The following is a 45,460-nucleotide window of genomic DNA, read 5'->3' as shown; positions in this document are numbered from 1 at the left end:
ATCTCCTCATATCCGTATCATACATCAACCAATGAAGAAAATGCCATGATAACTTTGGTGATTTATTGGATCGAACCGACAGAGTTGACCGGTTTCTTGGGGCAGAGCGAAGCGACGCCCCAAGAAATCCGGTCGAACGACTTGTTGGGCATTTCTCATTGTTGTGAGTTATTTTATGTAAAAATTTGCCACTTGCTCCGCAAATTCAGGGATTACACTGTAAACCGTTGAGAGTGCGTGAATTTTCTGAATAGCTTCCTCCTTATTTTCTGGTGCAATTTTTAACATTGCAAGTAATGAGGAAAGATAATCTCCTTGTCCTTTCGATAAATCCTCCGTTAGATTATGGTAACTACCGACGATGAACTCTTTGAGTTTTGCTTTTTCAGATCCATATTCTTTGATGGGACTGTTTGAATCTATTGCCAATGTAACATAAAATTGATTGGGAACATATTCATGCATCGATCCACTGGCCGCATCCGTAGTAGAACCGAGAAATCCACCGATTACAATATTGCCCCAAAACCATGTATTGAGGCTCGTAGAAAGCGGAATAGTCTGTTTTTTATAACCATCTTTTTCAAAAGTAACACTTTGTCCTTTCTGACGATCAACCATGACCGTTGCTGGAGTTTTACCCATTGTCACTCCATTTATGCTCACCGTTGCTCCATCTGGTTCCGAATTAAAAGTAAGTTGTTGTTTTGTGCCTGATACGATTGAAGAACAACCTCCACTTAAGATACCAACTATAACAACTACTTGAATCAATACGATCTTGATACATTGTTTCATTCGATTTCTCAGTTTCACTTATGCCCCAGTTGCATTGATGAAAACTGCTGAACGACATCGGAGCTTTCACGTGCCCAACAGAGTAATCAGAGGACTTTTTCCATGATATCAGAACTTATAGATGGCTAATTTGTCTACTTATTACCACTATTAGTCCGCTAAACATGGAAAACCTGCCCACTTGTTACAGTTTTGTTTAGATTTTTCCGCTTATGGTATTAATCAGCGAAAGATGGAAAGTCTCTTCCAAAAGAAAACTCCCCATGACCACAGCATTAACAGAGGGGGCTGATGAAGTCCACAAAAAAAACAGGCATATTTCGTCCAAATCCAGAATTAAAGTTGATGGAGCAAGTTCGGGAAGTATTACGTTAGGGTCCCGCCAAGAAATAAATGGTACACTTTTCTTTTTCGGCACTGTGTCATACCGGACCTGATCCGGTATCCAGATTCCACCAAACACCAGTAGGTGCAAAAGATTTTTCGCCTCTACCGGATTCTGGGTCTTCGCCCGGAATGACAAACAGCGAGCATCACATCCTCCTTATCTACTGGTTATTTCTTTATGCCCCCTTAGATTCCGCATTGAGTCAAAAAACATTATTTATGACATTGATCATGCTCAAAAACCTCATTCCGGGCCAAAACCTATCTCACAAAGGATAGATTATTAATATTTTCCGGAATCCAGGACTATGGAACGTTCAAAAAATAAAAGGGAAAACTTTCTGGGAACGTCCCGTTCGTAACCGTTCCAAGACCCACCTCCGGTGGGTGCGAAGCAGAGCTTCGCCTGGTGGATAACGTGCCCCACGGGACGTAGGGCACGAGTAAACTTTTATAACTTATTCTTTTGTTGATCCTAAGTGCATAAATTGAGGATGATTTAATATCCGTTTTTCAATTTCCGCGTTTTCAATGTCAGAGTTTTCAGTGGCAAATTTTGAACTACTTCGGTGAAATCGTTGAAGCCATTCCGTCCCTAAAAGTTTTATAGCAGAGTTCTTTATTGCCATTGAAGTGAATGCCGCGGTTGTTTCGGATTTGGGGCCTGTGCCAGCGCCGCTTCCTGTGTAGAATCCTGCCGCAAGGAGGGCACCTCTCACTCTTGTGGAAGTGGAATAAGTGAACAGTTTTGCGGGTGTATTTCCGCAGGTGTTGAAGATCCTTTTGAAGACAGAATAACTCCAGAGCGGACCGTCAGTATAGAGTGAAAAGGGGTCGTAAAAAATAATATGCGGTTGCGGCACATTCTCTATATGCTCGAGGAAATCACCTTCAACCAGCGTCCATTCGATCTTTTTATTCGCGGAAACCCACAAGCCGGCTTTAAGGATTGAACTCGGTGCCGCGTGTCTCACATGAGGGAACAGCGGCGCGTTTTTAACGGCAAGACGGAGGGAATTCAGATCCTTTTCAAAACTGATAATTTTTACACGTTTCTGAATGTCATTCTGTTCAAAGATCTCTTCCAGTTTAAAAATTGCGGCCATGGCATTTGTTCCCGCTCCCAGTCCAACATCCCAGATTACCAGTTCATCCTCAGTAATAAATTCGAGCATTCCACGTAATTCTGACTGGTTGACGTAGAGTGTATTCGCCTCAATCAGAGGATCTGTCACAGAGTGCATTGTTTCCCCTGAGGTAATGTGACGTATGCTGTGAAAGCCCGCATCCTGTTTAACTATTTCGTAATCTCCAAGGACAGCGAGCTTTGTTTTCTTTTTTCTTTTGGGGTAAGTTGCCGGATGATTGTCATCAGCTCTCACCAATAGTTCTTTCTGTTCTTTGTAGTATGAGAAAAATGTGTTTTTGAGGATATGCGCGCGCATTGAGTCCATCAGGTTGCGATAAAAAGTAAGGTTATGGTTACCGATAAGATTTCCCCCATAATATTCATTGGTTTTTGTCAGATGGTGGAGGTATGCGCAACTGTACCTGCGGCATGCCGGGCACGAGCAGTTTTCATCCAGTGGCTGGTCCTGAAACTTATAGACACCTCTGCGCATATCCATCTTCCCCTGAGAGGTGTACGCGACGCCCTGTTGCGCCATGGAAGTGGGAAGGATGCAGTCGAACATATCCACTCCGCGGTGTACGGCTTCAAGCAAATCAATGGGAGTTCCGACGCCCATAAGATAGCGGGGATAGTTTCGCGGCAGAAGAGACGCTGTCATCGCGGTCATATCCTTTCTTTCATCTTCTGACTCACCCACGGCAAGTCCTCCAATCGCGAATCCGTCAAAGGGAAGAGAGGTAATCTGCCGGGCACTGGTTTTTCGAAGCTCAGGAAAACACGCTCCCTGCACTATTCCAAAAATGGCTTGGGTGGAATCCCCCCGTGCGGCGATACTTCTCTCCGCCCATCTTGCCGTGATATCCGCCGCGTCTCTACAGAGAGATTCCACGGAAGTCGAGGGTATGCATTGATCCATTGCCATCATGATATCGCTGTTGATAATCTTCTGGGTTTCAATGCTCGTTTCAGGACTTAAAAGAATTCTTCTGCCGTCATGATAACTCCTGAAAATCGCGCCATCCTCTGTAATTTTCACATCTTTTGAAAGTGAAAAAACCTGGAATCCTCCCGAATCTGTCAGAACGGATCTCTTCCAGTTCATGAACTTGTGTATGCCGCCGAAGCGGCTGAATACCTCGGTGCCGGGACGTAGAAGAAGGTGATAGGTGTTTGCCAGCAGTACAGGAAATCCAAGCGCTTCAACATTGGTCGTATCTTGTGTTCTTAACACGGCAAGGGTTGCCACCGGCATAAATACAGGGGTCTGGACGGTATTGTGCAGTGTGGTGAACGTGCATGCTCGTGCTGAAGAGTTCTCTGTTTCTGCTTCCACATTGAATTTAAGAAGCGGACTATTTTCTATTGTCATAGCACATCATTTTAATGAGGGTAAAAAGAGTCTGTTTTTTGACGGGCACGTAGTCCCATCCTACCAGAGACGTGAACAACGCTGAGGTCTTCCCCGGGATTAAATCACCAAATTATTTACAGTAGGAAAATTTTTTTGTGCAGTAACCATACCGCCCTCGTCAGGAAACTAATATTTTCAACATATCCTTCCCCGGGACGTACCATTTCACATCGTGTCTGTTTGATTTTACTAACATGAAAAAATCATAAGCAACTAGCTGATATTATAATATTAGCTTACATCTTGCTGGCAGATTACGACACCTGAATTGACGCAAATGATGAAGCGTACTAGCTTTTGTTTTACAGATAGCAGTACATCTGTACCTACAAGGGTTTAATTAACGTTAAACATTATTTTGCTAATCTTCTCAATATAAGAGGTGTTATGAACAGGAACAAAAAAACAAACCAGATCGCCAGGGGCTGGCTTCCTCTGTTTTTAATCATCACCTTCGTCATGAGTCTGACGAATTGCGCACAGGAAAAATCCTTTGAAGCGCCAAGAACAACCACCTACACGGTCAGGAAAAATCAGGACCAGAAAGACCCTCGAAGTCAATTTGATCAACTCGCCGCAGGCCTTGGCGTTGAAACAACCCAGTATCTGTATGACCATATCGGCTCTTCCCAGATGAATTCGCTGTCTTATGGCGCGGGTTCTTCCAACATCATTCAACTGGTCAATATCGTCGGCGACCCCAACAAACTGGTCGTTCTGGTTGGTAATGATTATGCCGAACCGGCAACTGGTCTGGGTGTGGTTCGTATTCTGGCGTTGCTCAACACCATTGATGCCCAGATGCTCGTAAAACGTTACGATGGCCAATATCCTGCCGATTCAGACACGATTCAACGACTGGGGGATGTGGTCAACGGATTACCCGCACAAGAACTGGACACCAAAATTGTCGGTCTGGTGAGTGCCATGAGTGTCACACGTTCGATGAACGCCAATGGTGATACTGACAAAATTGAAAAACTATCCAGACTCATCGCGCATGTTTCTGATCTGAATAAAGTGATCGGCATTCTTTCATTGATGCCGGCAACAGACGTCACCACCAGACTTTCAAACATCCTGTTGAATGTGAGCAACACCGGCAAACTGATTGCTACTGTGGACGCAACCTCTTCCATGAACAAACTGGTCACTGTGATTCAATCTGTTGCGACCACTTCAAGCCTGGCATCCATCATTGATGGCATCACCATACCGGGAGCCGGAAAACTGGGTTATGTGGTTGACTCTGTGAGTTCCACTTCGGCTCTGGTAAAATTGATCGACGGAGTTGTTGTTCCTGTTCGCCTCAGTGAATTGATCAGTCAAATGGATGATGGCACCACCTGGACCGGACAGGTTCATGGCCCACAAACATGGGATGGGACGCCTTCAGGTAACGCTTCAGGTGTGATCCGTCTGGTGGGCATGGTCAACAATCTTTCTGTCGATCCGAATCCCGCAAAATTAACCGTGGTGCTTAACAGTATCAGCAATATGACCAAACTGATGCACCTCATTCAGGATCTTCAGGACAGCAATGATATTGTGGCCTTGATCAATCTGTTGCCCGATCCTGCTGTTGAGACGGCACCTGCTCAAAATCTGGGCTATGTGGTAGAAAATGTGGAAATCAATGCAATGCCAAGATTGAGTTCTCTGGTGGATGGTCAACGTGGTTTTGGCAATACAGGCGATCAGTCGATTTATCTGGAAAAAGTCACCAGTCTGATCAGCAGTCTGGACCCCGCACAGGAAGGACCTGCTAAAGTCGCTGATCTGATCAGGGGTGTGACCAACATGGATAAAGTCATTGACCTGGTTTATGACGTGACCGAAGTCGCAAACATCGCTCATATTGTCAATGGCGTCAACAAGTCCTCCAGCGCATGGCCGAACAACAATTCTGTGGTCGCACTGGTTCATCTGCTGGAAAATACCGCTGATGCCGCCAAACTGGTCACGGTGATCAACGATGTGGTTCCAGCCAACGTGACATCCCTGATCAATAATGTGGCCGCTGGTTCACAATGGTCTGACGCCCAGACTGCGCATACTCAGGCAACCGTGGATGATGTTCTGGCCGGTGGCAAGAAACTGGTGAATGTTGTCGATGGAACGACGGATTCAGGCAAGCTGGTTGTGTTACTCAACGGAGTGGGAAATTTTGACAATCTGGCAGAGTTGATCAACTCCCTGAAAATCGCCTCAACGCCACGAGTCGCCACACTGGTGAACGAAGTGATCAATGTGACAAAACTCATTGCTGTGATTGATGATGTGGTTTCACTGAGTGATGTTGCCCGACTGGTGGACGAAATCACCGTTGGTTCCAAACTGTCACAATTCATCAATGATACCTCCAATGTGAACCATGTTGTCAGTCTGATCAATGCTGTGATTTTGAATCCTAAATCGACCAGCACCGATCTGGTTGGCTTGATGAATGGACTTGAAGTGACAGACATCAGCAAGGTTTCACGGTTGGTCAACGATTTGGGCGGAACCAAAGACACACTGGTCGCGGATCTGCTGGCGCCTTTTAGCGCAGACGCTTCACAGGGAATCGGCTATGCGGAACTGGTAACGCTGTTGCACAACACCCAGGGCGAAACCCAGGCCGCGTCACTGGCCAGTTTGCTCTCTGGTGTCAATGCTTCTCTGTATTATCGGGGAACGACCATCACCAACAGAGAAGGACTGGTTCGAGTTCTCAAAGGTGGTGTGGTTTATACCTACGCGGCTCAGAATGTAAACTTTCCCGGATTGGGCGGAAGTCATGTTGCCACGCTGGTTAACAGCAGTACTGGTATCCAGAACCTGACCTTCCTGATCAATGCTCTTGGACTGGAACAGGTCACCCCGCTGGTTGGTTGTGCTGACCGGGTTTCTACACCTGATTTCAATCCTGCCTGTACCGCGATTGGACAAGGCTGGTAAGATTCATTCATTAACCTTCCGGTTCCCTGCCACTGGTGGGGAACCTTACTTTATGACCTCTGACTTTTTAAATATTTCAAGGTGCCCCATGAAAACAAGAAACGCTGATCAGCACTTACCCATCTTTTGGAGAATTCTGTTCGTATTGACTGTATTTCTTGCGGGTTGTGATTATGTGGACAGTATGTTGCCATGGAAAAATGAAGTCACATCGCTCAAGCTCCGGCCAGACCAGGTGACTTCCCTCAACGAGGTCAATCAGGATCTGGAATCCCACCTTGGAGAGTCACCGTTCGCTGATCCGTCTGAGTGCCCTCCGGGAGCCAGTGTGGAACAATGCCCTGTTTCCGGAACACCCGGACCTGTGAGCTATCGCTTCTGGGTTAAAAACAGTCAGTCCACGATTGAAGACACCCTGGCATCCTTCACTCAGGTGGATGCGGACTTCATGGCTCAAACGCCTCATTTTGTGTTGTATCTGGATAATTCCCAGAAAAATTTGATGACCACTCTGGAAGCCCAAACGTTGCTGAACGAACTGGAAACTGGCTATGATAATCTTCAGAAAATTTATGGACTGGGAAATTGCCCGGATGTTCAGAAAACAGGCCGAATTGTTGTGCTCGCTGTCGATATCAAGGATGATTACAGTGAACAAAATCCGGAATTTCTGGGCGGATTTTTTGCTCCACGAGATCTTTACAAAAACTCATTGACTTCAGCCTTGTATGAACACCCTGAAAATCTGGCCACTTATGGAACACTCAACACCATTGAAACCGCGGAAAATCTGCGTGGTTATTCCAATGAAAACCAGATTCTTTATATGGACTTGAACCCTTTTTATAATGGCAAAGCTTTTGGTGGCACTCCCGATGCCCAAACCAAAGGACACCAACTGGCCATTGAAACAGAACTCCATGAAGCATCACACATGTGTGCCTATTATCATCGGATCGCCATTGAAGGTGTTCCCAATCATATTCCCGGCGTTGCTGAGGCTCTTGCAGAACAGGCTCCCCAACTCACAGCCGGTTTGATGATGAACCAGATTGAACGGATGACACAATACAGTCTGTCGGGTGTACAAAATGTTCTGGGGGGAAAGACTCCATCGCTGTTTGATCTGGGCCTGAATAATGAGCATTCATTGACAAGTTATCTGCAATCCAATCTGTTTTTTAATTATCTGCGCCACCGTGCGGGGTCCCATGACAATGCGGTGTCTCTCATGAATTTGCTGGTTTCAGCCAATGAGGGAGGAATTCAAGGGGTGGTGGACAGTCTGAAATCCTACCAGAAAGACTGGAATTTCAGCGGCATGTTCGGCGACTGGGTTGTCACCAACTGGCTAATGGCCAGCGGACGTAGCCTTATCCGTTTTCAGGAAGAGTCCGGAAAGCTATCTCAAACAGGCTCCAGCCGTTTTGACGAACTTTCTTATCAAAATGCGGGAATCGCGGCTTATGGAAAAAGTGGAGTGGCTTTTCAGAAAAACGCTTTGCCTCTGGGTAATCATTCCATTCAATGTCTGCCACCGGCATCCTATGTTTATCTGAGTTTTATGAGCAGTGGTGTGACAACGGTTTATATTCCTGAACAAAGCGGAATGGATGCCGGTATCAAAGTGGCCAAAGCCAGTTTTAATGAGAACAATGAAGCGGAAATCGCACTTTATGCGCATGACGCCATGATCTCGCTGAATCAGGAGCCTGTTCTTTCCGAATACCACCTGCTTCTCTGGAACGCCGCATCACAGGGCGAATGTTTGAGTGTCGGACGACTTCCTTATGGCATGGACCAGCTTGTTTCCTGGATTGGTGGCGGAAAATCAGGATGGCAGATCGGTCCCGGTGCTGAATGGGGAAATATGGATTCATATTTTTACCGGACCCGTGGTGTCGCGGTCGCCTTAAAACAAACCGGCACAGACAAAAATTATGTGTATGTTTCTGATTCCATCAACCATGGAATTTCACGCTGGGATCTTGATTCCGGAGTGTTTGAAGGCCGTCTTGGAAATGCCGTGACCGATTGCGCGTCTGATAATGAAACCGGAAACGGATGGAAAACCAAAAATGGAAAACTGGTGAACAACCATTGCCGACGCAGTTTTAATTCGCCTCAGGGCCTTGCGGTAGATTCTGCCGGAAATATTTATATCGCGGACCGGAACAACTATCGGATTGTTAAATGGGACAAGAATGGAAACTTTGTGGCATGGCTCGGTGATGCTGAAAAAGATACCTGGCAGGATGTGAACGGACAGCAACCTGCCGCGCCAACCGCGATGGGCAATGTGGATCTCAATGTGAAAATGTTCAACAGTCCCTGGGGAATCGCCATTGATGAAACATCCAATCCTCCATATCTGTATGTCACCAGCTATGGTTCCAGCAGAGTGAGTCGGCGCAATCTGACCACAGGCGCCTATGCCGGATTTATTGGCAACGGACAGACCCAGTGGAATCAGACCATGACTCAACAAACAGGAAGCCGTAAAAATGATGTGAATTATTTCAGCTATCCCAAGGGCATAACTGTTGACGCAAATTATATTTATGTTGCGGATGAAGGAAATCATCGAATTTCCCGATGGACAAAAGCCGGCACAAATGCCACATACAGTGGAGATGGTGGTCATGTGTGGCTGGGCGGTGGTCAGGAAGGCTGGCATGCGGCCGCGGTTGTCGCGGGATCCGGGAAATATCACTTCGATTCTCCCGGAGATGTTTCAGTCGATGATCACTACCTGTATGTCGCGGACAGAAAAAATCAGCGTGTTTCCCGCTGGGAAAAGGACTCCGGACGTTTTGCCGGCTGGCTGGGCAGTGGAACTCTGCAATGGGAAGAACAGCAAGAGGGGCCATCCATTGAAGCTGTCAGCACCGGCAGTTCCTATCCCGTGACCATGATGCTGGAACCTGAAAGTCTGGCAATTGCAACAACGGTGAGTGATGGAACCAGCCACACCTATCTGTACACAACCGCCATCTACAACGGACGTGTTACCCGATGGAACCTGGACTGTATGGCAACCGGCAATATTCATGCCTGTAATCCATAAATGCCAACGCAGGAGTTCAGACGGGTTTGGAAGACTGGAAATGGTTGAAATTGAAAAACCATTTCCCAGCGATCCACAAATTGATACCATTTATTTCACCACGATAAAATCTGGCTCTCATGTAATACAGGCCGGTTTCCTGATCATATTCATGCCCCGCGAACAGATGGTTGACCTGATTGTTCATTTCCTGTCCATTGGTCATCATTTCTCCATGCGGGTAATACAGAAAACCTTCCACCTGATCGTTATCTTCGTCTGTCATATGGATGGTGTATTTATTTTGTTGATTCAGCAGGTTCAACATATTCTATCAAAGGTGGTTGATAGTGCGTCTGGGAGATTTCTCGAAGATTTATACTCTGCTCAACTAATTGAAATTTCGCAAATGGTTCAACAAGAAATAAGAAAATCTCACATTCAACATTATATCTGATGAAATAACTTTTATAAGTTTCAACATTAATGTTTAAGGAAGTATTCAACCGAGGAGTATTATCAATGCCACTAGCTTTTATGTGTATATCACCAGGCTTTACATAAATTTGAGTATATCCGTTATTTTGAAGCTCTAATATTTTATTATCATTAATAGATATGTCGGGTTTACGTGCACTGCCACAAAAAACATTTGGACGATATATATAAATTAAAGCAAAACTATCTGATTTTTTTGCGTCTATGAATGTTGGTCCTGTAGCGGAACATGAGTTTAGAATAGCGCATATACCTACAATATAACTGAGAATTTGTTGTGATGATTGTTTCATAAAGTGATCACTTTCACAAAAATCATTAGAGTATCAATAATTCCATAAACGATCTCTATCTCTACGGAGAACCTCGACAGCACTATTTCGTCTTCTTCTAAAGTCTGTGAGATTACCTCTGAATTGATCTGGCGGTGAGTGATAGGCATCTCTGGAAAATTTTTCGATGGGTTTGTTAATCATCCATGATGCTCCTGTATACAAAATGTATGGTCCGCTGAGAGCTAAGGGCGCATTAGAAACGCCAATCAATCCAATAGTTGCAGATCCTCCTGCATATCCAATAGCACCATAGACTAATGTTCGTTCCAGGATTTCTTCAGTTCCTTTATTTTCATACATAGCTGAAACAAAACCATATGTTGATCCAGCACAAGCACCAGCAACCGCTAAACCAACCCCTGTACTGGCACAAACGGCTCCTGCTCCTAGCCCAGCAATAGTAGCAGTTTCATGTTGATTTCTAGTTCCCCACATGCCGACCTGCTCAAAATTACGGTGCAAACCAATCACACTGACATGAACCCCATGCATTCCGCCATGAAAAGCATCAACGACATGATTTCTGAGAGAATTGAGTCCATCAACCGGATTGGCCGGAATGCCGACAGATTGGGCCAGGTTCCCGACTCCCGTGCCGGCGGTGTGAGCGAAGGTGTTGACCCCATAGGCCAGATTATTCAACCCATGATTGACGCCCTGACCGAAAGCACTGAAGGTCTGTTGCAGAGTCTGATCCGCACCATGCTGTAAGTCCTTCACCCAGTCGGGTTTGTCGAAATTGACACTGACGGAGGGCACCTTGAAATGACCGGTGGGATCGGTGGCGTTGAGAAAATCGTTTTCCACCCAGGCGTAGCGATGATACGCCGAAGGACGGTAGGGATCGGGAATGATGGTGTCCGGAGTCAGGAATCGGGCGGTTTTCGGATCATAAAACCTGGCTTTCATGTAATACAGGCCGGTTTCCTGATCATATTCATGTCCCGCAAACAGATGGTTGACCTGATTGTTCATTTCCTGTCCATTGGTCATCATTTCTCCATGCGGGTAATACAGAAAACCTTCCACCTGATCGTTATCTTCGTCTGTCACCTGGATGGTGGAACCCTGAGAGTCCTGTTTTTATTGCGTTGATTCAACAGGTTCCACATGTTCTATTAATGGCGGTTGAAAGTGTGTATGGGCAAGTTCAGAAAGTGCATTTTCATATTTCATGATTTGAAGTGTTGTCGGAAAATTTATGATGCCATAGATGGAACATCCTATCTTGTATTTTAAATAGTATCTGTATTCTTTTTGAACTTGGATCAACTTATAAACGTTAGCTCCTGGAATACCAGAAAATTTTATCTCAATGGTATATTCGCCTGGATCTGCAACCACTTTTGTATACCCATTGTTTTTAATTTTTAAAATCAAATGATCATTAATAATTACATCGGGAGTGCCCAATATTCCGCAAAAATGATCCGGTCTGTAAATTATGATATATTTATCTGATAATGATAAATCATCATTGTAAAGTGTTCCTGTTGCAGAGCAGGCTACTGACATGATACAGATGCTAATTAGCCATAACATTCTAAAGGAAATCATGGTTACAACCTCTCATGCCAATATGAAGGGTCTTCAACCAGAGGACGAAAAATCTCTTCTAATATTACTGAAAATGAAAGACCAAGCCCAGCTCGGATAAAGTACGCATTCATCAACTCCCGATTATATGTGCCGGGTAAATGCCCGCCCCATTCCCCAAAATTACCAGCTGGCCCTAAAACTTCATAGGCTATACCTCCCGCAATAGCCCCGATAACTCCATAACTAAAGGTACGAATAGCTATATCCCGAGGATGTTTTCCTTCGTATTTGGCTGTTACATAACCATAAACAGCACCACTACAAGCACCTGCGGCAACTGCGGCACCAGTAGCGGATGGCGATGCCGCCGCACCACATGCCAATCCAGCAACAAAGCCCAGTCCAGAGGCCGTCAATGTGTAATTTCTGGCGGCCGGACGTTCAATAAGTTGTCCCCAAATATCCCGCTGGATGCCGTCCCAGAGCATGGTACCTGGAACACGAAGGTCGATGTTCTGAAAATCAGAACCCATGTTTTTAGTGAAGGCACTGGCGGTGTGAGCGAAAGTGTTGACGCCATAGGCCAGATTATTCAACCCCTGATTGACGCCCTGACCAAAAGCACTGAAGGTCTGTTGCAGAGTCTGATCTGCGCCATGCTGTAAATCCTTGACCCAGTCGGGTTTGTCGAAATTGACACTGACGGAGGGCACCTTGAAATGGCCGGTGGGGTCGGTGGCATTGAGGAAATCATTTTCCACCCAGGCGTAACGATGATACGCCGAAGGGCGGTAGGGATCGGGAATAATGGTGTCCGGAGTCAGGAATCGGGCGGTTTTCGGATCATAAAACCTGGCTTTCATGTAATACAGGCCGGTTTCCTGATCATACTCATGCCCCGCGAACAGATGGTTGACCTGATTGTTCATTGCCGCGCCATTGGTGATCATTTCTCCATGCGGGTAATACAGAAATCCTTCCACCTGATCGTAATCTTCGTCGGTCACCTGGATGGTGGAATCGTCCGCATTTGTTTTGCGTTCATTGCTGTGACGTAGACGATTCCACATATTCGATGAGTGGTGCTTGATAGTGAGTCTGGGAGATTTCGGGGAGTGCTACAATCTTTTCTTTAACCTTAAAAATGGCATATCCATTCATTCCTATGATCCCCCAATTACATACGATATGATATTCAATGTAATATTGATTTGTATCAAATAACTCAAAATTAATTTTTGTATGCATACTTGGTGAATCATTCAATCCCTTTGATTCGATTAAATTTGTATTTGGTTTGAGACGAAATGATGTATAACCATTGTTTTGTAATTCAATAATTTTGACTCCATTTATATAAATATCTGGTTTTCTTGCGCTTAAACAAAAAACTCTAGGTCTGTAAATATACACCGTTGCCCAATCATCAACCTTAGATGATTCTTTAAACAATGGTCCTGTGGCTGAACAAGAAACCAAAATGGTGGCTGTGATTAATATGTATCCAGTCAAAAACATCTTTTGTATAAACATATGTATCTCCAAAGTTAAAGTTAGGGGACAATCAAATTCCACAAACGATCCCGGTCACTTCGGAGAATATTCACTACGCTATCACGTCTTCTTCTAATCTCTAGCAGATTACCGCTAATCCTGTCTGGTGGGGAAAGATAGGCATCTCTGGAGAATTTTTCGATAGGTTTATTAATCAACCAAGCGACACCCGTATAAACCAAGTATGGCCCACTTAAAGCCAATGGAGCTTGTGAGGTTCCTATTACCCCAACAATGGCTGATCCACCTACATATCCTATTGCACCATAGATTAATGTCCGTTCCAAAATTTCTTCACTTCCCTTATCCTCATACATTGCCGAAACAAAACCATATGCAGCTCCTGCACATGCTGTTGCTATAGATGGATCAAAAGTGATTGATCCGCATACCGCCGCTCCCCCTAATCCCGCAATGGTTGCGGTTAACTCAGGATTTCTAGTTCCCCACATGCCGACCTGCTCAAAATTACGGTGCAAACCAATCACACTGACATGAACCCCATGCATTCCGCCATGAAAAGCATCAACGACATGATTTCTGAGAGAATTGAGTCCATCAACCGGATTGGCCGGAATGCCGAAGGATTGGGCCAGGTTCCCGACTCCTGCGCTGGCGGTGTGAGCGAAAGTGTTGACGCCATAGGCCAGATTATTCAACCCCTGATTGACTCCCTGACCAAAAGCACTGAAGGTCTGTTGCAGAGTCTGATCGGCACCATGCTGTAAATCCTTGACCCAGTCGGGTTTGTCGAAATTGACACTGAAGGAGGGTACCTTGAAATGGCCGGTGGGGTCGGTGGCGTTGAGGAAATCATTTTCCACCCAGGCGTAGCGATGATACGCCGAAGGACGGTAGGGATCGGGAATGATGGTGTCCGGAGTCAGGAATCGGGCGGTTTTCGGATCATAAAACCTGGCTTTCATGTAATACAGGCCGGTTTCCTGATCATATTCATGTCCCGCAAACAGATGGTTGACCTGATTGTTCATTTCCTGTCCATTGGTCATCATTTCTCCATGCGGGTAATACAGAAAACCTTCCACCTGATCGTTATCTTCGTCTGTCACCTGGATGGTGGAACCCAGCGGGTCATGATGATAAAACAGGGTTCGCGCTTCAGGATAGACTTCCGGACCAAACACCAGTTCCGGCGGATTTTTGGCGGGCAATTTCATTTTTCTGCCTTCACGGTGGTTGACCACAGCGGCCAGTTTCAGGCCTCCATGCCGATGCAGATAGCGAATGACCGCGTGATCCCGGCTCAACGAATGTTGGCGGATTTCATACGACGGAAACGGATAAAACACGGTCAGGGTGCCGCCATTCTGGTCATACACTTCCTTGCGTACCCGTTCGCCCAGGTCATTGTACAGGTTGGTCTGAACCAGTTTGCCGTTTTTCTTCACCTCAATGAGCCGGTTCTGACTGTCATAAGCGTATTCATGACGCTCTCCGTCCATGGTTTTTTCCAGCAGATTGCCTGCCTGATCATACCGGGCGGAAAAGGGGAACCGGGTTTCTCCCGTAACGTAAGTGGTGGTCAGGCCGGTGGTCAGGCGTTGGGAGTTTTCCGTGTCGGGTTCAAAGGTTCGGACATGGTAGGGCGTTTCAATGTTGAGTACATTTCCCGGTTTGTCATAACCGTAACGCACAATCACATCGTCATTTTGCGCTCCCCATTTGATGTCTGTCAGATGTCGGGACTCATCCCAGCTCACGTTCCAGTTATGATAGTAGCTGAAACCCGTGTCCGCAATGCTGGTCACAAACGGATCATTGTCGCCGCCGGAAGTTTGCCATGAAATTGTTCTCCATCTTTTGCCTCTGGTCGGCACAGAACTGAAGGTGACACGCCCCAACCAGATTCCCTGCGTTGTTGTTTGGGTGGCTTCAGGGGTGGCCATGCCAACCCCGGTTTGAATCGAATAGGGGGAAGCGTTGTCACCGGGGGCGTAGTCATCATATTGGGCGAAGCGTCCATAAGGGATGCCGTCCAACTGGATTTCCTTCAGTTTTTCACCCGTATTCCACAGATATTTGACGATGGATTTGTCCGGCAGTCTGACTTGCGCGGGACGGTTGAGATAGTTCCTGGTGGTGCGGAGGGTCTGGCTTCCGACCAATCCCTTGATACTTACGGTTTTGCTGAGCACAGAACCGCGGGCATCATAACGCCAGAGGGTGCTCCCGGAGTCATCCGTGATCCGGCTCAAGCGACCGATTCCATCAGGATTCAGGTCATATTCATAAGTCACGATTTTAGGGCCGGGAAGGGTTTTCTCAATGATCCGGCCCAGTTTGTCATAACGGAAGGTGATGGTATGACCGGGCGCGTCGGTCTGGCTGGCGAGGGTTCCATCCGGATTCCATGTCCAACGAATGGTGCCGGCCGCTGGATCATGGATGGCCCGCTTGCGGCCCCAGCTATCCCATTCGAGAGTGATGGCTTGTGATTCCAGCCCCATAGGCACCACCCTGATCAACCGATCCATCAGATCATACTGATAAACGGTTTTGTTTCCCTGTTTATCCTCCACACCGGTGATCCGGTTTTGTCCGATTCCCGCCAGAGTGTAACGTGTCTGCCCCGGACGACAGAAATAATCTCCTGAATTGCCGGTTTCTACACCTGTGGCCGTCCATGAATAGATGGTTTCACAGTTGTCAGCGTAACCCGCTTTCACAGGTCGTCCCAGGGTGTCACTCCGTTGAATCCATGAATAAGAAGCTGTTTCGGAGGATGGCGCGCGGGAGGCTGACACCAGAAAGGGTTCATCCTGTTGTGTCATCCAGGTTTTGGTGGCGGCATCAAACGAACGGTTGAACTTGCTCACCAGATCTCTGGCCTGCCCCTGTTCATCCGGTTCAGCTTTTTTACGGATCTGAAACACCTGTCCCAAACCATCCTGATACATCCGCTGATAAAAAAACGCGCCGGTAGGTTGATCGGGTGATATTCCGGCTTTTTTCCATTGTCTGATTTCCTGATGCCTCGTTTTGGGATTGCCCTGATTGCGGTATTCGATCGTGGTCAGATAACCGGCTTCATCCTGTGACGCAGTGGGGCTACCCCAGGAATCATAATGCCATTGACGGGTGCGGCCATTGGGGGTGGTTTCTTCCAGCAATTGACCATGGATGTCATAACTCCGGGACCAGGTGTGCCCTAAAGCGTTGGTGCCGGAAACCGGAAACGCGTGGTAGCGGGCGTCCCATGTCAGGGTCTGGAGGGTTTGTCCGGTGGCGTCCTGTGTGGAAACCAGCATTCCAGCGGAGTCATATCCGGCACCGGACCAGTCTTGCCAGGCCCCCTGATTCCAACCACAAGAGGATGCGTCCGCACAGAAAAACCGTCGGGTTTTAATCAGATCGCCTGTTGAATTGTATTCTCTGCGCCAGGCATCCAGCAGGAGATTTCCGCCAGTGATCCGGATTTCCTCTGGCAAACCGAAGCGGGGTGATTCCACACCGGATTCCGCGGTGTACCGGATTTCGGTTTGTCGGCAGGTTTCATGGGGTTCTGTCGCCGGACCACCGCATTGCTGATTGCGGATGATCCGTCCAGAGGTGTCGTAATCATACGTGTCAACACCATGCCATTCATTTTGACTGCTGTTGACCGAACGTGTCAAAATCCGACGGATTTCTCCGGATACAGTTTGCGTCTCATAGCCATATTCCATGAGTTGTTCCGCCATGCCGTCCGGACTGGAGCGCCGGACTGAAAGCGGCATTCCCGCGGTGTCTTTGGCCTGGGAATAATCTTCGGTGAGGATGGCCCCCGTGATGAGATCGGTGAGGGTTCGACGGCTGAACCCCAGGTCCTGTATGGTTTGAGGCGTTCCGGGCAGAAATCGTCGGTTTTCATAATCCAGCCGCTGACGGGATACCGGATCAGCCAGACGGCCATCCTTAAGCTGAACTTCGGTGACGAGCCAGCGCGGTGAGGCATTGGGGCGTGTTTGCTGGCAAAAGACAGCGTCAGCGTGACATGGCGGGTCAGTGGAAAATAAGAGAGCCGCCGACAATTTGGAAAGTGGAGACCAGACAAAACTGTTCATCGCACCCAATGGTTCCCGAATCCGGGTCATCGAATCCGGACGAAAGGAAAATCCAAGCTCCATCCGGGCGGTCGCGGCACTGGAAGAATCACAGCCATTGCTGGTGATATCAAGCGCCCCATCGCCATTGAAATCCCCCAGATACACATGGGCATCATTCAGGGAACGGCAACGGGACCAGAGTGTGGGCAAGGTTGCGGGCCATGATTCTGAAACAAAGCTGTTTCCAGAGGAACGTTCCACATAAAAATTTGTTTTCCAGCCATTGTCGCCCAACGCTTTGGAAAACGCGATCAGATCGGTTCTTCCATCCTGATTCAGATCGACTGGAATCACCCGGTAATCCAGGGTGGTGCCAGCACCCTGCCGCATGTGCCCCGGCAGGGACGCTGTCCATTGTCGGGAAACAAATCCCTTGCCGGTGGAAAGTTCCAGCAGGGCATTGCCATACCAGGGGCTGGATTCCGCGGTGGACACATGCACCGCCGCCAGATCCGTCAGGCCGTCGCCGTTGAAATCCCTAGGCAGAATCTGATAATCATGAATGGTTTCTCCAGCTTCAAAAATTCTGGCCGGAAGCCCGGCTGTCCATCCTTGAGAGACAAATCCGCCACCGGTTGAAAGTTCTACATACACCTGATGGTGCCATCCACTTTGTTCAGGACTTCTGGCAATGGCGGCGATGTCGGTTTTGCCGTCGCCGTTGAAATCACCGGTGATGAGTTTGTAATCCTGAGCTGGAGCGCCCTCATTGAACATGTGCCCGGGCAATGCCGCATTCCAGACCTGAGGCGTAAAGCCACTGCCGGTTGAAAGTTCGAGACGGATGCCGGTTTTCCAGCCATCCATCTGATTGGCCGCGCGTCTCAGTGTGGCGATATCGGTTTTGCCATCACCATTGAAATCGCCGGTTAACACATGATAGTCGTTTCTTTCTCCACCGCTTTGAGCGATCACACCAGGTGTCTGAGCCACCCAGAATTGGGAAGTGAAGGGCGATTGGCTGACGGAAGAGATGCCATCGGTATTGGACAGTTCGATATAGACAAAAGTCTTCCATGCTTCCCGCGCGTTTCCACCCTGATACATTCCCGCCAGATCCATGCGGCCATCGCCATTGAAATCGCCGGTCAGAAGCCCCATGTTGTCAGCGTCACTTCCCATTTTTTGCTGGGATAGACCTGTGATGGTGGTGTGTTTGACAAAACCCTCAGCGCCATTGGACCAAAAAATATTGGTTTGACCATCTTTGATTTCCGCCAGATCTGTCAGCCCATCCCCATTGAAATCGCCGGTAAACGCACCGGGAGGCAAAGTGCCATTCCAGCGTTGGTGAGCGAATCCATTTTTGCCGGTGTGTGTTTCAAATTCATACCAGGCGTGCGCGGCATCCATTTCTGTTCCATCCTGGTCAGTCAAATGGATTTTTTTCAAAACACCGCGTCCTGTCATAGCACTCTCCTCATATTCCAGCACATATTGCCGGAATATGGATTCCCGCTGATCGTCGGCGACAGAACCCGTGACAATAGCATGGAGCCGTTGATCCATGTCAAACCGGATTCCGCCATGATAACCGCTCACAGGATCAGGCCGGGATTCATATTCGAAACGAAGCTGATGATAGGCGGAGGTATTGTTTCCCAGAGTGTATTTGATTTGAGAAGGCATCCATGCGCCGTTGTTGGCAGTGGCGAGATATTCCACGGTGTAAAAATTTCCATGGGCGTCCTCAACCCTGACCAACGGCCAATCAAGAGCTGCTCCTTCCGGACTGTGGGTGATCGGTTCAAACACCATTTTGATTCCGCCTGGTTGATAAACGATCCATCCACAAGGACCGCCGGGGCATCCGGATCGGGGTTCATATCTGGCAAGATTACCATGGAGGTCACGATATTCGGTGTCACTAATCCGGACAAGTCGCCCCGTAGGTCCAGCAAACGTGTCGTTTTCATCGTAGTTCACTCCACGATCATAAGGAATTCTCTGGATTAGCGGTAGTCCGGACAAACTCCAGCCAACTCCAGCGATACCGTTTCCTGACTGAGAATGATAGTTCAGTGCCAGAGAAGGTTGCATTCCAATCCGTCCCGGAGGAATTTCAATTGGAATCTGATAAGAAAGGGAACCATCGGGATTGACTTCCGCACGTAAAACCGGCACGCCCCACAGACAGACAGACAGACAGACAGACAGACAGGAGGATTCTGCCGGGAGCACGGAAGATCAAGGATAAAGCTGAAATTTGAATCATGGAGCCTCTTTGTTAAAACGGAACAATCATCGGTTGCGGATGAGTTATCTCTAGCAAAAAAAAGAAAGAAGCGTCAACATTCTTTTTACGCAATTATATTTATGTTGCTGATGAAGGAAATCATCGAATTTCCCGGTGGACAAAAGCTGACGCAAATGCCACATACAGTGGAGATGGTAGCCATGTGTGGCAAAACCTCAGCCACGATTCGCCATCTACAACGGACGTGTTACCCGATGGAACCTGGACTGTATGGCAACCGGCAACATTCATGCCTGTAATCCATAAATGCCAACGCAGGAGTTCAGACGGGTTTGAATAATCTGAATTTTCTGCGTGCCTCATGAACATACCCTTTGCTGAAGGACTCCACCTCCCGGAGTCCTGCCGATGAATGAACTGTTCCGTCTGGATCATCTCATTCCTTATGCCATTCCGCCAGTATTGACACAACTGACGGGCCTGTTCCTGCTCATTCTCTCCGCTAAAACCGGCAAACAACGAGAGCACCGGTTGTTTTCCATCATGTGTGTCAGTATTTTTCTGGTAGGCACAGAACTGCTGGGAATCATGATTTTTTCCTCTCCTGAGATGATTCATCAATTTGCCCGGATCAATCATACCGTCATCGCGTTTTCGCTGTGTGCCGGCATCCAGTTTCTCCATGCGATCTCCGGCATAAACAACCGTAAATGGCTGGAATGGTCAGGTTATGCCTTAGTCACGTTGCTGTTTCCTGTGATCCAGTCCACATGGTATTTTTCTGAGGGACAGGACTATTATTTCGGCTACATGATTCAAGGTCGGTCCGGCTTTCTGGTGTTGGCGTTTTTAGGAATTCCGCTCGGTTTTTACACACTGCTGCTGTTTCGTTCTGTCATGAAACGGCCTGATCTCTCCACGGATGACCAGATCAAATTCAAGTATCTGTTTGGCGGGTTTTTGCTGACCTGGATCCTGATCGGGTTGAATATTCTGCCAACGGTTGGTTTTGAAGTTTATCCGCCCGGCGGTTTTGCTTTCATTCCCTTGTCTCTCATGGCTTATGGAATGTTGAGATACAAAATCTTTGGCTTCAGCCTCGCCATGTTGAAAAAAGGCGACATGGGGAAAGTCCTGTCGTATGTGGTTCTGATTCCCTTTGTGCTGGTGTTTGGCGGTTTATATCATGTGAAAGCCTTAGGCATTACCAACTGGATCGCCTTTTATGACATGACTGTTCCAGATGGAATTCCGGCCCTGTTATCTGTGTTGATTTGTCTGGGTATGGCTATTTTCTGCTTTTTGCGGGGATTGCGCCATGCGGAAATGATCCTGTTTGGTCTGATCTGTTTCGTTTTCAGTCTGCTCTCCGCCATCAGTCTGACAGGGCAATGGGTGTTGCCGGAACAGGAATCTTCAGCACTCAAGGCTTCCAAAGTTTTTGCGCTGATCGCTGTAAATAACGTGGGTTTGTTCATGCATCTGGTGCATGTCATGGCCGGGCGTCCGCAACGGATTTTGGTCTATGTGTTTTATGGGTTGGGATTCGGTTTGATGTATCTGACCCTGACTCCGTTTTTTTTTGCCGATTCCATGAATCATCTGACGTTTGGACTTTATCCTCAGGGGCGATGGGGCCTGGGTTTGCTGGTTTTTGTGATCCTGTCAGGGGTGCTCTGGTGCAGTTACATTTTATCCAGAGTCTGGAAACAATCACCGGATGACCGGCCTTTGAGAATCAGGGTGATCTACACCATGACGGGATTGTGGGCTTACAGCCTTTTTTGTCTGGGCAATATTCCCGCGATTTTCGGGATCAATCTGCTCCCGATTGGGGATTTTATATTCATTCCCACGTTGATGATTGCCTATGGCATTTTCCGTCATGGTCTGTTTCCCATTAACAGAAAGACGTCCCGGGAAATTAAGTCCGGAATTGTCAAACTGATGATCTTTGCGGGTTATGGATGCGCCCTCAGTTTATCGCTGATGGTGATTGATCCACTCCCGATTGCTGGCATTATTGAAAGAATTGTTCCCTATGGCATCCCCCCTCTGCTGTCATTTGGATTCTGCCTGTTTCTGTCCACTACGCTGTTGATCTTGAGTCCTTATCATCGTTTGTCACATGTGTTCAGCGGCATCTGCCTGTTGTTCGGTGTCATCAATCTCAATATTGGCGTCAACACACTCATCAGCGATCCCGTTGCCGCGTTGAAACTGGCACGCTGGGGACAGGTGTTGTTTGTGTTCATCTGGGGGGTGTGCGTCCATTTGTGTTACCTCATCCTCCGGCATCCATCGCTCCTGAAAAACATGTATCTGGCCTATGGAATATCATTCCTCATGGCACCATTCACCCAGAGCGCGGTCTATTTTCAGAGCGTGAATCTGTTCTATTTCGGCTATTTTCCACATCGGAGCTTTCTGTTTGATATCATGGGCGGACTCTGGATTCTGAACATGATTTACATGATCTACCTGATTCAGCAGGCTTACCGCAACACGAACAATGTGTTTCAGCAATTTCAGTTCAAGGTTCTGCTGTGGGCGTTTATCGCCATGATTGTCCTGACGCTGTGCGACCTGCCGGCCCTGTATGGTTATGAAGTGTATCCCCTGGGCGGTTTCATTTTCATGCCCCTGCTGTTGCTGGCCTATGGCCTGTTCCGCAATCATTTTCGTGAAATAATCAGGATTGTGAGAGGACTGATATTTTTTACGGGATTGCTGGTCATTCTGTGGAGCGTAGACACTCTGCTCTATGATTATCCCAATCCTGAGACACAGGGATTTCCATGGAAAACCCTGCTGATTTTTTTTATGTTTCCTGTGTTGTGGCGCAGTTGGAATTTCCTGTTGAGCCTGTTGATCCGCTACCGGAATGATGATCTCAAGGAGTCATTTATCCACATGACCAATCAATTGGCGGATGTGCGCCGCCTCAAAGACATACAGCAACTGATTTGTTCTGTGGTGTTTCAGGAACTTTGGTCGTCACGTTGTACGCTTCTGTTCCTGAACCATTTGCCGCCGCAACTTGAAGATCTTCCTGCAAAGAATCTGACCTCAGACTCACGTTCCGGGAATGATGAATTCATTGGCTGGGATGCCTTCAATCATTCCACAGGATTATTTGGGACTCAGGAGGGATTGCTGAGCAAGGAGCGGGCTGTGATTCTGACCTCGGATATTTCACTTGGATCCATGTTCTATAGCGGACAGTATCAGATTTCTCAGGAACAGGTCGAAGCCTGGGCCATATCTCAAACTCTGCCGGCCAGTTTTGAAAAATGGTTGCTGGAATCAGAACTGATTCAGGCCGTGCTGTTTCAGGGAAAGCTGATAGGCCTCATCCTGCTGACACCCAAAATTGATTCGATGCCCTATACGCATGAAGAAAAAGCCTTTCTTGAAAAAATTGGACAGCAGTTGGGGCCCTACATTGAAAACGCCAGAATCTTGGAGGAACTGGAACATGAAGTGGCCGAACGCACCGCGGATCTGCAGGAAACCAACCAACTTGTCACCCATCAGAACCAGATCATTCGGTCCTTGTTCCAGACGGGCACTTTTTTACATCAGGCACGCGAACTCAGCCCCAGTTTTGATTACATTCTCCAGCAACTTCAGCAGATTTTTCCCCGATGGCAATTTGCCATGCTGATTTCCAAGGAACGGCCTGATATCATCGAATTCGCTCATTTCCTTGGACTTTCCAAAGAGGAGCAGGACGCTCTTTACGAGCAGTCTGGAGAAATTCTGGCACGTCACCTGGATTACCGTTCCGCAGCGCAATATGCTTCATTCGCTGTCGGTTTTGTTCAGGGAGAAACCACCATTCCATGCCATGTGCTGGCCATGAGAGGCATTGAAGGGCGTTTGATTGTGAGCCTGTTCATCAAGGGCAAATCGATTCCACAGCCTTCTCTGGAAATCATCACCCTGTTTCTGGAGCAGGTCACCGCCTTTGCTGAAAGCAAGCAACTCACCATGGAACTCGAACGCATTGCCAATACAGATGGATTGACAGGCGCTTTCAACCGACTGTTTTTTGACAAGGAACTTCACCGGGCGATTGACACCCAGAAACGGCTGTCACAACGGGTATTTTCCATTCTGCTGATTGATGTGAACGGACTCAAACGCGTGAACGATGTGTTCGGCCACGGAGCCGGAGACAAAATGATCATCGCTGTTGCGGATCTGTTGCTGGCGGTGTGCCGAAAAACGGATGTGGTCGTGCGTCTGGGGGGAGATGAATTTGTGGTGTTGTGTCCGGCCTCTGGCTATCAGACCGCCCATAATCTGCTGGAGCGCATCAGACTGAAAGAACAGCAGGCCTTCATGACCTGTCAATATCCTGATGGAACTGAAGAAATCATTCCTATCCGCATGAGCATTGGACTGGCCAGTTCTGAAAATATTGATCCGGAACTGGTTATGAAACAGGCTGACCATGCCATGTATGCGGACAAGGAAGCCTTTTATGCCAAACGGCAGAAATACCGCTGAGACGATATTATCGTGCGGTGAAAACGGGAAGTTTGCTGGTTTCCATGATGGAATGAACAATGGATTGATCAAACTGGATTTTATCCCGATAAAGTTCTTCCCTGACACCAAAAGCAATCAGATCCGCGTTTTTTTGTTCGGCCACTTCCAGGATTGCATTGGGAAATTTTTTATTTTTAACCACCAATTCCACATCATAGCCGCCACTTTGAATATAACGGCGGATTTCATCAAAGTATTCTTCCAGATGATAGGTTTTGACCTCCCACCGTGTATAAACCAGATGAATGGATGCGCCTTTGAAGGGCGAAAGGTGTTTGAAAACATGCATCAGACGGGAAGAAGACGCTGTGCCGTCCAGGCCGATCACAATGGATTTGATCGGTCGAAATTGCAGTGGTGTGAACATGATCGGTCTGGAAGATCGATACAGTAACCGGTCTGGAGAATTGTCTTCCTGAGTCTGGTCTGGAAAGTGGCATTTTCTCCCGATCACAACCAGATCACAAAACATGGATTCCCTGACAATTTTTTGAAAGGGATCGCCCACCACCTGCTTGATCTGATAGCGGCTTGCGGGGATTCGGTGTTCAGCCATGCTGAGCTTGAATTCGGAAATTGTCCGTTTGACCTGTGATGTGATATGCGGGGGAATGTTTTTGCTTTGATCGCCATTTGCTTTGGGAAGTGATTTTTCATTGATCGGCGCAAGTCCCATGATTTGACAGCCACTTGTTTCCGCAACATAGGTGGCATATTTGATCGCCACAGGTAAATACTGAGATCCATCTTTTGATCCATCTAACGCAACAAGTATTTTACTAAACATGATCCCCCTCTTCAGAAATAGTATTTAAGTCTGTGCTGTTTTTTCGGTTCAGGTGCTTAATTTTTTAGTATTTCAAGATGAATTATTTTCCGGAAAAACAGGGACGTGCGTCCGCTCATAGTTGTTCTTTACACAATCATTTTTTTTTGTAAATACTTCATTCAGCATCTTTTTGTGTTTTTCTGAATCTGGTGATGAATGTTGCCACTGTATAACGACCCACCTGATGATTGATCAAATGAAAGCAACCTCCCAGCAGGCACATATTTTTTATCACGTTGCTTCGTTGATACACATCCCACAGCCATCGCCAATCTTCTGGCAGTGTGCGTGGAACATGAAACAATGCCGGCACATGAACCACGATAGTCACAACCACCAGAAATATTGCTAACAGCATGGCGCCACGTCGGACATACATTCCGGTTACCAATGAAAATCCTCCGCTCAGTAAGATGACGCCAGCCAACATGGAAAGGGGCCGTTTGTAAAACAGCCAGACCGGCATCATTTCCTGAATTCTTGCATCCGCGAATAAATGTTCCATGCCCAGACCGATAAAAATGGAGCTGAACAGCAAACGGAATAACAGATCCGTGACGTCATAACTCAGATTAATTTTCAATAAGCTGTTTTTGAACATGTCGTTCCCATTCTTTGATGTGGGGGAGACTCCTGTATAAAAAGCCATGATACCAGCGTCGTGGAACAAATCGCCGAATCATCCCGAAAAACCAGGCATCCGGGGTTACCATCAATCTTAACGGGGGATTGGGCTGTTCCATCACTTTCACAATTTTCTTTGCGATGTTTTCAGAAGAAGACAGTGTCCATCCCATCATTTTCCCGATAAACCGGCTCATGTAGTGATAGTGCATGTGATAGGGGGTGGTGGTTTTTGAGACTGCCGACATTGCTTTGGGCGTCCATTGAACATGTGTGAACGCTTCTGAATTGATGAAGCCTGGTTCCACCAGTGTTACATGGATGTTCCAGGGACGAACTTCATACCACAAGGCTTCCGAGGCGCCTTCCAGTGCGAATTTGGAGGCGCTGTAAAGACCCATGGTCGGCATGGCCATCATGCCACCGACCGAAGAAATATTGATGATATGTCCTTCCTGTTGCTGACGCATGAGGGGCAGGGCCAGTCGGGTCAGGGATAAGGGTGCCCAATAATTAGTGAGAAATTGTTTCAGTTCCGAATCCTGATCAATATCCTCAATGACAGCTCTGTAGGAAATACCGGCATTGTTGACCAAAAAGTCCAGACGCCCCCATTTTTCCACAATTTCTTCAATCAATAGCTGTTGCTCACTGGTCGATGTGACATCCAGCGGGCGGATATGAAAATATTCATTTTCAAACAGATTGGCGTTGAAAAATCGTTGCAGAGAATTATAGCGGGCAGTGGCAATAACACGAAATTTTGATGAGTTTCTTAAGAGTCTGGCGAGAGCCAGTCCAATCCCGGTTGATGCGCCGGTGATCAGAATTACTTTACGATCATTGACAGAATTCATAGTTACTCAAGGCCAGGTGACTGCGCGGGCGATCAGTGATTTGTTTTGTGTGTGTAGTTTTTTGGCAATCAATCTCGCCAGAAATACGCCATAATGGGGATATTTCTGAACAGCGCCAATCCACTCCCTGGCACTGACGCTTACCAGATGAGCGTCGGTTTTGGCGCGAACTGTGGCTGTGCGACGATTCCCCAGCAAAAAAGCCATTTCGCCTAAAAACACACTCGTGCTGTTCAGCACATTCACCACATGATTGTCAATGATCACTTCAAACTCACCTGAAATGATGTAAAAAAGTTTATCCCCCTTGTCATTCTTGTTGAAGACAATTTCTCCTGATTCAAATTTCAGCAGTTCACTTTGTTTGAAGCCTTCCGGAATTTTTTGCTGATGGTGTTCATGAGTGATGGTCAACGTAACTTCGTTGCCTTTTTCATTATACGTGACCTGACTCATGTAATGTCTGGTCATGAAAATGCCACGACCATGCAGTTCTGTCATCTCAATATTTTTAAGGTTGGCAAGCTTTGATGTATCAAATCCCTGTCCCTCATCCCGAATGGTAAAGGCTGAATGAGAATCCTGAATGTTATAGGTCAGAACCACTTGTTTGGCTGCGATTTTGGGATCCTGCTTACATTTAATCTCAATCAGATCAATAATGTTATTCCCCTGCTCCAGCCAGGTTGTTTTTTCTTCATAGCTGATGGCACAGTTTCCATGTTCCACGGCATTCATCAACATTTCAACCAGACTGAATTTGATGCCATATTTTTGTTGAATGTTGATCAGACCCTGATTGTACAGGGTGGTGGCCAGGAGTTCCGCATGGGCTTCCAGAATGTCCGGTTTGTTTTCGATGGCAAAGGATCCGGTGTTCCCCAGATCATTCATCAGATTTCCCGGCAACAGAAACTGGGTGTTGGATGACAAAATCCTGATCAAATGGGGCAACATTCCCGAGATTTGAAACGGTTGCATGATTGAAAAAATATTCTTGGTGAAAAAATCATCCATCTTGCGGGATACACCAATCACACCTGTGCCACTCAACCAGGGGTCTTCCGCAATTTGGGGAAGAATGGAATCGGCCTTAATTTCAGGATCATCCAGATCAATCAAAATGAAATTCGGCATTTCATAATACAAATGAAAATAGATCGCATGTGCCTGACTGAGACAGGTGAACTCAAGATCTTCGCCAAATTCTTGTTTTAAACAGGTATGAACCGTGTTTATTATTTCCAAATCATTGCAGAAAATAGAAAACGTAATCATATCATTCTAAACTTTATAAGTTGAGGGCGGCAGTTTTTGACAACGGAACATCACCCTGCCTTGAAAATTAATAGCCTGAAAGACCATTCTGATTGTGCATGTAGTATATGTGATAGCTTTTGTCAAAAGTTATTATGGGACCACCTTCGCCCCCTCAAAATCAAAATATTTTTTGACTTTTGTTAGCACTCTTGTAATCTGAGTGCCAGAATCAATCACTTCACTCGACAGGAGGTTTTATGAATCCGCAAAAATTTACTGAAAAATCATTGGAAGCCATTGAATCAGCACATAGCATGGCCACCCGGTTCAATCATACGGAAGTGGATACCATCCATCTGCTTCATGCGCTGGTTTCTCAGGAAAATGGGCTGATTCCCCGTTTGCTGGAAAAAATGAAACAGGATGCGCAGGAAATGGAGCGGCAGTTGATGGAACGATTGCGGCAATTGCCCTCTGTTACCGGTTCAACTTCTTCAAATGCCTACATGAGCCGGGCGATGAACCAGGTTCTGGTCCGGGCTGAAGATGAAGCCAAAAAACTTCAGGATGACTATGTCAGCGTGGAACATTTGTTCATGGCTATTCTGGACACTGACAAGCGGAGTTCCGCAGGACGGTTGCTGCAGGAGAAAGGCCTCAGTGCCCGTAATGTCTGGGACATTATCAAGGAAATCAGGGGGAATTCCAGAGTCACCTCGCAAACCCCTGAGGATACCTATGAGGCTCTTGAAAAATATGGACAGGATCTGACCCATCTGGCACATGAAGGCAAACTGGATCCGGTTATCGGCAGAGATGACGAGATACGACGTATCATCCAGGTCTTGTCACGGCGTACCAAAAACAATCCTGTGCTTATCGGTGAACCCGGAGTAGGAAAAACAGCGATTGTCGAAGGACTCGCCCAACGCATCGACCGTGGTGATATTCCTGAAAGTCTGCACAACAAACGCATTATTTCCCTGGATCTGGGAGCCTTGATTGCAGGCGCAAAATATCGGGGTGAATTTGAAGAAAGATTGAAAGCGGTATTGCATGAAGTCAAACAGTCTGAGGGGCGGGTGATTCTGTTCATTGATGAACTGCACATGGTGGTGGGCGCCGGGAAAACGGATGGCGCCATGGATGCCGGGAATTTACTCAAACCACTGCTTGCCAGGGGCGAGCTGCATTGTATCGGTGCCACAACGCTCAATGAATATCAGAAACACATTGAAAAAGATCCTGCCCTGGAACGACGGTTCCAGCAGGTGTATGTGGATCAACCGGATGTGGAAGACACCATTTCCATTCTCAGAGGCTTGAAGGAACGTTATGAAATTCATCATGGCGTTCGCATCAAGGATGAAGCCATCATTGCGGCCGCCACGCTTTCCCATCGGTATATTACTGACAGGTTTCTGCCAGACAAGGCCATTGACCTGATTGATGAGGCCGCCGCGAAATTGAGAGTGGAAATCAACTCCATGCCAACAGACATGGATGAAATTTCCCGAAAAATACTGCAACTGGAAATTGAAAAACAAGCTTTGAAAAAAGAAACGGATGTGGCTTCCAAAGCAAGACTGGAAAATATTTCCAGAGATCTGGCAGAGTTGAAATCCCAGATGGACCAGTTTACGCTTCAATGGACGCAGGAAAAAAATGCCATACAAACCAGCAATAACCTCAAACGCCAGATTGAGGAAACCAGACTTTCGGTCCAGCAGGCCAAACAGGCCTATAATCTGGAAGAGGCGGCACGACTGGAATATGGGATCTTGCCTGGTCTTGAAAAACAACTTCGTGAACTCCAGGAACAGACCACGGGCAATCAGAACCGTCTGTTGAAAGAAGAAGTTTCCTCGGAAGATGTCGCGGGGATTGTTTCCAAATGGACAGGCATCCCCATGCATAAAATGATGGCCACAGAATCAGAAAAACTGCTTCAACTGCCAGAACTTCTGCATAAACGGGTCGTCGGGCAGGACGAAGCGATTCAGTTGGTATCCGATGCCATGATTCGGGCAAGATCTGGCATCAATGACCCCAACCGTCCCTTGGGCAGTTTCATTTTTCTGGGGCCCACCGGAGTTGGCAAAACGGAACTTGCCAGGGCACTGGCTGAATTCATGTTTGATGATGAACAGAACATGGTGCGGATTGATATGTCCGAATACATGGAAAAACACGCGGTCGCACGCCTCATCGGAGCACCTCCCGGATATGTGGGCTATGAAGAAGGTGGGCAGTTGACTGAAGCCATCCGGCGGAGGCCCTACAGTGTCATTCTGTTTGATGAAATCGAAAAAGCCCACCATGATGTGTTCAACATTCTGCTACAAATTCTGGATGATGGCCGATTGACGGATTCTCAGGGACGGCATGTTGATTTTAAAAACACACTGATCATCATGACGTCAAACCTTGGCGGTGCAAGAATACTGGACCAACTGGACAAAGACTGGAGCGAAGTGCTCCACATGGTAACCCAGGAATTGCGTCAGCATTTCCGGCCGGAGTTTTTAAATCGGGTTGACGACATTGTGGTATTTCGTCCTTTACTTAAAGAACAGATCCGCGAAATTGTAGGAATACAGCTTCAGCGTCTGCTAAAAAGACTGGAGCAACGGCATATCAAATTGTCGATTTCAGAGGCGGTGATTCAATGGTTGGCCGATGCCGGTTATGATCCTGTGTATGGCGCCCGTCCCCTGAAAAGAACCATTCAGAAAGAAATGGAAACATCCCTGGGCCGTGAACTGATACGTGGAACGATCCAGGATGGCCAGGTGGTTCGAGCGGACCTGAAGGATAATGCCCTGATCTTTTCAGTGGAAGCGGTTTGATTAGCAGGTTGTCAGAAAAAGATCTGCTTGCGACGAAAAAGGATAAGGCTCGAATATTAATAAGCTTTTTTTTTGCAAACGCACAAAGTGGTTGACATTCGGAAAAAAATCAATGAAATTAGCCACACTCAATTCGCTGAGGTAGATCAAAGTGATCTTCATCACCTTTCAGGCCTTGTGAAGATGAAGAGCTTTTTAAGTCGGGAGTGTTGCTGAATCCTGTCAGGGAAGTAGCTTCCATTTCAAATTAAACAAAGGAGTTTCGTAATATGAGCGAAAATAAAACAAACCAGGACGCAGAAGTTGCGGTTGATTCAGAATTTGGTTTAAAAATGATCAATTGGCGTGAAGCGGCAAACCTGACTCGAAAAGAGTTTGCCCGCAAATTGAATGTTTCGTTGACCGCCGTAAAAAACTGGGAAACAGGACACTCCACTCCAAAACTGACCAAATACAGTGAAATCGCCAAGGTTCTTGGAATTGATGTTCGGGAAATGGGACTGGATGCCAATCTGGATCTCGACAAGATCGGAGATCGTATCAAATACGCGCGATTGCTCCGGGGAATGTCCATTGAAGCTTTTTCCTATGAATTTGGTTTTGCCATTCAGACGGTGAAAAGCTGGGAATCTCACACGGCCGATGTCTCAGAAGCCTCGCTGGACCGAATTTCCAGAGCATTGAATATTCCTTATTCTTTCTTCGATTTGACCAAAAATCCCTATCAGGAGCTCACCAAAGCTAGCTGATCCTTGATCCCTCCAGCGGTTTCTTCTTTGCTTCACACATCATATTCCTTCATTATAGTGAAGAAGGAACCGCAACCGGGTCTTGAAGCCCTATCTTCAGTTCACAAAATTCCATGCGTTCCCCATTCCGTGTGTTCATGAAAAATGACGCAGATCGAACTCAAAGCATCATATTCAAACCGTTGACCGTATTCTCATGGTTCATGAGGAAATCTATTGTTCCCAGATGCCGCGTTTGTGAAACAGCAATTTTTACCTCTCTCTCAAAAATTTCCACATTTTATCTATGCGAATCTTGTCTTACAGGATTGCCCTGGCTCCACCCGGTCACAAAGTGCAGTCGTTGCGGGAATGTTTCTGCTTGTCCAGTCGATACCTGCCAGTCCTGCTCCCAACAACCCTGGTTTATTGATCATACGGTCAATGTGTTGGAATATGACGGAATGATCCGTGACTGGATCATTGATCTGAAATTTGGTAAACAGACGTTCCTGGCACCGATGCTGGGCTGGTTGATGGCCCGGGACGGGGTGGATGAAACAGAGAAAATTGACACGATCATTCCGTTGCCCTTGCATCAGGAGCGGTTGAGATCACGATGTTTCAATCAGGCCGCATTGCTGGCGCACTATTTTAAAAAACATGCGAATGTGCCTTGTCAGATAAAACCCTCCTGGCTTGTCAGGACGAGGAATACTCTGCCTCAATCCCAATTAACAGGAGAGGAAAGGTATCGGAATGTGAGGGCCGCGTTTGAAGCCAACAAAGACGTGAATGGAAATCATCTGTTGATTATTGATGATGTGATGACTACCGGTGCAACCCTGAACATGGCAGCCCAGGCTCTCAAAAATCAGGGCGCACGTTATGTTTCAGTCCTCACTTTGGCCAGAACTTTTGAATATCATGCACATCCCTAGTGGTCCTATGAAGCACAACACACTTCCATTGCTCACCAGCATTGCTCAAAGCCAGCAAAAATTCGGGCTCAGAGGACTCAGAACATCCTCCAAGGCCCTGATCTTTTCTGCCCTCCAGAGGCTCTGCAAAACTCCCGTAATTATCGTGTGTGAAAGTTATGAAAAAGCGGAGGCCCTCAAGGAGGATCTGGAATTTTTTATGGGAGAAGAAGGGATCGAATTTCTTCCCCACTGGGACACTCTGCCGTATGATACTTTTTCACCGCAAAAAGACATCATCGCGAAACGTGTCATTACCTTGGGAAAACTGCTGAAACGTGATGTCCGTTGTGTATTGACCACCCCCAACAGCCTGATGCAACGCACGATGCCACGGTCGTTGTTCAGAAAAGCCTGCTTCTATCTGAAACAGGGCGATGTCTACCAACGGGAAATGCTCATTGCCCATTTGAAATGCACAGGCTATTCGGTCGTGGATGTGGTGGAAGAACCAGGAGAGTTCAGTGATCATGGAAATGTGCTGGATCTCTTTCCAGTCAACATGAATCAGGCCGTGAGGTGTCGCTGGAACAATGATGTTCTGGAACAACTTAGCTGTTTTGAAACATCGTCCCAGCAATCGACCAGTCTGGAACTGGAGGATCTCGAAATTCTGCCAGCCAGTGAACTTCTGTTTTTTCCGGAAATTACAGAATCCATTCCTACCGGTTTGCTGAAATATCGGGATTCTGTCGATCAGGAACTGTTTCAGCAACGGTTTGAATTACTGCGGCAAAATAAGACCTTTCCGGGAATTGAGTCTCTCCTGGGTGTTTTTTATCGAACATTTCCCTTTGAAACTCCAATTGATTATTTTCCTGGCGATGCCCGGATCCTCTTTGATGAGGAAAACCGGATCCTGGACAGGGCACAGTTTGTATTTGAAGAGGTTTTCAGCGAGTATGAACTCAGTCGGTCACAAGGCAATCTGGCCCCCATTCCGGAAGCCATGTATCTGAGCCATCAGGATCTCAACCGGCTTCTGCATCAGTTTAACGGAACTATTGATGGCTCAGAACTGGGTGTGCAACATCACACCCCCAGCCTCATCGAATTCCCGTTTGCTGGAAACACCGAACTCAGACAGACCACCCGCAAACAATCGCATGATCAGGTGGTTCAGATGATCAACAAGGTCCGTTCATGGATTGATCAGAATGTTCCAGTGTGTTTCACAGCCCGAACACATACCAGTGCCGAACATTTTAAGGAGTTGCTGGCTGACTTCAGTATTGATGCCACCGTCTGCCGGGCCAACCTTCTGCCTGAGCAAATGGACTGGCCGAAACTGTTGGACAATCCTCAACAACCGTTGCCTTTTGCCCCGCCATTGATTCTGACGGGAAAATTGTCAGCGGGATTTCGCTGGCTTGATGATGAGGGACACACCTTGCTGGCTGTGCTGACCGAGGAAGAAATTTTTGGCGAAAAAGTACGCAACCGCCGACTTCAGACGCAGAAACCGCATTTGTTTGCGGGGTCTCTGGATGACCTCCGGGAGGGCGATCATGTGGTCCATTGGGAATATGGAATCGGGCGCTATGAAGGGTTGAAAAAAATCACAGCCGGTGGTGTTGATGAAAATTTTATGGTGATTGTGTATGCACAGTCTGGAAAAGTTTATGTTCCAGTTAGCAAATTTCACCTCATTCAGAAATATATCAATGCTGACGGTTCACGTCCCAGCCTCAATAAACTTGGCGATAAAGCGTGGAAAAAAGCCCGCAGCAATGCCACCAAAGCGGCAGAAGACATTGCCCATGAATTGATTGAAATTTATGCCACGCGTAAAGCACGGCAAGGGTTTGCTTTTTCCCGGGATGACCATCTCATGCAGGAATTTGACTTATCCTTTCCGTTCGAGGAAACCCCTGATCAGGAATCCGCCATCGAAAGTGTCAAGCAGGACATGGAATCCACCACACCGATGGACCGTCTCATTTGCGGAGATGTGGGTTTTGGCAAGACAGAAGTTGCCATTCGTGCGGCGGTCAAAGCCGCCAATGATGGCAAGCAGGTCGCGATTCTTGTTCCAACCACCATTCTGGCCCAGCAACATTTCAGTTCCTTTTCCAAACGACTGGAATCCATGCCATTTACGGTGGATGTCCTCAGCCGTTTTCGCTCTCCTTCTGAGCAGAAGCAAACCCTGAAACAATTGTCTGAAGGCAAAGTAGACATTCTGATTGGCACACATCGTCTGCTTTCGGAAGATGTCAAATTCAAGGATCTTGGACTGCTGGTGATTGACGAGGAACAACGGTTCGGTGTCAAGCATAAGGAAAAAATAAAACGTTTCAGAAGCCAGATCGACATTCTGACCTTGAGTGCCACTCCCATTCCCAGAACACTGCACATGTCCATGATGGGAATCAGGGATCTCAGCGTGATCACCACTCCGCCTGTGGATCGTTTGGCTGTCCGCACGCGATTTTTGAAAACAAGTGACCACATCATTCAGGATGCGATCAGCAGGGAACTGCGCCGAAATGGCCAGGTCTTTATTGTTCACAACCGGGTGGAAACCATTTATGAATATACCACCTATCTCAGGTCCATTTTACCCAATGTTCGACTGGCCGTGGCTCATGGCCAAATGGGAGAACGTCAGCTCGAACAGGTCATGCTGGATTTCATGAGTGGCCAATATGATGTTCTGGTTACAACCACCATCATTGAATCCGGACTGGATATTCCACGAGCCAACACCATTCTGATCAACAATGCCGATCATTTTGGACTGGCACAACTTTATCAATTGCGAGGCCGTGTTGGACGAAGCAACATTCAGGCCTATGCCTACCTGCTCGTGCCGACTGACAAGGTCCTGAACAATGTGGCACAGGAACGCCTCAAGATTCTTCAGGAACTCAATGATCTTGGCGCAGGCTTCAAGGTGGCCTCACGGGATCTTGAACTCCGGGGTGCCGGAGACGTTCTGGGTTCTTCCCAGTCTGGACATATCACCAATGTGGGCCTCGAATTGTTTACCCAAACCATTGATCAGGCAGTTCGCAAACTACAAAAGCGTGAAAATGATTTGAGTACGTTTCAGGAGATCAAACTGGATCTGGGTGTGGATATCAGTATTCCCAGAGATTATATTCGTAGCACCAGCCAGCAATTGTCGCTATATAAACGACTGGCCCAGATCAATGTTGAAGAACATCTGTGGCAACTTCAGCATGAAATTGAGGATCGCTATGGAATGATGCCTGAAACCGTCATTAATCTGTTCAAGAGCGCTCATATTCAATTCTGGGGCAAACGATTCGGAATGAAATCCATCGAATACAAAGCAACCGGACTTCGCATTCAATGGGCAGCAACAGATAAATTGAATCCACAGGAATTACTGGCATGGATGAGCGAACCCGGATCACCAGTCCGTTTGACAGGTGAAAACATCGTGGAACTTCGTGGTGTAGAATCTGATATGGACAGCATTCTCAAAGGTTTGCAAACTTTTCAACGTTTATTCCGTCAAACATCAGCGGTTGCATGAAACATATCCCAATCCGCGATCAAACATACGACATGGTCAATGACCACCTGACCGCGCTTCTGGAACGAGTCATTCCAGCACTGGATTTGTTGCATGGATTGCCCTTTTCCAGCAGGTGGACAGAACAGCCACTGACTTTGCAGGCAAGAGGGTGTTTTCAGGAACTGGAATCGGTTCTATTGCGTCTCTGGTCGGTGTTGCGATCCAGTGGCCTGGAATTTCTGGAACCAGAACTTGTGACATGGCATCATGCGCAAAAAAGAGATCCGAAGGGATTGATTCAGCGATATTACCGCTGGCAGGAAGAATTATGCCGATGGACGTCACAACCGGAACAACAGTCATTAAAGTTAAAACCTGTCTGGCAGGATTATGTTTTGTATTCCTTGTTTTTTTCAGGAAAAACCTGGCATGAAACAGGGTTATACAACGATCACGTCACCCCCGAAATAGAACTGGTGCTTCGTCACCATTTGGAACAAACTGAATTATTATTTAAAACCGATTTATATCAGATTTACACCGAGATCCTTCAGTTCATTGCAATATTCATTGAAGAATCTATTTTTTTACCCTGTGTCGCGATAAACCCGGCACTCGTTGAAGCCCCCTCAACATCTCCCTGGCTTCATTTTTTTAACATACTGCGGACACACGATACCTGGGCTGACAAAATACAGGCCTATCTTCAGGTTCTTGGTTCCACAGACTCATCCAAAGAGGCCTATGTCTGACGTAACAGTAACCCACGATTTGCGGGATGGAATTTCAATCATAAAAATTAAAGGACCACTTACCACAGAAACTCTCAGTACTATCAATGCCAATAGCACTGAAATTTTTGAAGATATTAAAAATAATTTTTCTGCTCCGGGATGTATTATTGATTGCCATGAGGTCACCTTCATTGATTCCACAGGAATTGGCTGGCTCAATGGAAAGCACATCGGCATGAAAAAACGCGACAAAACCCTGTATATTGTGGATACCAGTGCCTATGTTGACAAAGCGTTGCATGCGGTGGGGGTTCTCAAGTTTCTAAATGTGGATACGCTTAAAAACGCACTCCGTGCATTACAGGATAAAAAAAGTTGATTTTATGAATCAAGGCATATTCTGTGCTTTTCTCCCAAAGAATTCGTTGCCCATCCATTACAAGGTTTCCTTTTGAGTGAGGTATTATGATACGGAATATGTTAGTGCTTTCCTGTGGCTTGATCTGGTCTGCTATGATCATGGCTCAGCCCATTGATGAACGATGTACCCAACAGGGTCCCTCTGCCTGTATTGACTGGGATCGGGGAATTGTGATGGCGGAAGGCATTGGTGCGCCCGCTCAATTTGCTAAAAATCCTGCCCAGCGCAGTGCCAGTGCCATTAGAGCCGCCAAACTTGATGCCGCACGCAATATTTTGGAAATGATCAAGGGGGTCAATCTTTCATCGGCCACCACCATGCAGGATATGATGGTGACCAATGACGTTGTTCGCACACAGGTTCAAGGCCTCATCCAGGGGCTGAGACCTGTTGGGGAACCCCGCTATTTCGCTGATGGCACCATAAAAGTCAGGATGGAAGCACGTCTGAATCAGACCATTCCACAAGAATTCATTTTCCGTGAAGAACAAAAAGCAGTTTCTTCTCAACCGCCTGTTGAAATATCTGCCACTCCAAATGTAGCAGTATCTGTCATTCAAACCGATAAAATTTATACCGGACTGATCATTGATGCCAGAGGAACAGAAGTACAACCGGCAATGTCGCCCAAAGTGCTCGATGAAGACGGCAAAGAAGTGTATGGATCGGCCTATGTGGATCGAACCTTTGTGGTACAACATGGCATGGCCGGATATGTCAAAACACTGGAGCAGGCACAGACCAATGACCGGATTCTGCAATCCCCTCTGGTTGTCAAAGCCTTGCGCAGTGACGGTGCCAATAAAACGGATCTGGTGATCGCCAACAGCGATGCCGCCCAACTCCGAAAAATTGCCAGCCAGCAGGTTTTCTTGAGAGAAGCAAGAGTTGTGATTGTGTTGGATTAAAGGCAAAGTATTCGTCTACAGGTGGTTCAAACCATATGTCCTGATTCTTCCGATAATCATTTTTCAGAAAGGGAAAAGGCATGAATAAAAAATTAGGATGGACACTGGGCTTGATGAGCGTTGTGATCCTGGGAATCGGGTTGGCGCTCTTTAGTGTTCCGCCATCGAATGTGCAATATGTGACGAGTCAGGATGCCCTGGCATTGATGCAGACGAACCAGGGACGCAATGATTTTGTGCTACTGGATTTAAGGACTCCGGACGAATATCGCCGTGGGCACATTCCCGGTGCGAGGTTGCTGGATTTTAATGATGCGGGTTTTGACGATTGGCTGATGGATTTGGACAAAAATAAAACCTATCTGATATTGTGTCAGAGTGGATATCGCAGCAACAAAGCCGCCAGCATGATGAGTTCCATGGGATTCACCCACGTTTACAATATGGGTGGCGGCATGGATGAATGGGCCGGTCAACGACTTCCCACCGTGAGATAACACAATTTTGACTTACCTTTCGGCTTGGACTTCCTCCAAGACCTTGAGTTCAGTTCCCACAAACACGATCGCATAGCTTTTGAGATTGGCCAGTGTCCGGATTTCATCTCCCTGCTGGTACATTCTCAATTGACGAAGGGCTTCCTCCGATTTCTGGGCATGGTTCAATATTTCGGTTATTCATGTAGCCGTGTTATTCCGAACGCATGTGAGGGATTCTGGACCCCAGTGATGATCTCTCCCTTCGGTCGAGTAACACCGAAACCCTGTTCTGAACCATGCCATAGATTTCTTAACGCAATCAGAAAAAGTTCAATTCACATGCATAGGGTTTGACATTAAATCCTGCTGATAGGCTGAGATAGAAACTTCCTGTTGCATCCAATAGTGTTTCCACAGAATACCTGAAAGATCCTGCCGCGTTCAAGATAGCGATCTCCACTGGTAATGATGAGTTCGGACCAATATTGATCGTATTGGAGACGGTGCCATAAAAATCCAGAAAAAGTTTTTTTGCTAATGCTTTTCCCCCAAACGCAACCGGCATTTCAGTAATCACCTGGTTGGTTGCTGAGGATGCTCCTGAATTTGAAATACCATAACCGGGGCCTGCACCATCAATGTTGATCGGTGTTTTCCAGTAAAGATTTCCTTGTTGGTAGAAATAAATGAAATTGTTGGCATTGTCATTTCTTACGGCACTCACTAATTTTTTATAAGTAGCGCCACCTGGCAGAGTGGGTGATGTCGCAGATGTAGACAATAAGCCTGATACTGTTGTACCATCCGAGACGGCCCACACATAATACCAGGTATCAGGTGATTCGGAACCGCTATCCAAGCCTCCTATGCCACTGACTGTAATATCAACTGTTGTTGAGACGGACGAGGCGATATGCACTATATTGGAAGAACCATACAATGTGAGATAATCCGCATTTATGGAAATTTGATAAGTTGGATTGCTTGTATGAGGGCGTATGAATATATTTTCGTTGCGCCCGGAAGGAAAATAAGTGGCACTGAATGTTCCGGAGACATGTGCGTTTCCGGTCACATCCAGTGTGTACGCAGGCGCGGCGTTGTTGATGCCTACTTTGCCGGATTTGATCTGAATGAGTGACAGCAGGTCATTCATCACGGTGTAAATGCTGTTGAACTGTGAGTTCATGGTGGAGGCGCTGATGACCGTTCCAGATGTGAAATCTGTGCGACTGACGCTGGATGGTGTGTTGGCATATCCCAAAACAGCCAGCATGACGGTTGCCAACAACACACCAATGATGGTGGATGGCCAGTGAAACCATTTTCTGGTTCGTCCTTCACGTTCAATTTTCTGAACCTGTGATTCAAGTTTTTCCAGTTTTGTCTGTAATTCCTGTTCTGTGTTTTGCATATCTCCCCCGATGAATGTGGTATGGTTCTGTATATCCTCAAATGTGGACGTATATCATTCAAGGCCCCAAATATCCTTGACCTGTGATTCAATATGAATCTAGCAAATTCAGTTTTTTTACACAACGCCAATATTCGGAAAAACAGGAAAAAATTTGGAGTGTTTTTCACCAATTTACCAGCAATTTACTTCGAAAAGTTTTCCTCTTTTGGTCGCTGAATTTTAGTATTAAAAATAAAGTTTTTATTTGAACTTTGTGCTTGTGGAAGAGGTCTCAGAAATGTTAAAGGCAACTTTTGTGTACATTTACAATGTTGAATCTGAAGGGGGATTATGAATAAATTTTTTATTATGAGCGTCACGGGGATTTTAGTTTCCACCATGTTGAATAGTTGCGGGCCTGCAACAGAGGCTGAAGCTGTATTGAAAGCAGACACCACGACAGTGTCTGTTGGGGATTCGCTGATTCTGGATGGTTCTGAATCCGTCTATGACACCGTGATTGAATGGTATCAGGATGGGACTCATCTTGATTGTGATGGAGAGGATTTTTGTGAAATTACCTTCAATACAGCGGGAACCTCTTCTATCAATCTCAATGTGAAAAAGAAATCAGAGAGTGACATGGGCAGTGTTCCTCTTTTGGGCGGATTGATGGGGGGGCCTAAAGAAACTAAAGCTTCTGTAACACTTGAGATGACGGTTGGTGGATCTTCTAGCGACAGCAACGGGGGTTCTACCACAGTGTCATCCGCAGACGGTACTTCGTCAGATTCTTCAACAAGTACCAGCTCCAGCTCCAGCTCATCCAGCTCCAGTTCCGGTTCTACCTCAAGTTCTTCATCAACCGCCAGCAATAAGTGGGATTCTGCCGTTTGGGATTCATCCAAATGGGGAGCCTGATTTTTTTTGCTGAATAACAATTCCTCCATCGTGAAAGGTGGAGGCGCTCTCAAAAGATTAAAATTCCACCAATGAAAGGATAAAAGTGTGTCGACTTTTCACTGACAATCGTTCAGGATGCAGGCGTTCTATCCATCAATCATTAACTCATTCTGGAGATTATTATGGCAAATATAGCATTGAAAGGAAATCCTGTTGAGACCATTGGAACACTTCCTGTAAAAGGAAGCAAAGCACCTGATTTTTCTTTGGTGAATACAGATCTTGCGGATGTGTCTTTAGCAAACTTTGCTGGAAAAAAAGTGATTCTCAATATTTTTCCAAGTGTTGACACTGGCGTTTGTGCGGCATCCGTCAGACGTTTCAATGCGGACATAAGCGCCAAAGCAAATACTGTCGTTTTGTGTATTTCGGCGGATCTGCCCTTTGCGCACAAACGCTTTTGTGGTGCGGAAGGATTGAACAATGTAATATCCCTGTCAATGATGCGTTCCAAAAATTTTGGCAAGGATTACGGTGTTTTGATGACAACTGGACCATTGCAGGGACTACTTTCCAGAGCGGTGGTCGTGATCGATACGACAGGAAATGTTGTTTATACGGAACAGGTCCCTGAAATCACACAGGAACCCAATTATGCTGCGGCTCTTGCGGCAATTGCCTGATTATTGTTTATGGAGGAGCTACGGCTCCTCTGCCTGAATGCTTTTTCTTACCATCCCGAAAATATCTGTCAACTCCCTGAATTTCGACAATTATGATAGCCAAAACGTTTTCTGCTACAGTTCTTGGCATCGATGCCCATCTGATTGAAGTCGAAGTCGATGTTTCCTTTGGTTTAGCCCAGTTTAATATTGTTGGCCTTCCCGATGGCACCATCAAGGAAAGCCGTGACAGAGTCATGTCCGCCATTAAAAACAGTGGCTTTGAGTTTCCTATTCGCAAGGTTGTCGTGAATCTGGCTCCGGCACATATCCGGAAAATCGGTTCAGGATTTGATTTGCCGATTGCGGTGGCATTGCTGGGAGCAATGGGGATATTGCCAGCAGAAAAACTGGCAGAATTCATGGTGGTTGGCGAATTGTCGCTGGATGGGCGCATTCGTGCCACCAGAGGGACCTTGCCGATTGCGATTGCGGCAAGAGAGCAAGGCAAACAGGGGTTGATCCTTCCTCGTGAAAATGAAGCCGAAGCGGCTGTTGTGCCTGAAATTTTACGTTATCCTGTCAGTAATCTGGCCGAAGTTGCCGCCTTTTTGCGAGGCGACGCTGAATTGTCCCAGAATGAATTTGAGCCCTTTGATTTTAAAGCTCAAACCCTTCGATATGCGGAAGATTTTCAGGAAGTCAAAGGACAGGAGCATGTTAAACGAGCGATGGAAGTCGCCGCCGCCGGGAATCACAACCTCCTGATGTTGGGTCCCCCGGGTTCCGGGAAAACCATGTTAGCCCGCAGAATGGCAAGCATTTTACCACAGGCAACCTTTGAAGAAGCCCTGGAAATCACAAAAATTCACAGCATTGCCGGAACGTTGCCCCCAGAAACACCTTTGATCGCGACCCGTCCATTTCGCTATCCGCATCACACCATTTCCTCTGCGGGACTTGTTGGGGGTGGCAGTATTCCGATGCCCGGCGAAATTTCACTATCCCATAACGGAGTGCTGTTTCTGGATGAGCTTCCTGAATTTCCACGCAATATTCTTGAATTACTGCGTCAACCCCTTGAAGATCACCGGGTTGTCATTTCCAGAGCCGCGCTTTCGCTGGAATTCCCCTGCAACTTCATGCTGATTGCCGCAATGAATCCCTGCCCCTGTGGTTATCATGGCTACACAGGTTCGAAAGAAAATGACCATCATTGCCAGTGTTCCGTTCAGAATATCCAGCGCTATCGTTCAAAAATTTCAGGACCGCTTCTGGATCGGATGGATTTGCAGATCAGTGTTCCCGCTGTGGCGTATGATCAATTGGCTGATGAGCGCAAAGGTGTTTCGTCAGCAACGATCCGGGAACGTGTGATCCAGGTCCGGCACCTTCAGGCAAAGCGTTTTCAGGATTCTTCAACACGCAACAATGCGGGGATGAACCGTAACGAACTGGAAATGTTTGCCACTCCAACCGCATCTGCCCAAAAACTATTGGAGCAGGCATTGAATAAAATGGGACTCAGTGCCAGAGCCTATGATCGCATCCTTAAAGTTTCACGTACAATCGCTGATCTGGCGGGAACTGACACCATCGATACACCGCATATTGCGGAAGCTATTCAGTATCGCAATCTGGATCGTCCTGTCTCCGCATAATGCTTGCTCAAATTCATTCATGAGGGATTTTCATGATTGCCAAATCAAAATCTGTGGGTTAAAGAATAACTGACAGCATCGCCTTTTTGGCAAGGACGCTTAACCCTCTATCCTGTATGGTATTGTATGAGTATTTATATTGTGGATGAATCTCGAAAAATTGGTTCTGTGAAATCTTTTGGCAGTCTGGATGGAAAAAGTCTGCCTGAATTCTCTGCAGACGTAAAATCACTGATCCAGCAAGGGATTGTGAACGTCATCATGGATTTTCAGGAATTGCAATTCATCTCCAGTGCCGGCATAGGACATATTCTGGCTTGCAGGGAGGACCTTCTTGAAGTTCAGGGAAAATTGATGATCGTTTGTAATAATGCCCGGTTGATTTCAGGCTTCAAGCATGCACGTCTTGATCAGTTGCTACTCATTGTTCCCAGCATTGACGAGGCTATGAATAATCTCGGTTTATAATTTGTGGAATCCCTGATACTCTTTTTCAAACAGTTTGAGACCATGTTGTTCAAACCAGATCGAAGTCCAGGGGTCACGAGTCAGTTCATTGCGAAAGTCCGGATGAATCCGGTAGACAAAACTCTCCTGCAAATGGCATTCAGGAGGTAATTCGACCATCACCTGAACACGCTCATACATTTCCCCTTCAAAGGCATCCAACCGGGAGAGCTCTATTTCTGACACATCCCTGTAAAGAATACCCTCTACCTGATCTTGTGGTTGTGTAAGAATCACTCCCGGATACACCTCACCATGGACACGGTAAATTCCATATCCTTTTAAAATGGCACTGACACCCTTGTGTGTTGATCGGGTTACGCGATTCCAGATTTGAGGGTACATCAGGGATCCGTATGTGAAAATGGAATGATTATTCATCGATACCTGTCGGGAACTAACGAACTGTGAACAGTTGACAACGATTCAGTATGGTTTTTCAAAAACCCACAAACCGTTGTGGTGACACGCAATGCCGTATGTAATAAACGCCTGTTTATCAGCAAAAAATAAAAAAATGAATAAGCTTGCACACGGAATTATAACAGGTAGCATCACAGCCTTCTCATTAATAATTAATTTTTTTTTTGCAAGGTAAGAATGGCACAAGGTAAAGTAAAGTGGTTTAACGAACACAAAGGTTACGGATTTATTGAACAGGAATCAGGCGAAGATTTATTTGTTCATCATTCAGAAGTTCAAGGTGGTTCCTTATCAGAAGGACAGAAAGTCGAATTTGATGTTGGCCGAGGAAAAAAAGGTCCCTGCGCACAATATGTACGAACCGTGTAATTCATAGGTTTTGAGAAATAACTTTTCTCACTCCCGTTTGATTTTTGACAAACGGGAGCCTCTCATAAAACTCCAAACGCTCCCCCCTTCTCAGATTCATTAAAAATATTCCAATATTCTCCTTATCTCTTTTAAAAGACTCATTATTCGCATTCGCATGATCAAAGACGTTCCTGAACAATATTGCGCAAACGTTCCGGCAAGTCTGGATCAAAAATATTATCACCATGTGCCGGAATCAGTCCTTTGGGATGTTCTTTGTCGATTTGATCCAGCACCCATTTTTTAAATTGTTTACGGTTGCTGAAACCGAAAAGCACCATGAGTGTGCTCATACTCAGTCCAGGGCCTGATTTGAATACGGTCATTATCAGTTTGGGCAATAGCTTTTTCGGGGTTTGAGATATATTAAAAAACGCATCACAAACCACCCAGTTGGTTCCTGCTGAGGTTTTGAAAGACAGCCAGACTTCGCCAAGATTGCATGCTTCAGGGATGAGCAGATGCATGGATGATGGCAACAATGGTTTGAGTACATCCAATGATTGAATGTTGGTGATGGCTTTTCTGGTCAGGCGCGGTATTGCCTGCTGATCAGCGACAATTTTCATATCGGGAAAAACCTCCAACCAGGGATTGATTCCCATGTGGTGCCAGTTGTTGGGCGCCAGCACAAAGGTGGGGATTTTATCACCAAACACTTCTTGTTTTGCAGAATCCAACAGGTTCTTGCCTGGACTGATGACCAGAAAATTACCCACCTGTGCAGGTGTATTTTACGCAACCAGTTTAAACTCAAGGACATGATGCTTAAACCAGGTTGGATATTCCTGATTCTTTTTTAAGGCCGTCACCGAAGCCAAGGCCACACTCCCTGCCTTAG

General features: G+C 46.7%; 32 protein-coding genes. 16 read left to right on the top strand and 16 right to left on the bottom strand.

Annotation, left to right across the window (positions count from 1 at the left end):
- Positions 1-168 precede the first annotated feature (168 nt).
- On the bottom strand, positions 169-798 hold the full coding sequence (locus HQM11_18590) for a PEGA domain-containing protein (GenBank protein ID MBF0353049.1): 630 nt from the start codon (positions 796-798) through the stop codon (positions 169-171).
- 845 nt (positions 799-1,643) lie between these two features.
- On the bottom strand, positions 1,644-3,686 hold the full coding sequence (gene tgt / locus HQM11_18585; GenBank protein ID MBF0353048.1) for a tRNA guanosine(34) transglycosylase Tgt: 2,043 nt from the start codon (positions 3,684-3,686) through the stop codon (positions 1,644-1,646).
- A gap of 429 nt (positions 3,687-4,115) precedes the next feature.
- On the opposite strand from tgt, the gene HQM11_18580 reads away from it, so the two are divergent.
- Both HQM11_18580 and HQM11_18575 read left to right on the top strand, forming a co-directional pair.
- Positions 4,116-6,668: a hypothetical protein gene (locus HQM11_18580; protein ID MBF0353047.1), complete on the top strand. Its 2,553-nt coding sequence runs from the start codon at positions 4,116-4,118 to the stop codon at positions 6,666-6,668.
- Positions 6,669-6,756: 88 nt separating this feature from the next.
- Positions 6,757-9,735 carry an NHL repeat-containing protein gene (locus HQM11_18575; GenBank protein MBF0353046.1) on the top strand — a complete coding sequence of 993 codons (2,979 nt, stop codon included), beginning with the start codon at positions 6,757-6,759 and terminating at the stop codon, positions 9,733-9,735.
- Positions 9,736-9,751: 16 nt separating this feature from the next.
- Here HQM11_18575 and HQM11_18570 read toward each other — a convergent pair whose 3' ends face one another.
- The 7 genes from HQM11_18570 to HQM11_18540 are packed head-to-tail and all read right to left on the bottom strand — an operon-like array spanning position 9,752 to position 19,927.
- Complete coding sequence (locus HQM11_18570) at positions 9,752-10,042, bottom strand: hypothetical protein (protein ID MBF0353045.1); 291 nt, start codon at positions 10,040-10,042, stop codon at positions 9,752-9,754.
- Complete coding sequence (locus HQM11_18565) at positions 10,014-10,505, bottom strand: DUF2846 domain-containing protein (protein MBF0353044.1); 492 nt, start codon at positions 10,503-10,505, stop codon at positions 10,014-10,016. Before HQM11_18565 ends, HQM11_18570 begins: the two co-directional genes overlap by 29 nt.
- Positions 10,506-10,538: 33 nt before the next feature.
- Positions 10,539-11,600, bottom strand: a complete 1,062-nt coding sequence (locus tag HQM11_18560; protein MBF0353043.1) for an RHS repeat-associated core domain-containing protein — start codon at positions 11,598-11,600, stop codon at positions 10,539-10,541.
- A 30-nt stretch (positions 11,601-11,630) separates the two neighbouring features.
- On the bottom strand, positions 11,631-12,062 hold the full coding sequence (locus tag HQM11_18555) for a DUF2846 domain-containing protein (protein ID MBF0353042.1): 432 nt from the start codon (positions 12,060-12,062) through the stop codon (positions 11,631-11,633).
- Between the two features lie 44 nt (positions 12,063-12,106).
- On the bottom strand, positions 12,107-13,156 hold the full coding sequence (locus tag HQM11_18550; GenBank protein MBF0353041.1) for an RHS repeat-associated core domain-containing protein: 1,050 nt from the start codon (positions 13,154-13,156) through the stop codon (positions 12,107-12,109).
- Positions 13,128-13,619 carry a DUF2846 domain-containing protein gene (locus HQM11_18545; GenBank protein ID MBF0353040.1) on the bottom strand — a complete coding sequence of 164 codons (492 nt, stop codon included), beginning with the start codon at positions 13,617-13,619 and terminating at the stop codon, positions 13,128-13,130. Before HQM11_18545 ends, HQM11_18550 begins: the two co-directional genes overlap by 29 nt.
- 20 nt (positions 13,620-13,639) lie before the next feature.
- Positions 13,640-19,927 (bottom strand): VCBS repeat-containing protein, encoded by a 6,288-nt coding sequence (locus HQM11_18540; protein ID MBF0353039.1) that lies wholly within the window; start codon positions 19,925-19,927, stop codon positions 13,640-13,642.
- Positions 19,928-20,351: 424 nt separating this feature from the next.
- Here HQM11_18540 and HQM11_18535 point away from each other — a divergent pair, with 424 nt between their 5' ends.
- Positions 20,352-24,458, top strand: coding sequence for a diguanylate cyclase (locus HQM11_18535; protein ID MBF0353038.1), 4,107 nt, complete (start codon positions 20,352-20,354; stop codon positions 24,456-24,458).
- Positions 24,459-24,465: 7 nt separating this feature from the next.
- Here HQM11_18535 and HQM11_18530 read toward each other — a convergent pair whose 3' ends face one another.
- From HQM11_18530 to HQM11_18515, 4 genes are all read right to left on the bottom strand, one after another.
- Positions 24,466-25,287, bottom strand: a complete 822-nt coding sequence (locus tag HQM11_18530; protein MBF0353037.1) for a universal stress protein — start codon at positions 25,285-25,287, stop codon at positions 24,466-24,468.
- A 157-nt stretch (positions 25,288-25,444) separates the two neighbouring features.
- Complete coding sequence (locus HQM11_18525; protein MBF0353036.1) at positions 25,445-25,930, bottom strand: DoxX family protein; 486 nt, start codon at positions 25,928-25,930, stop codon at positions 25,445-25,447.
- The gene (locus tag HQM11_18520) at positions 25,902-26,810 is read right to left on the bottom strand and encodes an SDR family oxidoreductase (protein ID MBF0353035.1); all 909 of its coding nucleotides are present in this window, start codon (positions 26,808-26,810) and stop codon (positions 25,902-25,904) included. Before HQM11_18520 ends, HQM11_18525 begins: the two co-directional genes overlap by 29 nt.
- A 6-nt stretch (positions 26,811-26,816) precedes the next feature.
- Positions 26,817-28,088, bottom strand: coding sequence for a cyclic nucleotide-binding domain-containing protein (locus HQM11_18515; GenBank protein MBF0353034.1), 1,272 nt, complete (start codon positions 28,086-28,088; stop codon positions 26,817-26,819).
- Positions 28,089-28,327: 239 nt separating this feature from the next.
- Here HQM11_18515 and clpB point away from each other — a divergent pair, with 239 nt between their 5' ends.
- From clpB to HQM11_18475, 8 genes are all read left to right on the top strand, one after another.
- The gene (gene clpB / locus HQM11_18510) at positions 28,328-30,919 is read left to right on the top strand and encodes an ATP-dependent chaperone ClpB (protein MBF0353033.1); all 2,592 of its coding nucleotides are present in this window, start codon (positions 28,328-28,330) and stop codon (positions 30,917-30,919) included.
- A gap of 332 nt (positions 30,920-31,251) precedes the next feature.
- On the top strand, positions 31,252-31,668 hold the full coding sequence (locus HQM11_18505; protein MBF0353032.1) for a helix-turn-helix transcriptional regulator: 417 nt from the start codon (positions 31,252-31,254) through the stop codon (positions 31,666-31,668).
- 113 nt (positions 31,669-31,781) lie between these two features.
- Positions 31,782-32,588: a ComF family protein gene (locus HQM11_18500; protein MBF0353031.1), complete on the top strand. Its 807-nt coding sequence runs from the start codon at positions 31,782-31,784 to the stop codon at positions 32,586-32,588.
- Positions 32,589-32,595: 7 nt separating this feature from the next.
- Complete coding sequence (gene mfd, locus HQM11_18495; GenBank protein ID MBF0353030.1) at positions 32,596-36,132, top strand: transcription-repair coupling factor; 3,537 nt, start codon at positions 32,596-32,598, stop codon at positions 36,130-36,132.
- Positions 36,129-36,866, top strand: a complete 738-nt coding sequence (locus tag HQM11_18490; protein ID MBF0353029.1) for a hypothetical protein — start codon at positions 36,129-36,131, stop codon at positions 36,864-36,866. Before mfd ends, HQM11_18490 begins: the two co-directional genes overlap by 4 nt.
- Positions 36,859-37,227: an STAS domain-containing protein gene (locus tag HQM11_18485; protein ID MBF0353028.1), complete on the top strand. Its 369-nt coding sequence runs from the start codon at positions 36,859-36,861 to the stop codon at positions 37,225-37,227. The genes HQM11_18490 and HQM11_18485 overlap by 8 nt, the downstream gene beginning before the upstream one ends.
- 86 nt (positions 37,228-37,313) lie before the next feature.
- Entirely contained in the window at positions 37,314-38,177 is an 864-nt protein-coding gene (locus HQM11_18480) for a hypothetical protein (GenBank protein ID MBF0353027.1), read from the top strand.
- Between the two features lie 80 nt (positions 38,178-38,257).
- Positions 38,258-38,674: a rhodanese-like domain-containing protein gene (locus HQM11_18475; GenBank protein ID MBF0353026.1), complete on the top strand. Its 417-nt coding sequence runs from the start codon at positions 38,258-38,260 to the stop codon at positions 38,672-38,674.
- 301 nt (positions 38,675-38,975) lie between these two features.
- On the opposite strand, the gene HQM11_18470 is transcribed toward HQM11_18475, so the two are convergent.
- On the bottom strand, positions 38,976-40,070 hold the full coding sequence (locus HQM11_18470; protein MBF0353025.1) for a hypothetical protein: 1,095 nt from the start codon (positions 40,068-40,070) through the stop codon (positions 38,976-38,978).
- A 333-nt stretch (positions 40,071-40,403) separates the two neighbouring features.
- Between HQM11_18470 and HQM11_18465 the strand changes: the two genes are divergently transcribed.
- The 4 genes from HQM11_18465 to HQM11_18450 all read left to right on the top strand — a co-directional run bounded on the left by HQM11_18465 (position 40,404) and on the right by HQM11_18450 (position 43,746).
- On the top strand, positions 40,404-40,973 hold the full coding sequence (locus HQM11_18465; GenBank protein MBF0353024.1) for a hypothetical protein: 570 nt from the start codon (positions 40,404-40,406) through the stop codon (positions 40,971-40,973).
- 164 nt (positions 40,974-41,137) lie between these two features.
- A complete protein-coding gene (gene tpx / locus HQM11_18460; GenBank protein MBF0353023.1) occupies positions 41,138-41,638 on the top strand; it encodes a thiol peroxidase in 501 nt (166 codons plus the stop codon).
- Between the two features lie 92 nt (positions 41,639-41,730).
- Positions 41,731-43,278: a YifB family Mg chelatase-like AAA ATPase gene (locus HQM11_18455; protein ID MBF0353022.1), complete on the top strand. Its 1,548-nt coding sequence runs from the start codon at positions 41,731-41,733 to the stop codon at positions 43,276-43,278.
- 126 nt (positions 43,279-43,404) lie between these two features.
- A complete protein-coding gene (locus HQM11_18450; GenBank protein MBF0353021.1) occupies positions 43,405-43,746 on the top strand; it encodes an STAS domain-containing protein in 342 nt (113 codons plus the stop codon).
- Here HQM11_18450 and HQM11_18445 read toward each other — a convergent pair.
- Positions 43,741-44,130 carry a gamma-glutamylcyclotransferase gene (locus tag HQM11_18445; protein ID MBF0353020.1) on the bottom strand — a complete coding sequence of 130 codons (390 nt, stop codon included), beginning with the start codon at positions 44,128-44,130 and terminating at the stop codon, positions 43,741-43,743. The genes HQM11_18450 and HQM11_18445 overlap by 6 nt on opposite strands.
- Positions 44,131-44,385: 255 nt before the next feature.
- Here HQM11_18445 and HQM11_18440 point away from each other — a divergent pair, with 255 nt between their 5' ends.
- Positions 44,386-44,577: a cold-shock protein gene (locus HQM11_18440; protein MBF0353019.1), complete on the top strand. Its 192-nt coding sequence runs from the start codon at positions 44,386-44,388 to the stop codon at positions 44,575-44,577.
- A 161-nt stretch (positions 44,578-44,738) separates the two neighbouring features.
- Here the strand turns inward: HQM11_18440 and HQM11_18435 are convergent, their stop codons facing one another.
- Positions 44,739-45,299, bottom strand: a complete 561-nt coding sequence (locus HQM11_18435) for a hypothetical protein (protein MBF0353018.1) — start codon at positions 45,297-45,299, stop codon at positions 44,739-44,741.
- Positions 45,300-45,460 lie beyond the last annotated feature (161 nt).

This window comes from SAR324 cluster bacterium (genome assembly GCA_015232315.1).
Classification (GTDB): Bacteria; SAR324; SAR324; order SAR324; family NAC60-12; genus JADFZZ01.
This window is presented reverse-complemented; position numbering and strand designations above follow the sequence as displayed.

Coding starts and splice junctions, on each gene's coding strand:
- HQM11_18525 (MBF0353036.1), bottom strand. CDS start 25,930: ATGTTCAAAAACAGCTTATTGAAAATTAATCTGAGTTATGACGTCACG.
- HQM11_18450 (MBF0353021.1), top strand. CDS start 43,405: ATGAGTATTTATATTGTGGATGAATCTCGAAAAATTGGTTCTGTGAAA.
- HQM11_18455 (MBF0353022.1), top strand. CDS start 41,731: ATGATAGCCAAAACGTTTTCTGCTACAGTTCTTGGCATCGATGCCCAT.
- HQM11_18505 (MBF0353032.1), top strand. CDS start 31,252: ATGATCAATTGGCGTGAAGCGGCAAACCTGACTCGAAAAGAGTTTGCC.
- HQM11_18520 (MBF0353035.1), bottom strand. CDS start 26,810: ATGAATTCTGTCAATGATCGTAAAGTAATTCTGATCACCGGCGCATCA.
- HQM11_18445 (MBF0353020.1), bottom strand. CDS start 44,130: ATGTACCCTCAAATCTGGAATCGCGTAACCCGATCAACACACAAGGGT.
- HQM11_18575 (MBF0353046.1), top strand. CDS start 6,757: ATGAAAACAAGAAACGCTGATCAGCACTTACCCATCTTTTGGAGAATT.
- HQM11_18590 (MBF0353049.1), bottom strand. CDS start 798: ATGAAACAATGTATCAAGATCGTATTGATTCAAGTAGTTGTTATAGTT.
- mfd (MBF0353030.1), top strand. CDS start 32,596: ATGAAGCACAACACACTTCCATTGCTCACCAGCATTGCTCAAAGCCAG.
- tpx (MBF0353023.1), top strand. CDS start 41,138: ATGGCAAATATAGCATTGAAAGGAAATCCTGTTGAGACCATTGGAACA.
- HQM11_18465 (MBF0353024.1), top strand. CDS start 40,404: ATGAATAAATTTTTTATTATGAGCGTCACGGGGATTTTAGTTTCCACC.
- HQM11_18480 (MBF0353027.1), top strand. CDS start 37,314: ATGATACGGAATATGTTAGTGCTTTCCTGTGGCTTGATCTGGTCTGCT.
- HQM11_18515 (MBF0353034.1), bottom strand. CDS start 28,088: ATGATTACGTTTTCTATTTTCTGCAATGATTTGGAAATAATAAACACG.
- tgt (MBF0353048.1), bottom strand. CDS start 3,686: ATGACAATAGAAAATAGTCCGCTTCTTAAATTCAATGTGGAAGCAGAA.
- HQM11_18490 (MBF0353029.1), top strand. CDS start 36,129: ATGAAACATATCCCAATCCGCGATCAAACATACGACATGGTCAATGAC.
- HQM11_18580 (MBF0353047.1), top strand. CDS start 4,116: ATGAACAGGAACAAAAAAACAAACCAGATCGCCAGGGGCTGGCTTCCT.
- HQM11_18530 (MBF0353037.1), bottom strand. CDS start 25,287: ATGTTTAGTAAAATACTTGTTGCGTTAGATGGATCAAAAGATGGATCT.
- HQM11_18475 (MBF0353026.1), top strand. CDS start 38,258: ATGAATAAAAAATTAGGATGGACACTGGGCTTGATGAGCGTTGTGATC.
- HQM11_18500 (MBF0353031.1), top strand. CDS start 31,782: ATGCGTTCCCCATTCCGTGTGTTCATGAAAAATGACGCAGATCGAACT.
- HQM11_18485 (MBF0353028.1), top strand. CDS start 36,859: ATGTCTGACGTAACAGTAACCCACGATTTGCGGGATGGAATTTCAATC.
- HQM11_18555 (MBF0353042.1), bottom strand. CDS start 12,062: ATGTCAGTAGCCTGCTCTGCAACAGGAACACTTTACAATGATGATTTA.
- HQM11_18535 (MBF0353038.1), top strand. CDS start 20,352: ATGAATGAACTGTTCCGTCTGGATCATCTCATTCCTTATGCCATTCCG.
- HQM11_18545 (MBF0353040.1), bottom strand. CDS start 13,619: ATGTTTATACAAAAGATGTTTTTGACTGGATACATATTAATCACAGCC.
- HQM11_18470 (MBF0353025.1), bottom strand. CDS start 40,070: ATGCAAAACACAGAACAGGAATTACAGACAAAACTGGAAAAACTTGAA.
- HQM11_18550 (MBF0353041.1), bottom strand. CDS start 13,156: ATGTGGAATCGTCTACGTCACAGCAATGAACGCAAAACAAATGCGGAC.
- HQM11_18570 (MBF0353045.1), bottom strand. CDS start 10,042: ATGTTGAACCTGCTGAATCAACAAAATAAATACACCATCCATATGACA.
- HQM11_18565 (MBF0353044.1), bottom strand. CDS start 10,505: ATGAAACAATCATCACAACAAATTCTCAGTTATATTGTAGGTATATGC.
- clpB (MBF0353033.1), top strand. CDS start 28,328: ATGAATCCGCAAAAATTTACTGAAAAATCATTGGAAGCCATTGAATCA.
- HQM11_18440 (MBF0353019.1), top strand. CDS start 44,386: ATGGCACAAGGTAAAGTAAAGTGGTTTAACGAACACAAAGGTTACGGA.